This is a genomic window from Melghirimyces profundicolus, from assembly GCF_003054245.1.
Lineage (GTDB): Bacteria > Bacillota > Bacilli > Thermoactinomycetales > DSM-45169 > Melghirimyces > Melghirimyces profundicolus.
The window spans coordinates 1-56,859 of record NZ_QBKR01000021.1 but is presented as its reverse complement, the minus strand read 5'-3'; the positions used below and the strand labels follow the sequence as shown (position 1 = coordinate 56,859).

Here is a 56,859-nt window from a genome sequence, read left to right as displayed (position 1 = left end):
CTTGGGATTGGCTGTTTGGGAAGCCCCTGAGTTCAATCCATTTTTCCGACGCCGTCTCTTTCATCTCCCCCGCCATCCGGGCGAGATCCCCTGAGCGGTACCGGAAGGTTTCCTTTGCTTCATCCAGGCTTTTAAGAAGTTCTTCCCGCGTTTCACGTCCCGTTTTGGGAGCCAGCAGGAGGGCGGCGGCCGCCCCGATCATACCGCCGATCACTGCACCGAAAAAGGCTTTGCCTTGACCCATGGGATCAGCTCCTTTGAATATTATTTGACCCTTTTCACTTTTCCCTTATTCGACGACTTGTCCGATCGCCATTTTTTAAAGAGGTCCAAACCGGAACCCAGAAGGGCCGTTACATTCCCCAAACGTTCCTTCTGAGCGGAAGCGTTGCGGGTAATACTGGAGGATAATTCCTGGAGCCCATTCCCCATATTCCGGAGGGTCTCGAAAAATGAGTCGGCTTGCCGGGTCTTTTTGTGAACGTCTTCCATCAGTATCCGGGCTTCTTCCAAGGTCCGTTTGGATTGATCGGTCAGTTCTTCCAGTTTTGGGCGCACCTCGTTCAGAGTGAGATCCACGGAATCCAGGGTTCGGTTCAATTTCCGCAGGGAGATCACCACGGCCGTCACCAGGACGACAAAAGCGAGTGCGGCGACCGCCGCACTGAGCTGTAAAATCACGTCACCTCTCCTCCTTTTCATCCATTTTACATGATGCCTTCCAGCCGGCAAACACCGGCTGGAAATGCAAAACCCTACCTTTTCAATCCGTGGCCGACGGGGTAACGGCCGGGGATTTCCACGGGAAGTTTCCCCCGAATCGGAGTTTCGCCGACCAGGGCCTCCGCGGCGGCTTTCAGGGATTCCGGGGTGGCGCTGTAAAGCGCGAGATACGGGGTGGAGTCGGGCAACGCTTTCACCTCGTAGGGAGTGTCCAATCCCAAAGCGATCACCGGAATCCCTCCGGCTTCCAGTCTCCGGATGAGTTCGGCCTGTCCCTGGTTCGCTTCCGCCCGCGTGGTGCCGATGATTACGGAGTCCACACCGGCCGCCTGTTTTGTGACTTCCCGGATGTCATCGGGGCCGGGATCCGTATCCAGGGTCCGCACGCGGACGGAGAAGCCGAGATCGGAAAAGAAGCTTCCCATCGGTTCTGCCCCGACGGAAGAAACGACGAGGAGTTGTTTGGACTGAGACGGGTTTAATGGAAGCCGATGCTGCGGATCCCGCACGAGGGTGAGGGCGGCGCGTGCCGCCTGTTCCGCGGCGGAACCGTTCTCCTTTGTACCCACCCGCTCCCGGATGTTTTCCGTCGGAACCAAAGGCTGAGACGCCACGGAGGTCCCGCCCATCCGTTTCATCTTCAGGCGGAGAATCCTCCGGAGCGACCGGTCGATCCGCTCTTCGGAGATTTCCCCCTTGGCCACGGCTTCCCGCACGGCCCGAATGGAGGCCTGCTGCCGGGAAAGGTCGTGGGAAACAAGCACGATATCCGCCCCGGATTTGATCGCCCGAACCGCCGCTTCCTCGGCACCGAAACGGTCCACGATGGCTCCCATCTCCATATCATCGGTGATGATCACTCCCTTGAAACCGAGGCGTTCCCTCAAAAGACCGGTCAGCACTTTTTTGGAAAGGGTGCCCGGCAATCCGGGAGTCCCTTCGATCGCAGGGAACGTGATGTGTGCCGACATCACCGCATCGGTTTCATCGAGGACCTCTTTGAAGGGGACCAGTTCCACCCGGTTCAACCGATCGAGGGAGTGGGGAACGGCCGGAAGATCCACATGGGAATCGGTGGCAGTGTCTCCGTGTCCGGGAAAGTGCTTGGCCACCGTGAGGACTGTTCCGTCATGGTAGCCGCGGATCTGGGCGGAAGCCATCCATGCAACCAGCTTCGGGTCGCTTGCGAAGGAACGGGCTCCGATCACGGGATTTTTCGGATTGTTGTTCACATCCAAAACCGGAGCCAGGTTCATGTTAATCCCCATGGCCCGTAGCTCCGAACCCACCACCCGTCCGGAGAGACGGGTGATCGACGGGTCCCCGGCGGCTCCCAGCGCCATTCCTCCGGGGAATACCGTGACCCCTTCGCGCATCCGAACCACTTTTCCTCCTTCCTGGTCAATGGAAATCAGGAGGGGGAGTCCCAAAGAGCCGGACAGTGCCAGACGCTGCATGTCGTTGGTCAGCTCCGCCACTTGGCGGGGAGATTGGAGGTTTCGGTCAAACAGGATGACGCTGCCCACTTTTTCATCCCGAATCAGGGTTCGGATCTGTGGGTTCATTTCAAAAGCCGGCTGTTCCCCGTTATGGAAGCCGACCATGAACAGCTGTCCCACTTTTTCCTCCGGGGTCATTTCCCCGATAATCCGATCGATCGCTCCTTCGATCCCCTCTCTCCCCTTTGAAAGAAATTGGTCCGCCGAAGTCCCGGAATTCCCGGGGCGGGAGGATGGAAGGACAAGGATGGAGAAGGACAGGACCGCAATAAACAAACCCCGCAGGAAAGGGGCCAAACCGACCACTCCTTTTTGTTTTTCTGCGATGCTCACCTCTCTCATTATATCTTGGGGTCGGCCAGGATTTGAAGAAGATTGGAAGACCCGATTTTCCGAATCTTCAGCGGTGTGGTACGGAGGTTCTCCGCCCGTTATAATGGGGAAGGATATTATAGAAGAGGTGATCCCGTTGGAAGAGAAGAAGACGATCGTGGTCCTGGAAGGGGACCAGACCGGTCAGGAACTCCTGGAAGAGGCACTCCGGGTCCTGGACCCGGAAGTCATCGGTTTCGAGATCTCCCTGAAACACTTTGATCTCAGCCTGGAGAACCGCCGCAAGACCAAGAACGAAGTGGTGTACGAGGCGGCCCGGGCCATGAAAGAAGCCGGCTACGGCCTGAAAGCGGCCACCATCACCCCGGAAGAAAAAGGGGATGTGGGCAGCCCCAACGCCATCCTGCGCAAGGAGATTGACGGCAAAGTCATCATTCGGACCGGCCGGCGCATCCCGGGTGTTCGTCCCGTCGCAGGCGCTTTTGCCCCGATCTCGGTGATCCGAATGGCCGTCGGTGACGCCTATGGGGCCAAGGAATGGCGGGAAGGGGACGGGATCAACGAAGTCTCCTACCGGACGGAAGCCATCGACCGCAAAACATGCCGGGCCGTGGCGGAATACGCCTTCCGCCATGCCAAACGCACCCGGGGAAAAGTGTTCGGGGGTCCGAAGTACACGGTCAGTCCGATCTACGAAGGTATGCTGAAAGAAGAGATGGACGCCGCCAGCAAACGCTACCCGGAAGTCACCTATGAACCCCAACTGATCGATGCCACCTACGCCCTCCTGCTCAACAACACGGGAGACTCCCTGGTGATCCCCGCTCTCAACCGGGACGGTGACTGCCTGAGCGATATGGTCCTGCAACTCTTCGGGTCGATTGCCGGAGCCGAATCCATCCTGATGAGCTTCGACGACGATTTCAACCCCCGAGTGGTCATGGCTGAAGCCCCCCATGGCACAGCTCCCACCCTGTTCGGCAAGAACCTGGCCAACCCGATGGCCATGATTCTCGCCGCCGCTTCCCTTCTGTCCCACCTGGACATCGACCAGGCCTCCGTCGCTTCCCGGGCCATTTACGAAGCCACCATCGAAACGGTGAAAGAAGGACACCGGACCGCCGATCTGGGCGGCAGTGCCACCACGTCCGAATTCACCAACGAAGTGATCCAGAAAGTACAAACCAAGCTGGAAGTCTGGAACAGCCTTCAGATGTGAACCAGTCTCCGGCCCCCCGTCCCGAAGGACGGGGTTTATCTTGTTCAAAAGGATCGGAAGCTTCGGTATATTCTTCTTATCCATCCACAAAAGACAGGAGGGTGACACTTTGTCCGACAAGGGACGCTCCCCCCTCGAAAAACTGATCTACCGGGCGCCGGAAGGATTGCTTCTGGCGGGAATCACCGGGTTGGGTTATTTTTCCGCTTACATGAGTGACGTGGGCTACAAAACTTACTTCGGAATCCCCTCCATGTTTGTGGAAATCAACCTCAACTCGGTGGTCCTTTCCATTTGCGTCATGATCTTCACTCTCTTCATCTCTTATCTCTGCATTTCCCTCCCGGGATTCAGGCGCTACGGCCCCCATTTGTTTTCGGTGCTGATCCCCACTGTGATTGCCCTGATCATCGGCATGAAACTGAGTTATTCCCTCAGCCGGGAAAACTTCGGCCTCATCTTGTTTCTGTTTTTGCTCCACGCCGCCTTCCTGTTTCTCTTCTTTCATCTCGCCCAGAAGCAAAGGCGGATGACCAACGTGGCCGCCGTGACCATCCTGTCAGTGCTGATGATCTCCGTCTCCTACTTCAGCGGTTCCACCATCGCCAAAAACCAGGAATACTACCTGGTCTCCAACAGCAAAGACCCGCTGGTGGTGATCGACACCTACAAGGATGCGCTGCTGGTCGCTCCCCTCGACCCCGGATCCCGAACCCTGAAACCCGATTACCGCTTCATCCACTTGGAGTCCGATCTCAACGAGAAACTCCACTTTTCCATGAAAAAAGTGGGTCCCTTGATCCTACCGGATCCATGACAACCCGGAAATCCCCGAGGAAAGGCGATCCCTCCAGGGATCGCCTGCCGCTCAGCCCCGGTTTTCCCGGGGTTTTTCTTACCGTTTTTCACGAACCTTTTTCCCCTCTGCTTCCCATTCCCGGCGGATGATCTCGGCCAGCCTTTTCCTTTCCTTTTTCCATGCAGGCTTCTCCACTCCCAGATTTTCGGCGACTTCCTTCCAGGAGCCGTATTTCTCTTTGAGGGCCAATACCTCTTTGAAGGGTTTGCCGCCGGCTTTGGAGAGTACCGCGGCTTTGACCAGGTCGTGAAGGTCCGCACCCTGCGCCTTGCCCTGACGGACCACCTCTCCCGGCTCCGTCCCGAGATAAGCCGCCAACCCCCGGATGGTCCGTTCGGGATGCAGCTTTAGATGCCTCACTTTGGCCGTACGGCGGAAAAGCTTTCCGGCCTCCCGACGGAACGTTTCCTGAGGCACTCCGTAAGATTCAGCCACTTCCCGCCATCTTTTGTTTGTCTTGGCGGCCAGGACTTCCTCCAGGGACCGGCCGGCCGATTTGGCAATCACCGCAGCCCATGCCACATCTTTCGGCGCATGGCTTTCCAGCGCTTTCTGCACTTCGGCCTCATCGGTTCCCAGATAGTCGGCCAGGTGTTTTTGGAATCGGTGATAGGGTGATTCCGCTTTTGCTTCGTCCGGGCGTTCTTCCGCCGCTTGGACGGTCGGTTGTCCGGTAAGAGAGGGGGACGTGGCCGTTCCACCGAGCAACAGCCCGGTGGCCGCCGCCGCTCCCACGATGCCTCTCAAATGGAAATTCATTTCACTCACCCGCTTTCCTTGAATGGATCCTTAACATCCTCCCCTGAAGCGGCTGTTGTATACTCCGGCATGACAAAAACAGGAATGAGAGACTCCAAACCGACCTGGGGAGTGAAAAGCAAACTTGACAATCCGCCGCGGGTCGTCAAGGATGAAAATATCTCCAGCCGGAAACATAAGATTGGAAAAGGGGGCGTTGTTTTGGCGAGGAGCGGATTCAGATGGTTCCACACGGAGTTTGGGGGCCGGTACGGAAAAATAATCCACCCCTCCCTTGAAAAGGAGGACGGAAGGCCTCTCAGGGCGAAGCTCAGGAAAGGCAGCCTCTTGAAGTGGGAAATCCACCTGGAAGGGGAGTGGAGGTCAGGGGGGCGATCGGCCCGGGGGTGGATCCTTTACGGCCGGGAACGGTTCCGGTCCCGGGCCCTGGAAGTGGCCAAAGTACTGTTGCTCAACGCTTGGACGAACCACGCCGCTCCCTCCCGGCCCAACTCCCCCCCTCCGGATCCCACCTTCCACCTGTTCGGTACGAAAGGAGTTGAAACACAGATGATTCACGACTCCATGTTGGACCGACTCCGCGGTGTGTTCGGCCCCGACCTGTCGAAAGAAAAAATCGTGACGGTCCCCGAAGGTGTGGAAGAGGTCACCTGCCCCCACGTGGAGGAAGAGATCGATGTCACCCACACTTCCGTCAAACCCATCTGGAAAGAAATCCAAGTTCCCTTAAAAGAGTTTGCGGACCCGCCCTCCTTCCGGGCCGGCCGCTGCACCGTCTGTGGCACCGTTTATGCGGTTGGCAGGTGAACCCAGAAAAAACGCCGGGGAGCCCCGGCCGTTATGTACCCGTCGTTTTAATTGTTCACCGTTTCTTTCATCCCGTTCTCAATCCCCAGAACCACTTCCTCGAGGGGCATCCCGTCTTCCAGATAAACCTGGATCAACTCGTATACCAGATCGGCTTTCTCCTCCGGATATTGAATGGCTTCCAACAGTTCATTGAGGGGATCGAAATCCCGCGAAAGGATCTGCACACTCCCGGAGTTGAGTACTTCTTCCAGTTTGACGGTGGTTTGGTAGACCTCCTTGATCATGCGGAGGACGATCGACACCATCTGTTTCAATTGCGCATCCATCCGGTTTCCCTTCCTTTCGTGCCGGTGTGGTTAAAGCTTCCCGTGGGTGCAGTCGGGAAGGAATCCATTTTCAATAGGATAAATCCGATTATAATACCATTTTAAACGAGTTTGGAAAAATGAGAAGGGTTTTTTGCAGGATTCCCTGCAATTTGGACACACGAACAGCCGACCTCCGGGAAGGGAGGACGGCTGGGTGTGGTTTGTTTTTCTATGCAGAACCGGATGGTCAGAACGGTGGGTCCATTTGTCCTTGAAAAGGTCTGTCAAAGGCGGCGAATAACTCCTGCATGCACCGGTCGTACCGGCCGGCCAGCTGCCGCACCACCCTGCGGTCGCGGCAGACCCTCATCGCCAGCTCCAAACCTTTCAGTCGGTCAATCATATCCTCCAACGCTTTCTTTCCTCTGATTGCTTTCATCACCGAGACCCTCCTTGCGGCCTCTGTTCCCCTCTTCCCCTTCAGAGAAACTTCCGCGGATTTCAGCGAAGCGGATTTTGTTGTTTTCACAAAAAAGACCCGGCAACGGGCCGGGTTCCCGGGATTCCTTCTCAATGGTAAACCGGCGGTTTCGGCCCTTCCGGCCGCTGGGGGAAGGTATCCGGAGCAGAGGTGAATTCCCAGGGATCGCGTTCCTCCGTCCAGGCGAGGTGTTGCTCGTCGCGGGGATGACCGGCGTAGTCCACCCCCAGGATCCGGGCCAGCTCCCGGTCCAGGGAGACGAGGTCGCTACGGTCGACCTGGCTCAGGTCTGTCTTCCCGATGGCATAAGCCACCATTTTCATCTCTTCCACGCAGGATTTCAGGAACTTGGCCAGATGTTCGGCTCCCTGCTCCACGTCGAAATCTTCCTTGAACCTTCCGTGGTACAAAAGCACTTGAACCGGGGGCTCCAGCGGGGAGGCGATGTTGAATTGGGTGTGAAGCATCCCCACGAGGGCGATCGACCCGATGTATACGGCATCGGCTCCCAGGGCCATTGCTTTCAGAAAATGGCCCGGCGTGGTCAGCCCGCCTGCCGCGATGACCGACACCTCCCTTTTAACCCCTCGCTTTTCCAAATGACGGACCGTTCGTGCCAGGGCGTGCAGGGTGGGAAGCCCCAGATCGTCCTGAAGGATGGTGGGCCCCCCGTGGGTCCCCGCCTCGGCGCCGTCCACCACGATGTAGTCGATCCCGCCTTCCAATGCCACGTCCAGCTCCCGTTCCAGATAGTGCCCGGCGCAGGTTTTCAGCCCAACCGGCACCCCGTAGGTTTCACGCAGGTTGCGGACCAGGGGCGGAAACTCCTCCGGGCTGTTCACACCCTCAAGGCGGGTATGGATCGGGGCGTCTTCTCCCTCCGGAATTTCAAACCGTTTTCGGAAAGATTCATCCATCTGCCAAGAGCTGCTTCCCATGGGTGCGGCACCCTGGGCTCCTTGTCCGAGCTGGATTTCAATGGCGTCCAGCTGGCGCAAGGATTCGGAGTCGTTCAACCAGCCACCCCGGTTGTACTGTCCGATGAAATACTTGGCTTCCCGGCGCTCTTCCGGGACCAAGGGGGCTTCTCCCGAGTTGGTGGCCGTACCCGCCAGGGACGCACCCCGGGCCAGCCCCATCTTGGCTTTCAGGCCGAGGGCTCCCCCGTAGGACATGCCGGAGATCAGAATCGGAATCTCCAGTTTTAAAGGTTTTTTCGCCCGGGGACCGATCGTGGTCCCGGTGCGGATCTGGACCCCGTCCTGGGTGGGCATCCGGTACAGATGGACCGGATTGAAACTCAGATGGTTCCAGGGAGACCGAATCACCGGACTCCCCAGAGGACGGGAGATCGGCTTTCCCGACTCCGCTCGCATGGTCGCTTCGATGATGGCACGGGGATTCAGTTTTTGGGCGATGGTGACGAAGGAGAACAGGTTCTCCGTGTAAGGATCCTGAATCATTCGGTCCAGCATGGAGTCCACCACTCCGTTGGTCACCCTTTTGACCAACCAAGAAAACATGTTTCCCCCTCCTTTCGATCCGTTCTCTTCCCTGTCATCGACGATCTTTTTGATGCTTGTCCCCGCCCAGTTCGGGCTGCTTCAACGCCTGCTGTTCCCAGTGAAGAATGGCGCTTTCAATTTCCTGTTGCCCCGCCACCGGCGTCTGAACCCATCCCTTCTGATGCATGGTGTTGAACAGGCGGGTGTGAAGTTCTTCCGTCTCCGTGTGCATCCGGTGCATCGCTTCCCGGAGTGCACGATTGGCACAGTAGCTTTCCGTATGTGAGTACGATTGTGTCAGCTGTTTCTCCATCATCAACATATCCTGCGCCATTTCCCTTTCCAAAAGACCCATCGTGATCCCTCCCGGTCACTGCTTGCGTTCGGCGTGTTTACGTTCCCGTCCGTCATGTCGCCGAAGTTCTTTCATCATCCCCCGGATGTGAGCCCGGTGAAGCTCCGCGGCATCACGAAACCATTGTTTCATTTCGCCACTTTTGCATTGCTTTTCATACATTTGGCATTTGCGAACGGCCAGCGCCTCCGCGCCGATCAGATCCTGCAAATGCAAAAGTTCCATCTGCGTTAACTGTTCCACCGCACACTCCTCCTTCTTCCAATCGTTTCCGGCATAGTATAGATCATTTCAGGCGGGATTATCACAAGGGATTTCTCTTCAATCAAAAAAACCGACCCCAAGGCCGGTCTTATTTTTTTCGTTTTTTCGGTGCTTTTCGTTTTCCATGCAGGATATCCATTCCCATTTGCGGGTTTTTCCGGACGTTGTCCGCAAAATGTTCCAATTCCCCTTTTTCCACATCGGCTTGAGTCACTTTCATCAGATAGTCCAAGACCGCCGGCATTCCGCCCCTTTCGTGGGCCCGCCTGGCCCCCGCGAGAATTTGGTTTAATTGCTTTTCCGTCAGGACATTGTGACCGAGAACGTTGTTAATCAGTTGGGCCATCTCTTTACTCGAAGGACCTTTGTTCGCCATCCTTATCCCTCCGTTGAGATCTTGATCTCTTCACCTTATGCCGGCGCAGGGACCCGGGGGCGGGCTTTCGTCCAAAATTCCCGTTTTTGGGCGGACAATCTCCGGCAAGGCGGGAGGCCGAACGGATTCCACTCCGATGGCATAGATTGTACCAAAGGGTCCCAGAAGCGTTGTGATTGTGCGACCCCACTTCGATGAAAGGAGGACGTCACTCCCATGATTGATCCCTGGGGCTACTACGGCAAATATCCCGGCGGAGGGCTGCAACGACTCCTTCTGTTCCTCCTTGTAATTCCGACCATCTTCTGGTTCGTCGGCGCTCTGTAAACCGATGCCTTTCTTTAATTCGCCTACCCCGTGATATCCGCCTGTACACATCCCTTTCTGGGTGCATAGGTTGTAGCAAAAGAGCGGAGGAGGGGAAATATGTCAGGCAAAGGAGACTACCGATTCGGACTGGGGCGTTTATTGCTCTTTCTGCTGGTGATCGCTACCATCTTCGCACTGCTTGGTTGGTGCTGGTAGGTTCATGGCAGAGTCCGGCAGGTTCACGGCAGGGTTGAGAATAGTAAAATTCCCTTTTATGGCGGGGCATTTCGGGTACCCGCCCATTTCAATCAAATGAAAAGGGGGGGTTACGAATGTCTGGCTACGGTTACTATGGATTTGGGCTGAGACGCCTCCTGTTGTTCCTGCTGGTCATCGCCACCATCTTTGGCCTTGTCGGTATCTGGGGATACGGTTATTGATCCGGAACCTCACCTTCCGCAGGAAAGGGGTGTTTTCCATGAGATACGGATACGGTTACGGGTTCGGTCTGCGCCGTCTGCTGCTCTTCCTGCTGGTCATCGCCACCATCTTCGCCCTGATTCCCTATATTTGCTGATGCATTCCGGGCGATTCGGGTGAAAAGAAACACCTCTTTACTTTGAAAAGGAGGTGAGATAAATGGGCTACGGTTATGGCTATGGTTTTGGCCTGCGTCGGCTGCTTCTGTTCCTGCTGGTCATTGCCACCATTTTCGCCCTGGTCGGTGTCTGGGGCTATTACTAAATCCTTCTGCGAACCCCCGGCCCTCATCCGGGGGTTTTTCGTATGTCATCGACTGGGCTTCTACCCCAGTCTATGAACGCCCCTTTTGTCCCGTTCCAAAAACAAGCCCGCAACACCTTCCTTTTGTCCGGTTATCGACGGAAACCGGACACTTCCATAACCAAACGGGCAACCCGTTTCCGGGTTGCCCGCCGTGTATTCAATGCGCTTGGAATGCTTCTTCCAGTGCTGCTGTTTTAATGTGCCAATGGGAGGTGTGCCAAACCGGTTTCCGGTTTCGGAACAGGATGGCTTGGGGAGACTTGTGCTGCACCTCCAAATCCTCAGCAATCCGGTTGGACACTTCCCGGGATTCGATCACTTTCACCATGATATACTCCGCTTCTTCCGGCGCCTTGCCGGAGACAAACTCCCGGTATTCCTCCCAGGCTTCCGCGCTGACCGGACAGCGCGTGCTGTGTTTAATCACCAGAACCGGCTGTTCTTCGGAACGGCGGAGAGCTTGTTCCCACTCTTCCACTGTCGTTATTTCTTTCCATTGCGCCATTCATCCCACTCCTTGCACACGGTTACCAAGATCATACCGTATTTTCCCCGCCGGTGAAATCCCGCAAATAAAAAAGAACCCGTTTTCGGGTCCCCTGTTCGAATCACAACCGATGAAGCCGGGGCTTGGGATTTTTCTTGTCCAGCAGGCTGATGAGAATCCGGTATTCTTCCAGCAGCATGATTTCAAAAAATCTCATCTCTTCCCTCGTCTTGCGATTTTCCTCCATCAGTTTCTTCATTTCATTCTGGTTGGCCTCCAGTTTTTCCTCCAGCCGACGAATGCGCTCCTGAAGGGTGGACGAGTTCGGCTGACGGGCTTGGGCTTTGGCCGCTTCTTTGCTCAACACTTTCCATCTCGAGAAGCAAACGCTCTCGCTCCGATCCAGACGGTCCGCGACGGATGCGAAGGTATCGGCGCGGCTCATTCCCAGTTGCCGGCACTGGGTGACCCATCTGAGCAGCATTCGGTCTTCCTCGGGGCTCCAGGAACGGGACATCAGTCCTGCACCTCTTTCGTTTTCGCCATGCTATATGGTTATGATTCGACTTCCCGTTCCGACTGCGCTTGTGACCCATCCGGAGCATATTCCGCGTCGGTTGTATTTTTTTCCGAATCCCCTTTTGTTAACTCCAGGTCCCGAGCTGTCTGGAACAGGCGGAGAAGACTCGTGTATCGGTCTTTGATTTCGCTTTGAAAATTTTCGAAGGCCTTCCATTCCTTTGTCAGACGGTGATGTTCCGCTTCCGCATCTCCCAGCTTTCTCTTTTTTTCGTCCAACTCGCGTTTCAGTTCGGTAAGGTGCGCCCGGGTGGACCGGTATTCGGCTTCGAATTCTTTCAGCTGATGGATGACCTCTTTTAACGAGAAGGAGCTTTCCCGTTTATTTTTCAGCTGTTTGGCCACCCGTTCCTTTTTCGCTTCCCGAAAGGCTTCCGCTTCCTTCTTCCTGACGACGGCATTCCACCGAAACCCGCAGGCTCCCGGGGATCTGTCAATTTTTTCGGCAACCTCTTCAAAGGCTCTCAGCTGATGGCCGCCCTCCCGGACCGAACGGAGAACCGTTTCTGCCAACAATCGATCTTCTTCTTCCGTCCAACAGCGCCCTTTCATGGATATCCTCCTTTTGATCGACATTCTATCGGTATATCTTATTAGGCAGAGGATCAAAAGGTGACATTTCTCATTCAAAAATAAAAGAGTTTTTGATTGGATAAAGAAAAAAACCGGCTTTTCGGCCGGTCCTCCCTTTTAGCGGGACGGGGATCGGTTGATGGATGAGGCCATGTCGGGAAGCTCGCAGGTACCGAGACCGAGGGACTCCACCTCCCGGGGGTCCATGATCCGGGGCCTTTCGGGCAACACCTCGAGACACCGGTTCAACCAGCGGAGAACCCTGCGGACATCGACCCCCTCCGTCTCCGGGGAAAAAGGGGTGAGGTATCTGATGGCACTGGCGGAAAGCTTCCGGGCCCCCCGTACTTTCCCCCGTTTCAACTGGTGCATGATGGCCGCCACTTGGATCAACCCGTGATAGAAATCGTTATCCCGCTGCGTCTGCCACAACTCTTCCAATACCTCATGGGCTTCCCAATACCGGCCCGCATGGTAATATTTGAAAAAACGCAGATAAAGGGGATGATAGCTTTTCACAGTGGGGCACTCTCCCTCCCTTCCGGCTTTCAAGGCCGTTCCACCGGCACTTCCCGGCCCCCGACGAACACCCGGGAAACCCTTCCGTCCCCGTCCGTCACTACGAGGTCAGCACGCTTCCCCGGTTCCAGGCTTCCCATCTCCCCTTCGAGTCCCAGTCGCTTCGCCGGGGCGAGAGACGCCATCCGCACCGCTTGCCAAAGGGGAATGCCCGCATAATCCGCCGTGTTGTATACCGCCCGGTCCAAGGTGAGGAGACTGCCCGCCAAACTTCCGTCCTCCAAAACCGCTTTCCCGTTTCGGGCCGTCACCTTCAGTCCGCCCAGCTCGTAAATCCCGTCAGGACGGCCGACAGCCCGGATCCCGTCCGAGATGAGAATCAGGCCATCCGGCTGTTTCGCCCGGGCCAACAGTTTCACCGCCGCGGGATGGACATGAAAACCGTCGCCGATCAACTCAACGGTCAGCCGGTCATCCGTCAGGGCGGCTCCGGCCACACCGGGCTCCCGGTGATGCAGTCCCGTCATGGCGTTGAAAGCATGGGTCACATGGGAGACTCCCGCCTCGATCGCTGTTTCCATTTCCCGATAAGTGGCCGACGTGTGTCCGGCGGAAACCACCACTCCATGCTCCGCCAGCTTCCGAACCAAATCCAGGGCCCCCGGGCGTTCGGGGGCCAGCGTGACGATTCGGAGTCCGCCCCCGGACGCTTTCCAAACCCACTCCGCATCTTGGGGCCCGGGGTCCACTACGTAATCCGGGTTTTGGGCCCCACACCTGGCCGGACAGATCCACGGCCCTTCCAGATGCACGCCGAGAACCCGTGCCCCGGACAAGCGGGACCCCGCCTTGGCCACATTGGCCAGCGCTTTCTGGAGACGGAGCCGGTCCATGGTGACCGTGGTTGCCAGAAAAGCGGTTACACCGTAAGACGCCAAAGTCCGGGATATCGTCTCCAACGCCTCCGGGGTTCCATCCATTACATCCGCCCCTCCGGTGCCGTGAACATGAAGATCGATCAATCCCGGCCAGATCGTTCCGGAAGCCACCACTTCTTCCCCGGCCTTCTCCACCCGGCGGGGGAGCCCCACATACCGGATTTTCTCCCCTTCGGTCACCACCATTCCATCTTCCAGCAACCCCTTCGCCAGGACCACCGGACCCCGGAACACTTTAACGGTCACGTGCCATCCCTCCCTGTCTGATTCCGCCTCGGACGGCCACTCCCCTGTAGCTTACCTTCGGAGAGGGGCTGCGTCAATCCAATCGTTTTTTTTCAGGGAAGGATCCGTGGCAAAAGACCATACCGTCGGAGGGCAAAAGAAAAAGACCAGGATGGGAACACCTGGCCACATGAAAGAGGGTCAAGATTAAGGAGTTAAGAAGCGTGGTAGCTTGACGTGCTCCGGAGGGGAGCTTCTCGCTTCATCGATGACTCCACGACGGCTCCGTCCAAGCCTGAAGCAAGGAGGTCAACCTCGCTTACATTTTTACTATAACACAGGTTTCGAAATTTGTCGATGTTTGTGTGAATATTTTTCTCATTTTCTGTTTCCCGAATCAGGGCAAAACTTTTTGCAAGTACCGCTTGAATGCTCTCGGGTTCTTTTTTTCCCTTCGTTCCGCCCGCATCGCCCGTTTGAACCGGACCTTGGCCGCCCGGTTATCAGCATGGGAAAACACGGTGCGCTTCAACAGACGGACTTGTTCCGTCGATTCCCCCAAGCGTGCGAGTACTTTGGCGCACACTTCAAAGTACCGGATGTCTTCCGTCCGGAACCGGGAAGCGATCTCCACATGAAGAAGCGCCTGCTGCTTCCGGCCGGTTCGGGCGTACACTTCAGCCAGAAGGGCATGGGCGAAAGCGTCCTGAGGATTGATGGTCAGCCCCTTCATCAAATGGGTTTCCGAGGCACCGGGGGATCCTTCGGTGAACAGAAGAAACCTCCCGAACTCGCGGTGGCCCGGACTGTATTCCGGATACCCGGATATCACCTTCCGATAGGCTTTGCGGGCCTCATCCATCCGACCCGCTTCCTCCAACACCCGGGCCCGTAACAGAAGGCCCTCCACATGAAAGGGATCCGCCTCCAACAATTCTTCCAGGGCAGCCAGCGCTTCGGAAAACCGTTTTCTCCTCACCTTCAGCCTGGCCAGATCCCAATACCGGTCGACTTCCGCGTTTCCGTTGCCCCCGATCTGCGTCAACGCCCGGTCGTCCGTATGTACCTCATCCACCTTGGCCGCCGTGCCTCCAGTCATCTGGACTCCCCCTTCTGCCTGATTATCCCTTCGATCCACCCGCATCTTGGACGATATATAACAACGTTGATTTTATCGCATTCGACATTTTTTGTCACGCCTTTTCGACAAAATATCCGAATCGTCTGACGTTATCGGTTCTTTTATTGACTTCCATGTTATTGTAAGTTTATGAAGTAGGAAATAGAAGAAGAGAGATCAACCAAAAATGGCATCAAGGGGTTTTCACCGACCATGAAAGCAAATGAATCCGCAGAAAGGGATTACTACTTCGATAATGTAAAGTTTTTATTGATTGCACTGGTGGTGATTGGCCATGCCATCCGTCCCTTCGTTGACCAAAGCGAATGGATGATGGCCCTTTATCTGACCATTTTCACCTTCCATATGCCGCTTTTCATATTGATAGCCGGTTATTTTTCAAAAAACATCCATCGCCAAGACCAGGCACAAAAGGCGATCCGTACGATTTTGATCCCTTATGTGCTGTTTCAGGTTCTCTATTCCGTCTTTGCCGCTCTTCCCCGGGAGTTCTCAGACTTCAGCCTCTCCGTTCTCGACCCGTACTGGCTGATGTGGTTTCTTCTCAGCCTTTTCACCTGGCGAGTGATTCTCCCCTACTTCATCCAGTTGAAATATCCGGTTCTGACCTCCGTGTTGCTGGCGGTCCTGGCCGGTTACATGGACGGTGCGGACAGCCTGTTGGGACTGGCCCGGACGGCGGCCTTTTTCCCCTTCTTCATCGCGGGATATTATTTGGAACGACATCATTTTAACTTCCTTTTCACCCGGGGAAGACGATGGCTCGCTGTCGGAGGGATGGTTGTTCTGCCGGCCCTCATGCATTGGTTTCAATACCATTCCCTTGTACTGGACCTGGATTGGCGACGGTGGCTGTACTACTCGTTTCCTTATGAAGAGCTGGGGCAAACCGAGTGGTATGCGGGCGGTTACCGGATCCTCACGTTTGCCCTTGCAATCTTTGCCTCCCTCTGTTTCCTGGCTTTGGTGCCGGAGAGAAAGACCTTCATCAGCCGACTGGGAAGCCGTTCCCTTTACGTCTACTTGTGGCACGGATTTTTCATCAAGACCTTCAAAGCCTTTGAACCGGAGGAACACCTGCAAACCTTCTTTCAGCATGGACTCGTTATCCTGGCAGCGATCGGACTCACTTTCTTTCTTTCTTCCGATTGGGTTTACAAAGTGACCCGCCCGCTGGTACAGCCCCGGTTGAGTTGGATCTTTTCCTCTTCAAAAAAAGGGGACGAGGAAAAGCGCAGCAAAACCGGTTGAGACAAAAGACCCGCTCTCCGAACCGGAAGCGGGTCTTTTGTTGCCCCAAGATGAATCTCAGGATGTGGCGGAATGTCTCTGCATCCGGAGACGGGTGATGGGATCGGTCTCATAATATTCCAATTCATCTCTCAACTTTTCAAAAATCCGGGATAACCGAAATGTCAACTCTTTTAATGATTCCGGGGGTTCCTCCCGGAAGCGGAAGGCATCACGATTGGTATAGGAATAGCGTCCGTCTTCTTCATAAACTTCATTGCGGGGACAGTAGAAGTTGTTGACACAGGAACGGAACACTTCATTCAGTACTTTGGCGGCAAATTCCTCGTTGAACTTCGCCCGACGGAGGACCAGGCTCACTTTTTCGTATCCCAGGTCGCAAAAGACGGCCAAACGCCGAAGATCGGCCAGAAACTCCCTGAGAAAGTTTTCATTCCCGCTCCTTTCCGACTCTTCGCTTGTCAGCGTCCGCAGATTATGCTGGTCAAGGAAATCATTCAGCAGACGGTTGGCATCCCGGAGGTGCCCCCGGGTCCGTTCACACAACTCCTTCGTCTGTTCCTGAGGCATATCCTTTAAGAACCCCCTTGAGAAGGCACAGACTGTACAACTGTTCTTTCGACCTCAGTATAGCACGGATTCACCCGGCCGACACAACCCGATTTTCCGCGGAAAATCGTTCCCTGACCTTTTTCAAGAGAAAATGTTTCCCGTGATGATATCTTTTTGGATCACCTGGTTCATCCTGACCGAAACACCTTCGGTATCTTCCTCTGCACTTGGGGTTACGCCGGATTGACCTTGGGCCTCACACCCTGGGTATTGGTGTTCACGATGGGAGTACTGACCGTCGGCGAAGCCACCTTCATTCCCGTGAATAAGGCGATGTTGGGTGAATTGGCACCGGATCATGCCCGAAGTACTTACATGGCCGTGGATCAAATCATGGCTTTCGTTACCATGATCCTCGGGGGTGCCTTCATTACCCTCGGGGGATTTCTCCCTGCCCGGGGGATGGCCCTTCTCTTTTCAGGCTTGGGAGGGTCCGGTCTTCTGTTCTTCCGACGGGTGGCAAGCGGAATGGAAATACGGGAGAAAGCCGGCTTGGAACGCACGGACACCGTCCCCGTATGAGAGTGGGCTTGGGTAAATGCTGCCGCTCACTTTTTCACAACGCTTTTACTGCTTCTCATCAGATTGATTCGTGAGAACAATAGATTTTATTGCCCGAAATAAAAAAATCCGGGGATCTCCATCCCCGGTCGAACCACAAAAAATCCCCTTCACCCACAGTGAAGGGGATTTGCCGGCCATACACAATCAATGGTACGGAGCCCGGTGATGCTGTTGAATGGCCTGTTCGATAATTTCGCTGATATCTTCCCTGTTCAGGGCTTGAATATCGGTAACGAGCACTTCCGAATCCAACTCTTCTTTCCGAAGCAGGTCGTACAAATCAGGAGAAACTGTCAAAATTAAAGCGGACAACTTCATCGTTTGCACAAGCCATCACCTCTCTTAAAAGAGAATCGGTGCTTGTGGCTGAAAGGTGGCGGACTCCTGTTTTATATTATGATTCCATATGGGGTCTCGTTGTCAATCACCGGGCCCGGAGAACCCCTCCGATCCCAAAAAGGGTGAATGCCTGAAACTTCCCTCGACAGGCGGGAGCCCTTCCCCATCATTTATTCCATCCGCACCCGGTTGGCACCGGATGATCGGTCAGCTTCTTCCGAGAAGGATGGCGTGGTCCACTTTGATGCAACGGTCCATGATCACGGTTAAACCGGCCTCCCGAGCAATCCGAGCCGCCTCTTCGTTGAAGATCCCCTGTTGCAGCCACAGCGTTTTTGCCCCCGCGGCCACCGCGTCGCGGGCCACCGGGACACAGTGCTCGCTTCTGCGGAACACATCCACAATATCCACTGGTTCATCAATCGCCTCGACGGAAGCATAGGGGGGTTCTCCCAAAACCGGTCCTTCCAGCGTCGGGTTGACGGGAAAAATGCGGTAACCCGCCTGTTGCAGTGCCCGGGCGATCATGTGGCTGGTCCGGTGGGGTTTGTCGGAGAGACCGACCACTGCAATGTTTTTCGCTTCTTTCAATCGTTCTCGGATTTGCTCATTGTCCGGGTTCTGAAACACGATCATTCCTCCTTTTTCCCTTACAATACCATACCCCGAAAACGGATTCCCAAAGAAGTGAAAAAGGGCAGGTTGCAAAACCTGCGATGGAAAAAACAGACACTTCCTTTTTCATATGATCACCCGATATAATATACTTAGATATATACAAAAATATATCACTATAATATACCTCCTTCTTTCAAGAGGCTGTCGAACCCTTTCCTTCTCCTCTCCTCGGTCTCGAAACGGCGGTCCAACCGGTCGACAGCCTCTTTTTCATTTCCGGAAACGAATACAGATCGAACGGACCGGTTAAAGAGCCGGTTCTTCTTTTTCCCAACTCACGGAAACCAAAAGCCACCGCATCGATTTGCGGCGGCTCGATTCATATTTTTCCCGCATCCTGGACGTCCCTTTTCAGACCGGGCATTCCCGGGACCCAATTGGCGGGAACCCCCAGACCTGTTCTTGCGCCAAACAGCAAAGCCTGGAACAATCGCAGAATTTCCGGACCGGAACGTCCCACATTGGACGGGTACACCTGTTTGGAAACGATGAACCCCTCCGGGCCAATGAACAACCGTGGCACGAAAAGACGTACCCGATTCCGGATCCAGGACACGGTAAGAACGGCTGATTTGCTGGCTTCGGTCGCTGATCAGAGGATACGGAAGGTTCCGGACCGAAGGGGAAATCTCGGTAAACACTTTATGGCTGTAAACGCTGTCGGTGCTGACTCCCCACAGCCGGCCCCCCATTTGCCGGATCTGCGGATAGATGGCGGCGACCGCCGCCCATTCCGTCGGTCAGACAAAGGTGAAGTCGCTGGGATAGAAGAAGAGGATCACCCAGCTCCCCCGGTAATCCTTCAGATTGATCTTCTCCACCTTTCCATTGAAATACGCGGAAGCGGAAAAATCCGGGGCTGGATCATCCCGGGTGGCGCAAAAAGGCAGACGGCACTCCCCTGTCGTCTCTTCCGGCACCTCATTCACCTCCCCTGTTTCCATCCCTCACTCCACCCCATGCGGTTGAATGGAAAAAAACAGCATGTACAGAAAAACCCCCCCTCCGGGAGCGGGGTGAATCTTTGCCATACCACTTTCTTCAATGATTTCCATTCTTTTATCAGTAATATGTATCGTTTTTTCCCAGCGATTTCAACTGATAAATGGTACGGTCCACCAAGTCCGGGTCTGTGCCGAAGATGAAGCATCCCGGTCACCGGTTTTTGAGGTGGGCGGCTATATGGTCCCTCACCGATTTTTCATGCAGTTTCCCTTCCGTCCGGATTCGGATCCGGTCCCCCTCCACCCGGAGAGTGAAACAATGGATCCCCATGGAAACCAGATAAGTCTCCACATCCTGAGGGCTTTCGCTTTCGGATGACAAGACTTTATGTCCCATGAATTTCCCGTTGACATACACCTCATAGCGGTCATGGGAACGTTTCTGCCTCTCTTTCCCGTCGGAAATCAAGGGAACGCCCGGACTGCCGCTCCAACCGTTCCGCTCCGCCATGCAAACACCTCCTATGCTGGATTCTGTCCGGAAGGAGAAGAGAATACGGAGGAAAAAATCGGTAATTCTCACTTTCCCTGGCGAACACCATACATTGAAGGCAGTACCGACCGGAGGGAGGTATGAACGGATTCACTCCCGGATTTTCGGTTCCGGGAGCAACCATCTCCCTATCCCACGGCGTACAGACCCCACCGGAAAAAACGTGGTCGAAGGGATCGAATGGAGATTCGCACAAAAAGAGGGCCGCACAACGGCCCACTTTTTTTCATGCCCGGGTCAAATCACCCAAGGTGAAAAAAGTGAGTTCTCCCACGGCGACATCCTTTCCTTTTTGATTGCGTGCAAACACTTCAAACCGGTAGACTGTATCTTGATTCCTTTTTTCTTTGCCGATCACTTTTCCGCCAAGCGTGATGACATCGCCTATGAACACCATGCCGACAAAGCGGGTGTAAAAATTTTGCACAAAACCGGACTCCAGCTGGGTTGAGAACAACCGCGAAATTTTCGCCATCGTCAGCATCCCGTGAGCGATTACCCCCGGCAACCCCGCTTTTTCAGCCGCCTCGTCGATGGTATGGATCGGGTTGTAGTCGCCTGACGCCCCCGCGTATTTGATCAGCTCCAAGCGGGTCACCGGCGGCAGGGTGATGGGTTCCAACCGGTCCCCGGTTTCCCAATGAACAGACAGCTGCTGAGTCATGTGTACATCTCCTTTCGAACCGCTTCCGTCACAATAATGGTCGAGCGAGCGGCAAAAATACGCTCCCCCTCTTGATCCTCCCCCACCCGTTCAAAGACGAGAAAATCCAACCGTCCACGGCTCCCCTCTTTTTCAAAAGCATCTTTGAATACGAGATAACAAAACACCTCTTCACCGACAAACAGCGGACGCTGGTACTCAAACCGTTGATCGCCGTGAATCAAGCCGCTTTTGGGCAACTCCAACCCTTCGATGAAGCCGTAGCGAAAGGTGATCGGAAAGGTGGGCGGTGCGATCCGTTTTCCGTATCGGCTGTTTTTCGCCACCTCATCATCGAGGTAAAGCGGATTGAGGTCGCCAATGGCTTCAGCGAACTTCCGGACCGCCCCCTTTTCCACTTCATTCACTTCTCCCTGCGAACGGCTTCCGAGCCGATCTGTCCACATAGTTCCACCCACTTTACATTTTTTTCAGTTACGCTTTCGGACCGCCGGCAACATAAAGGACTTGACCGCTGACAAACGACGATTCCTCCGAGGCGAAGAACAGAGCCGCATTGGCAATGTCCTCCGGTTTTCCGGCACGCCCGACGGGGATCTGCTTTCGGGCCGCTTCGACAAAATCTTCAAAATCGACGCCGATCCTCGCCGCCGTCGCCCGGGTCATATCCGTTTCAATAAATCCCGGAGCGATGGCATTGCAAGTGATCCCGAATCTCCCGAGCTCGATCGCCAACGTCTTGGTAAAGCCCTGCAAACCCGCTTTCACCGCCGAGTAGTTGGACTGTCCCCGGTTACCCAGGGCCGATGTCGAAGACAAGTTGATAATCCGCCCGTAGTTTTGTTCCACCATATGTTTTTGCGCGGCACGGCTGCAATAAAAGGAACCCGTCAAGTGTACGTTTAACACCTGCTGCCAATCGTCGTCCGTCATTTTGAACAACAGATTATCGCGAATAATGCCTGCGTTGTTGACGAGAATATCCAATCGTCTCCATTTTTGCACGGTCTCGCCGACCGTGTTCTCCACTTGACTTCGATCGGTTACATCGGTTTGGATCGCGATGATTTCCATGCCTTGCTCTTTACATTCCTTCTCCGTTGCACGCAATTGTTCTTCATTGAGGTCGGCAAGGCACACCTTCGCCCCTTCCTTGGCGAAACGTTGGGCAATCCCTTTGCCGATTCCCCGGCTGGCACCTGTCACCAAAGCAACCCTTCCCGCCAATCGATCCATGATTCTCTCCTCCTCTTCGATATAAAACTAAAATCAGATCAAACCAGATCCCCCAGTTTCACATGTCCTTTCAGAAGGTTTCTGGCGATTATCATCCTCTGAATTTCGTCGGTTCCGTCATAAATCCTCCACAACCGCGCTTCCCGGTACCAACGTTCAATGGGGAGCTCTTTCGTATACCCCATTCCACCATGGATTTGCAGGACGCGATCGATGACGCGATTTCCCATGTTCGCTCCGAACAACTTTGCCATGGATGCCAGGTGCCGGTTGTCCTCCCCTTGATCCAACGTCCACGCCGCATTGAAGACCAACCACTTGGCAGCCTCGATCTCAACCGCTGAATCGGCGATTTGCCATTGGATCGCCTGTCTGTCCGCCAACGGTCTCCCAAAGGTGATCCTCTGCTTGGAATGGTCGATCGCCATTTGCAAAACCCGTTCCGCACTGCCTACCGCTCTTGCACCGACCAACCACCTGTGAAATCCGATCCATTCCAACCCGAGTTGATAACCACCATGCAACTCTCCCAATACGTTCTCTTCCGGTACACGGACATTGTCAAAAATGAGTGAGGCCGGACCCCATTCTCCCATCGTGTGGATATATTCCGATCGCCAGCCCATATCACGGTCGACGAGAAAACAGGTCACTCCACCGTGGCCTTTTTTCTCTTTGTCCGTAACAGCAAAGACCATGGCAAAGTCCGCTTCGTTTCCGTTGGTGATAAATATTTTCTCACCGTTCAGTACCCATTCGTTTCCCCGTTTTTCCGCCGACATTTTGATTCTGCGCGTATCCGAACCCGCCCCGGGTTCCGTAAGAGCAAAACAGGATATTCTCTCTCCGTTGAGGGTGGGGATCAAATAGCGTTTCTTCTGTTCCTCGTTACAATAATAAAGAATGTTGTCGGCATACCCTCCGAAAAAAAAGGGAACGAAGGTTTTGGAGATTTCGATGGTTAAAACCGCTTGCATCACCTGCCCTAAATCAGCACCCCCGTACTCTTTGGGCGTGTTGATTCCCCAAAAACCCAAATCAGCTGCCTTTTTTTGCAATTCTTTTTTCTTTTCCCGGGAAATCCCTGGTTTTCCTTCTCTTTCATTTCGCAGAACTTCGGGTTCCAATGGCATAAGTTCTTTCTGAACAAACTTGCGGACGGTTTGTTGAATCATTTTTTGTTCCTCTGTTAACCGTAAATGCATATGCCTTCGCCTACCCTTTTTTCAAAGAATACCAACTGGTTGGTATGTTTGTTTTTTCTATTTTATCATAAAATAACGACGAATCCAAACCCTTCAGATCGTTTCGCAATGAAGACCCATGCCCCGGTTGGGCACAGGCCCTTAGGAATTTCTTCTCCCCTCCAAATCGGACGATCGATGGATTACTTCGACGAGCACCGGGTGGATCTGCATGAGGATCCCCCCGGCGCAGGATGCCGGAGGGGGGAATACGTCATCCAGGTAAAGATCCAACCAATGTCCCGTTATTTTTTATCCCCTTCGATAATGACCACTTTGCCGTCTTCCACTGCTGCGACATGGGGCGGCCAGATAAATCCGCCTTTCTGAGTAATCCCCTCAAGGGGGTAAATGCTCTTTTCTTTGGGAAGATTCTTGATGCCCTCATCCATACCGGCCATAATCTTTTTCGGCTCATCCACCGTCCCCGCTGCCTTCATCGCTTCCACGAAAACGTACAAAGACTGGTAATTGAAAGCGGATTCAGATGTGGCCAGCTTTTTGTATTTCGATTCGTATGTTTTCACAAAGTTGGCGGTACCGGGTTCGTTATTTTCACGAACCGGCTTCACCCCGATCATGCCGTTCAGCTTGTCGTAACCGCCCAACACCTTGGCCATCTCTTCCATTTTAGCTTGGTCCATCACCATGAACCCGCCTTTGAACCCGAGTTGCTTCGCCTGTTTCATCACCAAAGCCGTCGGTTCCGAAGGTCCGCCGACAAACAGAACGTCGGGTTTTTTATCCAAGGCATTGGTCACAGTCGAATAAAAATCGGTCTCTTTGTTAAAATCGATCTCCGTTTTATAAACCACTTCTCCGCCCATTTTCTTCCAAACTGGGACCAGCGTTTCCGTCCAGTCTTTGCCGTACTGGGTCGCCGTCGGGAGAACGGCCAGTCTCTTCCCAAATTTCTTCATCGCGTATTCGGAGAACATTTCGGGATAGTTGCTATATTTAGGAGGAATCCCCACCGTCAATGCATTGTTCTGCTTTTCGATTCGCGGTTCGCTGGTATATGCCCCGATGATAAATTCGTCCTTCTCATTAAAGACTTGCGATGCAAGCACACCACCGCTGTGAGGAATAAAAACGATCGAAGTGTCCTTTTCCTGAACGAGACGTTTGGCGTTCGTCCCCGTCTCATTGGGCAAGTACTTGTCATCCAATGCGACGAGGTTGATCTTATAGGTCTGACCGCCGACTTTGAAACCGCCGCTGTTGTTGATTTCCTTTGCCGCCATTTCGATACCGTTCAGCACATTTTGTCCGTACAGGGCTGCTGGTCCGCTCAACGGTCCGCTGTAACCGATGTTTACGACCTTTTCTCCTTCGGCGACTTCAGGAGTTTCCGTCTTCGCTTCCTCCTCGTTCTTTTTTCCTCCCCCGGCACTGGTGCTGTCCATGGACTGACTTAGACACCCTGTCAAACTGAAAGCCAACAATACCGTTAACACCAATAGTTGGAGTTTTCTGATTTTCACCATGCCGAATTCCCCTTTCTTCTCCTTTAAGCTCCGATATATGCTTTTCTGATTTGATCATGGTTTAACAAGGTTTCGCTACTTCCCTCGATGACGATTTCGCCGCTTTCGATCACATAACCCCGGTCCGCAATTTTCAACGCCGCACTCGCATTTTGCTCCGCCAGCAGAACGGTGGTCCCTTCTTGGTTGATTCTTTGAATGATATCGAAAAGCTGCTTGACGATGAGAGGCGCCAGTCCCAGGGACGGCTCATCCAGCAACAGAAGCTTCGGTTTGGCCATCAATGCCCTCGCAATAGCCAGCATCTGCTGCTGGCCCCCGCTCAAGGACCCCGCCGGTTGGTCTTTTTTTTCCCGCAAGATCGGAAATAAATCGAACACGTATGGAAACAGTGCTTTCAGTTCCCGCTTGTTTTGGCGATGGACAAAACCGCCCATCTTCAGGTTTTCAAACACAGTCATACCCGGGAACAGCTTTCTTCCTTCTGCACATTGAACGACTCCCAACATTACGATGCGGTTGGGCGACCAACCGCTTATTTTTTTGTCGAGGAAGGTTATCTCACCATAACTGGGTTTAGTCAACCCGCTGATCGTCCGGAAAATCGTGCTTTTCCCGGCTCCGTTGGCCCCGAGCAACACCACCAACTCGCCCCGTTTCACTTCCATATAAACCTCTCTCAACGCGGTGAAACGGCCGTAGTTCACGCACAAATCAGACAGTTTCAGTTCTGCTGGATTCAGGTTGACCACCTCCCAAATACGCTTCGATGACCGCCGGATGATTTTGAATCTCCTTAGGCGTTCCCTCCGCGATGCGTTCCCCTTGATTGAGCACCGTAATTCGATCCGCCAGCGACATGATCATCGCCATTTTGTGTTCGATCAGACAAACGGTAAGGCCCCTTTTCGTCATCTTTTTGATCAATGCCGCAAGCCCGTCCGTCTCGCCGGAATTGACGCCTGCCGCAGGCTCATCCAGCAGCACCAGTTCCGGTTCGGTTGCGAGGGCCAGAGCAAAGGCGACCCGCTTTTTTTGTTCTTGGGTGATACCCGCGATCGGTTCATCGGCCAGATGGGGGAGTCCTACAAACTCCAGCACTTTATAAGCCTTATTCAGGCTCTCTTTTTCCTCCCGCCTTTCACGCCTCGTCCTGAAAATGGCATCCCAAAACCCGGATTGGGTCCTCAACCGGTTCCCGATCATGACGTTGTCCAGGACCGTCGCTTTTTCAAACAGATGGGTCGTTTGAAACGTTCTGGCAATGCCCCGTTCGGCAATTTTGTTTGGCGGCATCCCTGTAATATCCGTGCCTTTAAAGGTAATGGTTCCGGAGGTCGGCGGTTGAAAACCGCTGATCAGGTTGAAAAAAGTTGTTTTGCCGGCCCCGTTCGGCCCGATAATCGCGTGAATATGGCCCTTATGCACCTCTAAGTCGTTGTTGTGATTGGCTGTCAACCCTCCAAACCTCTTTGTCAGCTGTTCGACTTTTAAGAACATCCATTCACCTCCTCGCGTTTACACGATGACTTGGAACCTGCTTCGGAAGTTTTGACTCCGAATGTTTTAAATCCGATCGTTTACGCCTCTTCCTCCAATGGTTGGTGATCCCTCCGACAATCCCCTGCGGATAAAAGATGACAAGCAACACCAGAACCGGCCCGAATAGGACCATGCGGGAATCCTGCAAGAACTGCAGCGACTGTGTCAGCCACACCATGAGAAGCGTCCCCACCAAAGGACCGGCCAACGTTCCGATCCCGCCGATGATCAAGTACATTAACATTTCGAATCCCAGGACGATGGAAGCGATGTCGGGCCCGATAAACCGGACGAAGGAGGCGTATAAAGCACCGGCCAATCCGGCAAAAAAACAGGAGATCACGAAGGACAACAGTTGGTTTTTCCTTGTCGATATGCCAATTGCCCGGGCAAGCTCTTCGCTGTTATTGACTGCCAGAAAGGTCCGCCCGAGCAGGGAGTGAAGAAGGCGCTTGGCCACCAAAATCGTCACTGCCAGGAAGAACAACACCAAGTAATATTGTGAGGTTAACGTGTCAAAGGTGAGGGGGCCGATCGGAGCCGGATGGGGTATGCCGATCAAACCGCGAACGCCTCCTGTCAAGCTGTCCCACTTATCGATGATGAGATAGATAATAAACCCGACACACATCGTGTAGATCGCGAAAAAGTGACCTTTCGTGCGAAACGACACCAATCCAACCAGGAACCCGATCGCCGCGGACAGGACGAGAGCCGCCATAAAAGCGAGCCAAAAATTCCAACCGGCTTTCACGGTTAACAGGCCGAGTGTGTATGCACCGATGGCAAAAAAACCGACGTGGGCCAGGGACAATGACCCGACGTAACCGACGTTCATGTTGTAACCGTATACACTGATCGCCCAGATCAACGCCATCGTCACGACGTGCAAAACATACTGGCTTTGCACGATGAACGGCAGGAGAAGCGTGATGATAAAAGTGAGAATCACGCCGTTTCTAATGTTCATCACTTTATCCATCAGTGCACCCTCCCCGGAAACAGGCCTGTCGGTTTTACAGTCAAGATAATCACGAGTAATACGAACGCAATCATATCTTTATAGTCGCCGGAGATATAAGTGGCACCAAAGCTCTCCGCCACCCCCAATAAATAGCCTCCCAAAATGGCTCCCGGTATACTGCCCATTCCACCGATAATAATGATGACAAAGGCTTTCATAATCACGAGGTTACCCATCGCCGGAAAAATGAGGTTGATCGGAGAGGCCAGCGTCGCGGCCGCCGCTGCCAACGCTCCGGAAATGGCAAAAGTTAAGACAGAGATCACATTTGCGTTGATCCCCACCAAGTAAGCTCCTTCCCGGTTTTGCGCCATGGCGATAATCGCTGAACCGATCATCGTTTTCCTCAGGAACCAATGAAGGGCCGCCATGATCACAACTGCGGCGATCAGAATCAACAACCTCTGTTCGGTCACTGTCAGCCCGAAAATATGGACGACATCATCATAGGAAGTTTCCATTCGGCGATAATCAGCTCCCCACAAAACCTGCGCAAGCGCTTCCAAAAACAACAAAATACCAACGGCCGCGATCATATGTTGCAGCGGTGAAGCATTTCGAAGCGGGTGGTAGACCAGCCGATCGGACAGAACCGCCAACGACGCGATCACGAAAACGGAAAAGATCATGGCAACCCAGTAGTGTAACCCTAAAATGGTCATCACCGTCAACGTGACGTAAGCACCGATCATATAAAATGCACCATGGGCAAAATTGGGGATGTGCAACACGCCGAACACCATGGTTAAACCCAGTGCCACGAGAGTGTACACACTGCCTGTCGACAAGCCGTTTAACAGCTGTTGTAAAAACAGATCCACACTTCTTTCCCTCCTTCTTGGCCACGGAACCGTTTCGGAAAAAAAGCATCCGCCTCAATGACTAAACCGGTTGGTATTTTGGAGCCCCTACTTAACAGCCTGAACCACAGGAGGAGTCAAAATCAGTTTCCCCCATGTTTTCCGATCCGCCAAAAGGTTCAAGGCTTGCGGCAACTCCCCAAAGGGAAACTGCTTATATACAAGGGGTCGAATCGCTCCTTTTTCGTACAATTCCATCAATTCACGATGCGCTTGTATCACCCGTTCCGGCATCAGCCGGCGGAACAATCCCCAATGGACCCCGACCACAGAATAATTTTTAACCAAGGCATGGTTGGTCGGGGCGTCGGCGATGCGGCCTCCGGCGAAGCCGATTACGAGCAGCCGTCCCTCAAATGCGATGCATTTTTTGGAACGGTCGAAGGTGTCACCGCCAACCGGGTCAAAGATTACATCGGCCCCACGGCCTTCCGTCGCTTCCTTCACGATTTTCACAAAATCCTCTGTCCGATAGTCGATGACCGCTTCAGCCCCCAGTTCTTTGCAAATGTTCACTTTTTCCGGGCCTCCTGCGGTGGCGATCACACGGGCCCCGACCGCCAATCCCAATTGAATCGCAGCGGACCCCACTCCTCCGGCTCCGGCATGAACCAACAACACTTCGCCCGGTTGGATTCCGGCGCGCCGATGCAGCGCATAGTAAGCGGTCTGGTAAGTGATAAACATCGATGCCGCCTCATTCCAGGACATCGAATCCGGAATGGAATAAACATGATCTTCCGGCACACAGACCCATTCCGTAAGTCCTCCACGCGGCAAGGGCGGCGTAGCCAACACCCGCTGCCCCGCTTTCAGAGAGACCCCTTCCCCGGCCTCGGTCACCGTCCCTGAAATCTCGGCGCCGGGCGTAAACGGCAAGGACGGCTTCTCCTGATACTTGCCCTGGCAAAGCAAGATATCAAGAAAGTTCAGAGCTACCGCTTCCACCTTGATCAATACTTCTCCCGATTCCGGCCTTGGTTTGGCCAACTCCACCTGATGCAGAGCCTCACTCGGATCCCCCAGTTGTTGAACCTGCCATGCCCGCACGATGATTCCTCCTTGCCCGATTTTTTATCGCTTGAAGGAAGCCGCTCCGTCATCCACGCAAAAAACGTGGCCGTTCATAAAGGAAGCCTCATCACTGGCCAGAAAAACCGCCACATTGGCGATTTCCTCCGGTGTACCCGCCTTGCCCCTCATCTGGGCCTTTTCAACCTTGTTCCAAAGATCCGGATGATTTCTCCATTCACTTACAATACCGGTTTCGACCAGACCCGGCGCCACGCCGACCACCCGGATGTTAAAGCGGGCCAAATCCAAGGCGGCCGATTTGGTCATCATGACCACGGCCCCTTTGCTGGCGTGATAGGGAAATTGTTTCCGATCGGCGATATATCCGTAGATGGAAGCCGTATTGATAATCACGCCTCCCTTCTCTTTCATCGCGTTTCCCGCTGCCTTGATTCCGTAAAAAACCCCGTGCTGATTCACCGCCACTGTTCGGTGATATTCATCCAGCGGCATGTCGTGAACAGAATATCGTCCGCTGACAATGCCCGCATTGTTGAACATGATATCCAATTGCCCGTAAAGCTCCAGTGTCTGTTCCACAAGGGACTTAACACTCTCATAAGAAGAGGTGTCGACAGCGATGAAAGCCGCTTCTCCTCCCTCTTCTTGAATGGAAGCGGCTGTCATCGCCCCGGTTTCGGAATGGATATCGGCAACCACCACCTTGGCCCCTTCCCGGGCAAACTTTTGTGCCGCCGCACGTCCAATCCCGCTTCCGGCCCCGGTGACGATCGCCACTCGGTTTGCCAACCTCATTGCCAACCCTCGTTTCGTCCCGAAACATACCAACCGGTAAGTATTTATTTTTTATTATATTTCAACAAGTGCATATATTCAACATATTTTATCGGTTATACGAAAACCGTCCACGGGACGGTCGAGTTGGTGTTCCTCTCTGCTCCATCCAATGTCTTGCCCTTCGACGGAAACCCCAACCCTCCCCTTTCACAGGAGAACACAATCGATGTTTAAAGAAACAGCTAATTTACAATCCCGTTCAACAGGGTCTCCATGTACGTCTCTACCAGTTCTTCATCCGTCACAGGTCCGTTGGGATCAAACCAGTTGTAACTCCAGTTACACATCCCGAGGATGGCAAACGCAACAAGATCCGCTCGTAAATCTTGTCGGAATTCTCCGTGTTCCATTCCCGATTCGATGATTTTTTGGATGTTTAACCGAAACAACTTTCTCTTTTGTTTCACCATCGAAGCGCTTTCCGGTTTCAGATGCCTCATCTCGCGATGGAATACTCTGGCCGGTCGGCCGGTGACTTTAATTTGCGTAATCAACAGTTTAACGGTTTCATATAATTTGGTTTGATAACGGGTCCCCGGATTTTCCATGATCTGTTCCTGGAGTTTTAAGAGTCCATCGATATACATCAAATGGATTTCTCTCAACAACTGTTCTTTGGAGCTGAAATAATAGTAAAAAGTCCCTTTGGTGACACCCAGCGCCTCCACCACATCCTGAATCGATGTTTCGCTGAATCCCTTCATTTCAAATAATTGAATACTCTGTTCGATAATCTTCTTTTTTATATCCACCCTGTGAATTCCCCTTTCTTCCGGAACCGATTGCCTTTCATCTTCGATGGAAATTAATGACGCAGTCCATTAACCATTCTACTACATTCCGACCCCAATCCGAATGTTTGTATAAAAGATTGGACTCCATCTTTATACTGCCGATAAAGCAAGGTAAAAAATCGGAGACATCGTTTTTCTTTTTGAAACGATATCTCCGATCAGCCGCTTCATCTCCCGGGGAAGGTCAGCTCAGACCGGGATTCATCGGAGGATTGTCGATCGTGACGACGCCGATTCCCTCCTCCTTTTCAAAAACTCGCAAAAACCCACCGGTCAGTATATTCACCCTGCAATTCACCAAGCGGTCGCCCCGCCGTCCACCACCACGACCTGTCCCGTCATGTAAGCGGCGGCAGGGGATGCCAGGAACACGGCGATTCCCTTGATATCATCCGGTTGCCCGAACCGGGCCAGCGGAATGTGGGAGAGCATCTTTTCCTCAAACTTCTCCAGAAGCGGCCGGGACATTTTGCTGGGAAACCAGCCGGGAGCGATGGCATTCACTTGGATCCCGTACCGGGCCCAGCTGGTTGCCAGATCTTTGGTCATGGTAATGACCGCCCCCTTGCTGGAATTGTAGCCGACCGTCTGCATGTATTCGGGATGACCGCCACCCAGACCGGCAACGGAGGCGATATTGATGATCCTCCCTCCTTTGCCCCGGGCGATCATCCGTTTTCCCGCCGCCTGGGACATCAAAAAGACCCCTTTCACGTTGACATCCATCACCCGTTCAAACTTATCAACGGGCATCTCCTCCGGCGGTGCCCCCCAGGTGGTCCCGCTGTTGTTGACGACGATGTCCACGCCGCCGAAGGCCTCCTCCGTCGCCGCCACCACGCGCTCCACCTCTTCGGGCCGGGTAACATCACAGGCGAAGGCGAGAGCTTCTCCCCCCTTGTTTTCAATCTCTTCTTTCACCTGCTCACAGGCCTCCCATTTCCGGGAACACAAGACCACCCTCGCCCCGGACTCCGCCAGGGCTTCCGCCATGTATTGACCGAGCCCTCTTCCTCCTCCGGTGACAATCGCTGTCTTTCCGTCCAAGCGAAACAAATCTTGGGTGTTCAATGAAAACCATCCTTTCCGGGTCACTTTTTTAAAATGCCGGTGGGCCAGTCGGCCGACAGGTGCCACTAAATCCGTCCGGCTTTGGCAAACTGAGCGGCATAACGGATGAGGCCGCGTACGCGTTCACCGAAGGATGCGAAGCGGGGGTCCCGGGTTTGCCCCTTTTTCCACCGGGCATAAATCTGCTGGATAATGACCGCCAGTTTGAAATAGGCAAAGGTCATGTAAAAGTGCATCGACGACAAATCCCGACCGCTTTTGGCCGCGTACAGTTCCAAAAACCGCTCCCTGGAAATAAAGCCGTACCGTCCGGTCACCGAGGGCAAGATGTCCCGCAACTCCGCCGGGTCATCCGGTTGCACCCAATAACTCAAGGAGACGGCCAAGTCGAACAGAGGGTCTCCGATGGTTGTCATCTCCCAATCCACGACAGCGGTGGGCGAGCTCAGATCCGACGGGTCCAACAGCATGTTGTTCAACTTAAAATCGTTGTGAATCACCGTCGCCGCCGGGCTTTGAGGTATGTGACCGGTCAGCCAGCGGGTGAGGAGCTCCACTTGAGGAATGTCGTCGGTTTTCGCCTTGTCATAACGTCGGATCCACCCTTCCACCTGCCGCTTCAAAAAACCCTCCGGGCGGCCGAAGGATTCCAGCCCCGCTTCCCGCCAGTCGATGGCATGCAACCGTACCAGCGTCTCCACCACCGTCTCCGAAATCCGTCGACAAAGGTCCTCTGTCACATCGACGCCGGCCGGAAAATCTCCGTCCAAGACCACCCCTTTTCTCCGTTCCATCACATAGAAAACGGCTCCCAGCACCCCGGGTTCGGTGCAGAGGAGATAGGGCTTCGGAGCCAGGGGAAAGACCGGATGAAGCTTTTTCAGCAAAGTCGCCTCCCGCTCCATGTCGTGGGCTTTGGGGGGCAGAGGCCCCAGCGGCGGGCGCCGCAATACCGCTTCCCAGTCCCCGATTCGAAGGAGATAAGTCAGGTTGGAGGCTCCGGCGGGAAACTGCCGCACCTCCAAGGATCCCCCGGGCAGGTCTTCCAGGTGCTCCCGCAGGTAACCGGACAACCGCTCCCGGTCAAAATCTTCCCCGGGACGGACAGGGATCGTTTCGGTTTCCTTTTGTTCAGACATGGTTGTTTCACCTCGCCAACATTTTTTACGGCTCGGCCGGAGAAGCGGACTGGGGGTGGGGAGGGAGGAGATGCAATCTCCCGTTCTTCACTTCGATCAGCGAGTGGCTCGCCCCGATGTCTCCGACATAGCGAAGGAGGTCAGCTTTGTCGTTTTGCATAAACCAGCGGCCCACCCGGGCTTGCTGAAGAATTTCCCCGGTCTTTTGCTGTTGTGTCCATCCGAACTCCCGAACCAGCCAAGCGGCATCATCCAGCTTCCAGCCCCGTGTATCCATCCGGGACAGGATCACGGCGGCACACAAGGTGTCTTCCAGGGAAACACGTCCTTTCGATCCCGAACAAATCAAATAAATGTCGTCGGAATCCGTTTCCGAAAGATACCGGGCCACCGACGGCGCATTTCGCAGGCAGGCGATGAGCAGCCGGGACGCGGACCGCGCTCCGGCGATGGCCCGCGTCCCGTTGGTGCTTAAAAAGACGACATCCTTCCCCTTCACCTTGTCTGGACCAAATTCATCGGGGAACGGGCCGCAATCAAAACCGTCAATCAACAACCCGTCTTCTTCCCCCCCGGTCAGCACTTGAGGCGAATCCAAAGATTGATGCAGTCGCAACGCCTCCTCCATGCTGCCGGTCGGAAATACGCGACAGGCACCGCCTTCCACAATGGCCTGCAGCGTGGTGGTGGCCAGCAACACATCGATGACCACGGCAGTGCTTCCGGACAACGCTTCCGGATCGATCTCCTCTTTTCGCAGCCATAAGCGCAATGTTTTCATCTGTCGCCGTCCGCCTCCCCTGCATTTTTGACATCCGGACGGGTTACGGTCCGGAGGCGTCGTCCGATCGGGCAAGCGTGTCGACCCCTGTACCGGAGCCACTGCCACCGAACAACCGTTGGGGATTTTTGATCAACATTTGATCCATCTGCTCCTGAGTCACTCCGAAACGTCTTAAGTCCGGGGTTTTTCCCAATTCATCGACCAAAATGGGACCCTGTACCGTGTTGACTCGATTGGTCATGGGGACCCTCCCCGTCAGCTCCGTATGACCGGATGGTCCGCTTTATTCCCGCCGGACAACTCCAGCTTGGCGATCGCCCGGCGATGCACCTCGTCGGGGCCGTCGGCAAGGCGAAGAGTACGGGCCTGGGCCCACATAAAGGCCAACGGGAAATCCTCGCTCACTCCCCCTCCTCCGTGGGCCTGAATCGCCCGATCGATCACTCGAAGGGCCATGTTGGGAGCGACCACTTTGATCATTGCGATTTCCTTTTTGGCCACCTTGTTCCCGACCGTATCCATCATGTACGCCGCTTTCAGCGTCAACAGCCGGGCTTGCTCAATCTCGATCCGGGAATCGGCGATCCATTCCCGGATCACCCCCTGATCGGCCAAAGGCTTTCCGAAGGCGACCCGTTCCTTGACCCGGCTTGCCATCAATTCCAACGCCCGCTCGGCAGCACCGATCAACCGCATACAGTGATGGATCCGTCCCGGCCCCAGCCGTCCCTGGGCGATGGCGAACCCTTTTCCTTCCCCCCAGATGATGTTGGACTTGGGCACCCGAACCTGGTCGAATCGAATTTCCGCGTGGCCGTGAGGGGCATCGTCATAGCCGAACACCGGCAGCATCCGTTCAATGTGAACCCCCGGCGTATCCAGAGGAACGAGAATCATCGAGTGCCGGGCGTGCCTGGGAGCATCCGGATTACTTTTTCCCATGACAATGGCCACTTTGCACCGTGGATCCCCGGCGCCGGAAGACCACCACTTGCGGCCGTGAACCACGTATTCGTCCCCGTCGGGCGTGATGGTTGCCTCCATATTGGTCGCATCGGAGGATGCAACCTCCGGCTCCGTCATGGAAAAACAGGAACGGATCTCACCCGCCAGCAAGGGTTTCAACCATTGTTCTTTCTGCTCTTCCGTGCCGTACCGTTCCAACACTTCCATGTTCCCCGTATCCGGAGCGGCACAATTGAACACTTCAGGTGCGATGAAGGAACGGCCCATGATTTCGCAGAGGGGGGCATATTCCAGATTGGTTAACCCGCCGCCCCATTCGCTGTCCGGCAGAAACAGGTTCCAAAGCCCCTCTTTTTTCGCCTTCGCCTTCATCTCCTCCATCACCTGAGGGACCGACCACCGACCTCCCTCCCGCAATTGCCGGGCGTAGACGCTCTCGCTGGGATAAACCACTTCTTCCATAAACGACTCCAATCGGTCCCGCAGCTCTTTCACCTTTTCCGAGTAATCGAAATTCAAAGGAAACTCCCCTTTATCATCGGGTCTTTTCGGCCTGATTCCATTTGTGCCGCTCATCCTCCTGCAGCTTCCGCCACAGGATTTTTCCGCTCCCCGTCATCGGGAGCTCATCGATAAACTGGACGATCCGCGGATATTTATAGGTGGCCAACCGCTCCTTGGACCACCGGATGATCTCCTCTTCACTGACCTTGCCGCGTTCCGGTGACTTTAAAACGATAAACGCCTTGACCGTTTCGCCCCGACGTTCATCCGGCACCCCGATGACACAGGCTTGTTTGACCGCCGGGTGCTTGTACAGCACCCCTTCCACTTCCGTCGGCCACACTTTCAGCCCCGACGCGTTGATCATCCGTTTCAACCGGTCCACGATGAAAAAATACCCCTCTTCGTCCACCTTCCCGATGTCCCCCGTTCGGAAAAAGGGGGGGCCGTCATCGATCTTCACAAAAACGTTCTCCGTTTCCGACGGCCGTCTCCAATACCCTTTGAAAACTTGCGGGCCGCGAAGAAGGATTTCCCCTTCCTCCCCGGGTCCCAGCGGTTTCAGAGTGTCCGGGTTGACCACACAGGCGTCCACATCAAAGGAGGGGATCCCCAAACATTGCAGCTTGGGCCGGTGAACGGGATTCATGTGGGTTTGAGCCATTGTCTCGCTCAAACCGTACCCTTCCACAAAGCGCAATCCCGTCTGCCTGTAAAGCTCCTCCCCCACCGCTTCGGGCAGCGGTGCACCCCCTCCCCCGACGAACTGGAGCGAGCTGCCATCCACCTCCCTCAAGTCGGGGTTGGCGAGAAAATCGACCACCATCGTACTGATCCCGGTCCAATGGGTACACCGATGGATTTGGATCAACTTCGCGGCGGTATGGCGATTCCAACGGGTCATCACGACCATGCTGCCCCCGGTAAAAATCGGCGTATTCATACTGTGCTGCATCCCTGTGACGTGGAATAGGGGCAAAGTCGCCAATGCCACGGCATTGGGGGTGAGATGATTCCAGGCAGAGGCGCCTGCCAAGGTGGCCTGCACGGTGTAATGGGTGTGCATGCAACCCTTTGGTTTGCCGGTTGTTCCCGAGGTGTACGGCAAGACCGCCAGATCCGATGACCGAGCGGTGTGAGGGCCGGGCGGACCCCCGTTTGTGAGCGCTTCCGACCAGAGGGTGACGTCGTCATCCTTCACCTTGACCCGTGGAGCGGTCACTTCCTCCGGTGGCTGAACGACCGGAGAGGGTGGGAGGTAATCCGAATAAGCGGCGACAACGATGTGCTTCAGGGAGGTTCCATTCAAGGGGGCGATCCGGTCGTACAGTTCCTGACCGACAATCGCGGCCTTCGGTTCGCAATCCTCGATGTAAAACGCAAGCTCCGACCTCACGTTCATCGGGTTTAACGGCACCACGACTGCGTTCGCCCGCAAGATCGCGTAAAAGGCGATGATAAATTGGGGAGAGTTTTGCATGAACAACAGTACCCGATCGCCCTTGGATACATGGAGCTCGTTCTGCAGGAATCCGGCCAACCGTTGCGCTTCCTCCAGCAGCCGTTGATAAGATAAAGACTGACCATAGTAATAGATCGCCGTACGGTGAGGATACCGTCGTGCCGACACAGCCAGGTTATCCCAAACCGTCGTCCGGGGGATATCCAATGAGACAGGCATACGGTCCGGCCAAAATTCAAAATGAGGATCCGCCATCACAATCCCTCCAAACCGTTTCGTACTTTACCTCTTCAACCCGGAATTTACGGACAAAATCACTCCAACTTGAAAAGTCTTCCATACGCTCCTCTTGTTTTGATAATATACCTACCGGTTAGTATTTAATTTTATCATGATATGTCTGACTATTTCAAATGATTTTCCGGCTGCAACGGAAAAGCCGGCTCCTCAGAGCCGGCTTCTGTCTCTTTATCTTACTGCGATCTAATGTTAAAACGCATGACCAAGATCCTCTTCTTTCAGACAGGCATCATAATAAGACGTGAACTTACTTTTCCGGACTCCGATCTCGAGGTTGACGGCGGGCACCCTTCCAGAGCTGGAGGAAACGGCGGCCGAAGTCAATCAGGGAGAAGTCGCCTTCCACTTGGTCATAATAGGCTTGTTTCACCTGTTCGATGAGAGAAATGGGGATTTTCCGTCCCTCGATCCAGGGATAAAACAGGCGGTACCCCTGGACCAGATGATCCCAGCGCCCGTCATTGCCGGGCTTGAGGTATTCCGAGACGTCCAGCAGTTTGACATGCCCGTCCTGCAACAGCACGTTCTTCAGATGGATGTCCCGGGGATTGAGGCCCCGGCTGCGGACATAGTCCCGCGCCTCATCCACCTCCCGAATGACGTTCTCCGGGATGGGAATTCCCTCGATGAGGCAGTCATAAAGGGTGGGACCTTTCTCATAGCTCAGGACGAGAAAATGGTCCTCCATTCCGAAACAGACGGGAAAATAGTCGGATTGACCCAACCGCCGGTACACAGTGTATTCGTCCAACCGCGCCTTTTCCCGTCCGGCGGCATACCGTTTGAAAACCACCCCGGGATGGGAGGAATGGCGGACGACCACCGCATCGGTCCCCGTCCCGATCTCCTCCAAGCCGTCGGGAAGGTATCGGACAGTGACCGGTTGGTTGCCGGGGTTGGATTCAATCTCAATCTGTTCGATCAGCGGATTGACCGACTTCCAAAACATGGGGTTCCCCCTCTGTATGTAAAAAAGCCCTCACCCAGGAAAACACGATGTCTGTCATACCGGTGCTCTGGAGACATGCCTCTATGGGAGGAAGGTTCGGTTCGACACCACTATACTTTGCGCGTTCTTTCCTGTCAATGAACCGAGGGAGGAGGGACCGGCAGAAAAGGATCCCTTATGAATCCTGTTAACATAATCGCCCAACATTTTTGATGGGAATAGTCTGGAAAGACTTCTTGGATGATAAAAGGCAGCCTTATTCTTCCTCTATGTATACATGCTGTTCAATGTAATTACGGTTCTGTGTAAAAATGGGGATCTGATCATCCACAACCCAACGATAACGTGTCACATCAACTTCTTCACCGTTTTTTGTCTGCACCGATGGGATCGTCATCATTCCCCCGGTGACCGTCCTCCCAACCGCTTGCGCAACCCTTTGGAGAGACGCCTCCCTTTTTTCCTCATCCAATGAACGAAATCGGCTGACATAGCCGATAAATCGATCAGTTCGAGAATCCCGACGATCACACGAACCATCCATTTCACTCCCACCCAGACCAGCTCCAGCAATTCAAGCAGGGCGCTCATCCGTTTTCTCCTTATCTTTTAATCAGGACTCCCCGTCCCGTTTCCATTCCATTGTCTGATTCATGTGTTGATTTCGCTTCCGGCGGTACTGTCGGCAACGGTTCACCCACCGCTCCGCCATCGCCGGATTGGAGGCGAAGTGAAGGTGGGTGTACCCGGCGATCAGATTCGCCCTCACATATCCTTCCCGCTCCGGCCCCGCCCAGCCTCCTTCGCAGTTGTAGGCATGGGGGAACGGACGGGTGATCGGCGTCAGCGTGGAATACCGGAACTGGTGGCCGCGTGCCTTTTCCCCTTTTTTCAGCAAGGGGGAATCCGTCAGCGCCTGCACTTCCCGGTAACCCAGGGCGGTCAACCGGGATTGCATGCGGACCTCCGCGGGGATCACCCCCGCCATGGGATATCGGTGCCCTTCGGAGTCCACGATCTCCCGGCAGAGATACATATATCCGCCGCACTCCGCATAGACGGGCATTCCCCGTTTCACCGCCTCCCTGAAGGAGCGCTTCACTTCTTCCCCCGCGGCCAAATCCGCCGCATGGATTTCGGGAAACCCTCCGCCGAGCCACACACCGTCCGCCTCCAACGGAACCGGCTCACCGGCCAGGGGGCTGAACTCCACCCATTCCGCCCCGGCCAAACGAAGCAGATCGAGGTTTTCGGGATAGTAAAAATGGAAGGCGGCGTCACGGGCCACCGCTACCGTGGGTTTTTCTTCCGCCTCCGGCCATTCTTGGAACACCGGCCGGGGGGGCATGTGGAGCGACGGGGCTTCACGGGCCAACCGGAGGATTTCTTCCAGATCGACTCCTTCTTCCAAAAGGTCGCCCAGTCCTTCATAAAGCGCTTCGTTCGGCCCTTCCGCCGCGGTTACCAAACCCAGATGCCGTTCGGGGATGCTGATTTCCGCATCCTCCCGCAGCCATCCCACCACCGGGATTCCGCACGCCCCTTCCACCGCGGTTTTAAGCAACCGGAAATGGCCTTCCCCGCCGACCCGGTTGACAATCACCCCCGCCACGCGAACCCCCGGCCGGAAGTTCTGAAACCCCCGAACCACCGCGGCGGCGCTGCGGGCCATCCCCCCCGCATCCACCACCAGGAGAACGGGGCATGTCAACCGCTCGGCCACCTGGGCCGTGCTGCCTTCGTCGCTGTCGGGCGCCCGTCCGTCAAAAAGCCCCATCACCCCTTCCACGATGGAAAGGTCCGCCCCTTCGCCGCCCCGGAAAAACACTTCCTCCATGACCGATTCAGGCATCATCCAGGTGTCCAGGTTCCGGGAAGGGCGTCCCGTCACAGCAGTATGGTGACCCGGATCGATATAATCCGGGCCCACCTTGAAACCCTGCACGGTAAGCCCCCGTTTTTTGAATGCAACCAGCAAACCCAGGGTCAGCGTCGTCTTTCCCGCCCCGGATTCGGTGCCGGCGATGACGATCCTCGGTCGATGCATGGTTTTTTCCTCCTTCCACCTTCTCAAATTCGGGGAAATCAACGCCGACTCCTCCGACACATGCTCCCCTGTTTGATGACATAACTTTAGAAGAGAGGCGGCTTTCCTGATTACTCCTCCCCTTGCAGGGGAAAAGAGGGATAAGACCGTGAAAGACGAATGTTACCATAAAGGAGGAACCCAAAGTGAAAGACTGGGTGAAAAAAGGGTTTGCCGCCGGGCTCGGCCTGGCCGTCGTCAGCAAGGAACGGGCGGAAAAGACGATGAAAGACTTGGTGAAACGCGGGGAAATGACCCCCAACGCCTCCCGGGAAGTCCTGGACAAACTGGTCGCCAAGGGCGAACAGGAACAGGAGCAACTGGACCACTTTCTCCGGGAGCGGATCAGAAAAGTCCTGAACGAAATGGAGATCGCGACCCGGGAGGAGATGGATCAGCTGAAACAACACATTCGAATGCTGGAGACCCGTTTGGACCGGGTGGAAACCCGAAACCGCCCCCAGGAAGAGGGTGAAACGTCCTGACCTCACTTCCCATCCCAGATGGCATGTAAGGAGTGTCCTCAATCATGTTCGGCAAAAAGATTAGAAACCTCAACCGGTACCGGGAGATCGTCTACACCTTCGCCCGGCACGGTTTCGGATATCTGTTGGAGGAGATGGGACTTTTCACAAAACTGTCCCTTCCCAAAAGCCCCACCGAGACGGGTGCGATCCATCAGGACCCCGCTTCGGTGGGCAAACATATCCGGGAGGCGCTGGAGAGCCTGGGCCCGGCCTTCGTCAAGCTCGGTCAGGTGGCCAGCACCCGCTCCGACCTCCTGCCCGAAAAAGTGATCGCTGAGTTAAACAAACTTCACGATGAGGTATCCGCTCTCCCTTTTCAAGAAATCCGGAAAGTGCTGGAACAGGAGATGGGGGATTACACCCGGTACTTTGCGGAATTTGATGAAGAGGCCATCGCCGCCGCCTCGATCGGCCAAGTCCACCGGGCGGTGTTACATAACGGGGAAACCGTGGCCGTCAAAATCCAACGGCCTGGAATTGCCGGTCACGTCCAGCGAGACCTTTCCATCCTGAAAGAGTTGGCGACCCTTGCAGAACAGCGCTTGGATTGGGGTGAACAGTATCAGGTCGGCAAACTGGTGGACGAGCTGGCAAAGGCCGTCCGTCAGGAACTGGATTTCACCGCCGAGGCACGCCACATGGAAAAGGTGAAAAACGGGTTCGGAGAAGAAGACCCGGTTCACATCCCTGAGGTGTACTGGGATCTGACCACCCACCGGATCCTGACGATGGAATACATCCACGGCATCCGGTTGACCCGGCTGGAGGATCTGAAGGAAGCCGGCCTGTCTCCCGAAATCGTGGCGGAACGGTTGGTCCAGGCCGTATTCCGCCAGATTCTGATAGAAGGGTTTTTCCACGGAGATCCCCACCCGGGAAATCTGTTCGCTCTTCCGGGAAACCGAATCGCTTTTGTCGACTTCGGTCTGGTCGGCAGGCTCACTCCGGAAATGCAACGTCACTTTTCTTCCATGATTATCGCCATGATACACCAGGATACCGACGCGGCCGTCCGGGCAATGCTCCGGATGGGGATGGTGCCCGAAGATGTGGACCGGGAAGCCTTCTGGCTCGACGTGGACGACCTGCGCGAAAAATATTACAACGTCGCCCTCTCCGACATCAGCCTCGGGGAAGCCGTCCATGATTTGTTTGATCTCGCTTTCCGATACCGGATCCGCATCCCGCCCGATCTGACCCTCCTCGGGAAAACCCTCCTCTCCCTGGAAGGCATCGTGAAAAAGCTGGACCCGGATATCAATGTCACCCGGATTACGCGTCCCTTCGGGGAACAATTGTTAAAAGAGCGGTTCAACCCGAAGCGGCTCGCCCGGGAAACCTGGAGAAACATCTATGACCTCGGAGAAACTTTGATCGAGCTGCCGAAACACCTGCTCCAAATAGCGGAAAATCTTCAAAAGGGAAAAGTTCAGGTGGACGTGGGGGTGCCCCGGCTGAACCTCTTCCTCCGAAAACTGGACCAGATTGTCAACCGTCTCTCCTACAGCATTGTACTGCTTTCATTCAGTATCATCATGTGCGGTTTGATCATCGGATCTTCCCTCACCCGGCAACAGACCCTCCTGTGGAAAGTGCCCGCCATCGAGATCGGTTTTTTGATTGCGGTGTTTATGCTGATGTGGCTGATCTATTCCATCTTCAAATCGGGACGGCTGTAGCCTCCTTCAACAGCGAAGGTTCCGGCACCGAATGCCGGAACCTTCTTTTTTACACCCGGAGGAGGACATGGGAAACAGGCGGCTGAGATTCATGAACTAAAAACGGCCGGCAACAATCATCGTCCGGGCGGTAGATGTCCCACACCCGACTTTCGTCCAGTTCCTCCGGTTTTCCGTCAAACACCAACCTCCCGTTCCGGATCCCGACGATCCGGGTGGCCACCCGGCGGGCCATGTGCACATCGTGGAGGTTGAGGATGGTGGTCATTTTCTCATGGCGGTGGATCTCCTTCAAAAGTCTCAGGATCGCATCCGCCGTGACGGGATCCAGACTGGCCACCGGCTCATCCCCCAGAAGCAGTTTTGGCCTTTGAACCAGCACCCGGGCAATCGCCACCCGCTGTTGTTGTCCGCCGCTCAAACCGTCGGCCCGCTGCCGGGCAAGATGGCCGATACCGACCCGGTGCAGCGCTTCCCGAGCCGTCTCAACCACCTCCGGGGGAAACGTTCCTGTGAGACTCCGCCAGAGGGGGAGATGGTGAAACCGGCCCACCATGACATTGGTCAGTACATCCAGACGGGAGATCAGCTGAAACTGCTGAAAAATCATTCCCATGCCGGCCCGAAGTTTCAAAAGCTCCTCTTTTTTCGCCCGGGTCACGCTCTCGCCCTTCCATCGAACCTCCCCCGACGTCGGCCGGATCAAACCGTTCGCGCACCGGATCAGGGTGGATTTTCCAGCTCCACTCCGACCGAGCAGCACCACAAATTCCCCTTCCTCCACGGTCAGTGAGAAATCCTGAAGAGCGGGAGGATCTGCTTTTCCGTATCGTTTGGTCAAATCGATGAATTGCAACATCTCAGATCACCTTTGCACGGAAGAAGGCACCAAGGATATCCAGAAGCCAGATCAAAACCATGATCGCCAGAATGTCGACCGCCATGGCCGCATATTCGAAGGTCTTGAAATGGAGGAACAACACATCCCCGATTCCTCCGGCTCCGATGGCTCCGAAGAGGAGGGAAGACCGGACCCCCACTTCCAACCGGTAAAAGTAATGGGACAGGATGTTGGGAAAGATTTGGGGAACAATTCCGTAGAGCGCCACCAGCACATCCCGGGCCCCCGTGGAAGCGACGGCCTCCCGGGGGCCGGGATCGGCCGCTTCCACCAGTTCCGCCAACAGTTTGCCCAACACCGCCACATTGTGAAGGAAAATCGCCACAATCACGGTCAAGGGTTCCAGTCCGAAAGTGGGAACAAAAATCAACGCCAGCACCAGTTCGGGAATGGAGCGGAGTAACGTGAGAAACGAACGAACCCCGTTACAGACCACAGGACCGGGAGAAGTGTTCCGGGCCGCGAGAAAAGACAGGGGCAAGGCGACTGCCAATCCCGCCACCGTTCCCAAAAACGCCATTTCAACGGTGATCAGGGTTTCCTCCAGGGTATGGTCTGCCATGGAGAAATCCAGCGGCCACATTCCCGACAAAAAGTCAAAGGAATTTCCAATGTCCGTAACATCCCCAAAATGAAGTTCCGCATCCCATGCACTGAAGACGACGGCCACCAAAATCAGCACCGACGCCGGAACCGCTTTTTTCCTCAACGGACCCATCTCATTTCCCGCCTTACTCGATCTCCAGTCGACCGGCTTCCTTTGCCGCCCGTCGGATGGATTCATAGTCGCTGTTCTCTGCTTGGGTAAACCCGCTCGCACCGAAGACGTTCAGGATTTTCGGGTCCTTGATGGAAAGGAAGGTCTTTCTCAGCTTGTTCACCGTTGGACCGTCCACATCCTTCCGGACCGCCCAGGGATACTGGAACAGTGGTTCCGACTTCCAGATGACCCGGACTTTGTCCTTGTCCACCTTTCCGCTTTCGACCAGCTGGTTGAAGATCGCGCTGTCGATGGCTCCGACGTCATACTTTCCGTTCTGGATGGAGAGGGCCGTCACATCATGGGAACCGGTATAGGTGATCCCTTTGAAATCATGCTCCTGCTCGTTTTCGAATACCCCCTGTTTCTTCAATGCCATTCCGGGAATGAGGGAACCCGAAGTGGAGTTGGGATCCCCGAAGGCAAACCGGATCTTTTTGCTGTTTTCCGCCACTTCTTCGATCGAATCCAGCCCGGACTCCTTCGGCACGATGAGATAGGAATGGTAGTAAGGCTTCCCGTCGATCAACTGGGTGACCACCGCATGGACTCCCGTGGTCTCACGGGCTTGGACGAAAGTGAGAGGCCCCAGAAAAGCCATGTCCATTTTCTTGTATTTCAGGGCTTCCACCACGCCCTGATAATCGGAATAGATCTTGATTTCCACCGGTTTCTCCAGTCCCTCGGCCAACCTCTCTTCCAAACGCTCCATCGCCTGTTTCATGTTTCCCTCGTTTTGGGCGGGAATCACCCCCACTTTGAAAGGCTCCGCTTCCTTTCCGCACCCGATCGCCGTGAGGAGCCATGCAAAAGCAGATATCCACAGCAATGCACGTTTCCAATGCATTCGGGATTCCTCCCTGTTCATCGTGATTCCTTGGTTGATGGAGACATGCTGAGCGGTTTCACCCTTCAGCTGCTCTCCGCGAGATACCGGTCGAACCAGCGAAGAATTTCCTCATCCCTCTTCTTCGGGTGGCTGTAGAGGTAATGGCTGCCTCCCGGCACGAGGACCAAGCGGTGTTCATAACCGAGCTTCGACAACGCTTCAGCCAGCCGTTCCGAATGCTCGGGACGAACCGTTCGGTCATTCAGTCCATGCATTAACAAAAGGGGCACTTTCAGTTTTCCGGGCCATTCCACCGCAGAACGCTCCTTGTACTCCTCCGCATCCAGCAATGGATCTCCCACCAGCTTGTTTAAGGGGTTTCGGAAAACGTCCCCGCTCTGTTCGTACAGAGCGGTCAGGTCCGACACTCCTCCGATGACGGCCGCGGCCCGTACCTCCGCGCCCTGCTTGATCGCCAGATAGGTCATCATCCCTCCGCGCGAAAAACCGAGCATGACTTTTTGGTTCCGGTCCACGTAGGGCAGGCCGTCCACCAAAGGGATCAGGTTGAGCACATCCCGGACATCCTTGCCGGCCAAGTCCGGGAGACCGCCTCCCCCGTCGACTCCCCGGTACTGGGAAGCCGCCACCACATATCCGTTGGATGCCAGCTTGGCGATATGTTTGAGGGTGATCTTCCGGATTTTACTGGTTTCGATGATACCGCCGCGGTTGTAAATGATGGCCGGGATCCGCCCTTTCACATGGCGGGGTTTCGAAAGGAATCCCACCACCTGAGCCCCGTCGCTGAGGTAGCGAATCCGGTACAAATCCACCTTCTTCCCGTAGGGGGAGGGAACGGCAAGCTTCTCTCTCCTGATGATTTTCCCGTTCGTGCTGTGGAAAGAGTTCCGATCTTTCTTTCCTCCGACCGCGTTTTCCCCCACCTGAGGCTGAACCAGCCTGTCGGATTCCGCTTGTTGTGCCGAGCCCTCCCCAAATATCCAACTGGAGGTGACAACTCCCAGAAACAAAAAAACAACCCATCCGATGATTGCGCCTTTCAATGCGTTCCCCCGCTTTCCTGCTGTCGAAGGGGACGGCCGGGTCATTCCCGCCGCCTGGAGATCGCTCATGAAATCATAATATATACATGGTAAATTGACATACCTGAAAATACAACCAAACTGATGAATTACTCATATCGGCTTATGAAACTTCTCCATTATACCGGTTTTTCATGTTTCCCGTTTTTTTCTTTCCATTCCGACATCTTTTGCGTTATTCTTTATATATAATGAAACCTTCCCTCTTCCCCCGGAAGGTGGCTTGACGCCCTTTCCAGAAGCGTGTCTTGCCGCCGGTCAGGGGGAAATCGGTTTCCACACCTGACTCTCCGGATATCCCGATACCGATGGAACCCGGGCCCCATCGGCCGGAGGAGGCACTGAGCGGTGGTTCCCGGACTCCGCTCACTGCTTCCACGCCGGCAGCGGTGAAACAGCCGGACGAATTTCGCCGTTACCCTGTTCGGCAATCGTTTCATCCAACCCCAAACCGGGGATTAAACATTTACAAAAAGGCACCTGAAAAAAGAGAAATCATGAGCTGGATACAAAAGTGGGGTATGACCTATCAAGCAGTCACGGTATGAACACGTGAAAAGAAAAAAAAGAAAGAAACTGTGGCTCCGGGTCCTTCTCCTGTGCATGGCGGGGATTATCGGCGCTTCCAGTTATTTTATCTACCAGGTCTGGGGAGCCGTTGACCAGTCCTATGACCCTCTCAACCGCCAAAAATCGGAAATGCGGCAGGAAGAGGTCACGATGAAGGATCCTTTCACGGTGATGTTTGTCGGTACCGACGTCCGGAATGCGGACACACAAAACTGGCGTGCCGATGTGATCATGATCGCGGCCGTCAACCCGGAAAAGAAATCGATCGAATTGCTCAGCATCCCCCGGGACACCCTGACCGAAATCCAAAACAGCAACGGGGTGAAAACCAAAATCAACGCCGCTCCCTATTACGGCATCCAATCCGGTGTCGGCCCGATGACCAACACGGTCTCCACCGTGGAGCATTTTCTCAATATCCCCATCGATTACTACGTAAAAGTCAACTTCAACGGATTCATTGACGTGGTGGATGCCGTCGGCGGAGTGGATGTCAATGTCCCCTTTGATTTCTCCGTCCGTCTTTTCAACAAAATGCAGTACTACGAGAAAGGACCCGCCCACTTGGACGGCATGCGCGCCCTGGGTTATGTTCGGATGCGGAAATCGGACCCCCGCGGCGACCTCGGACGCAACATGCGTCAACGGGAAGTGATCCAGGCGGTGATGGACGAAGCTGTCAGCATCAAATCCGTGACCAAAATCGACGACATCCTGAAATCGGTGGGCAACAATGTGACCCACAACATGCAGATCGACCAGCTTCTCGCCCTTCAGAACATCTACCGCAAAATCCCCAAAGATCACTTGGAAACACTGAAAATGAACGGGGAAAACAGCAACAACAACCCGAGGGGCATCTGGTATTACATCGTCTCCGATCAGGAGCGCCTCCGTCTCAGCAACATCATCCGGAAACAGCTGGAACTTCCCACCCAAACCCTGGACGGTCGCCCCTACGACCCGCCTGAAACCCAGGAGCCCGACCCAAACACGGAAACCGCCCCCGATCCAAGCGGCACGGGAACCCAGGACGGATCCCCCGCACCGGGGCAGGCACCGGCCGACACGACCGGAAGCACAACCGAAAACGGGAACGAATGAACACCCCAAAGCCGCCTCCGCCTTTCCCATGGGAGGTGGCTTTTCCATTTCAAGCCGGCGGCAAAAAGCGCCCGTAGGAGCGGGCGCTTTTTGCCGCCGGTATAAAATGGACTCCCCGGTTTTACATTAATCGGAAACCGATTGTAAAAGGAGGACCTCCATGGGTGAACGAAACGTCATCGCATTTTTCCGAACGGAACCGCAGGCCAAGAAAGCGGTCCGACAACTGAAGGCACAAGGGTTTGACACGGTGGAACTTTCCCGCTTTTCCCTGAGCCCCAAAGAAGACGGCAGCGATTTGGACAACCCGATCGCCGAACCCCCCTCTTCCCTCTCCACTGTGACGGGGGCACCGGTGACCGGCCACGATCCGGGAATTCTGAAGGCCGTCGACATCCATTCCAGCGGCATGGCCGACGGAAGCGATGAATTCGGGGCGGAGGATCTGTCGGTCACCGTGATCACAGACGAGGGGCGCTTCGAAGAAGCGGAAAAGATTCTGGAACAAATGGGCGGCCGTTTATGATCGGCGCGCAACCCCAAAACCGCTTCCCATTCCGAGGGGAAGCGGTTTGTTCATGGGACGGTCTCATCCTTCCTGCCGGGGCTCTGCGGGATCGCAAGGAGGGGACTGGGTGTGGGAGGAAGCGGCCAATTTGGTCAGATAATAGCACTCCTCCCGGAACATGTGGTCCGCCATCAAGGGAGTCAGCACGCCCAACACTTCCTTGTTCAACCGGAACTCTTCCAACTCCTGTAAAAAGTTCTGGAACAACGCCATTTCCAGTTCCACTTCCCGGTGAAAGCGGCGCAGAGCCGGAAAATCCGCGAGGCAGGTGCGCAGATAGCCGGCCAGCTCCACGGCTTTCAGGTAAAACGCTTCAAAGTGTTGGGTGAACCGGTCGCTTTTCTTCTTCCAGCTCTTCTCCACAAAGTCCAGGTTCCCGGCGAGCGCCGAAGAGTGGCCATAGGCATCCTGAAGCCAGAGGAGATGATGGTGAACGGGATGTTCCCGGGGCGGAACTTCCCCCCGGCAGAGAAAAGACAACAACCGGAGGTATTCCTCCACCTCGTTCACCATGTGGTTCAGGAAGGACGGACTGAGGGAGATCCCGATTGAAGCGGTCAGATGCGCTTTGACAAGGGAAAGCTTAAACTCCCGGATCCCCTCTGCCGCCTGCTTGGCTTCTCCCGTGAGGGAACGGACGGCTTTCGGATCCGTTACGGGTCGTCGGGCGTTTTCCAGCAGTCCGTCAAAAGCGGTCACATACCCTTTGGCCCTCCGGATCGCCTCCTTCTCTCCCGGTGCCAGGGAGTCCCGGATAAACCGGGCATGGTCCCCCAGGACCTGCAGCCAAAACCGATGTTCAAACAAAGCCGCCGCCACATATTCCACCCGCACCATTCCTCCCTCGGTATCATCTTTATTTCAGATTATGAAGGGAGGGGACGGGACATGAAAGAAACAGGGGAACCATCGGTTCCGTCGCTTCCACCACTAAAAGCGTTGTGATTTTTTATTGTTAGACTCAGAAGAAAGGGAAGCGTTTACCCGAAGTAGCGACTTTGCTGTCCTGCCCAGCGGAGAATCCGCCTGCAAGGGCGTTCAGGGGCAAAGGCTTCTCTGTGTTGCATCCGAAGGCGTTTGCCCCTGCCTGCAGCAGGATGATTCGGAGCGGACAGTGCATACATCCCTGCAGGACAGCAAAGCGAGACCGGGGAGAAGCGACCCCAGGCGAGACTTGTACTCTGTGAGTGCATAGCGAGACCGGGGAGAGAAGCGACCCCAGGCGAGACTTGTACTCTGTGAGTGCAACCGGAGCGGCTTCGGGTAAATGCCGCCGTTCACTTTTTCACAATACTTCTAAAATAAACTCAGTTGCACCGGCGCTTCTCCGGTTGCCGGTTTTTGTCCGGACAGGGAAGACCGAGGCCCTTCCTGTTCTTCTTGGGGCGGAATGCGGGTGGGGAGCCCCGCCTCTTCCGCCAGCCGCCCCACCCGCTCCAGCAGGGCGCTCCGATAATCCTCCGGAGCTCTGGCCCCATCTTGGTACAAGCGGACCAACGAAGGATAAACCCCGGGAAAAGCCGGGTGCATCTGCCGGAAAAACCAGCTTTTCACTTCCGGGCGCAGACGGAGGACGGACGGAACCACAAAACGCGCTTCGTGTTCCGCAGCCGCTTCCACCAGCGACTTCAGCTGGACTTCCGAATCGGTCAAATACGGCAGGATCGGAGCCAGGAAGACACCCGCCGGCACCCCGGCCCGGTTCAGCTCCCGGACGGTCTTCAGGCGTTGTCGGGGATGGGGAGAAGAGGGCTCCGTCTTTTTCCAGATCGTTTCATCCAGGGTACTGATGCTGACATTGACCGAAGTGACCTTCATTTTTTGAAGAAGATCCAGATCCCTCAGAATCAACGGGGAACGGGTGGTGATCCCGCAGGGGATCCCGAATTCCCGAAGCACCTCCAGGATGGACCGGGTGATCCCGAGTTTCCCCTCCAGCTGTTGGTACGGGTCGGTCGCCGTCCCGATGGCGATGCCCCCTCCCTTCCACTTCCCCCGCTTCAATTCGGACCGGAGAACGCTTGCGGCATCCCGTTTGACATAGATATTGTTCCGAAAACTGTCGTCGGCATGGAATCCCAACCAGACGTGCGTAGCCCGGGCATAACAAAAATGACACCCGTGTCCGCACCCCCGGTAGGGGTTGATCGACCACTTAAACGGCATCCGCTTATCCGTCACGCGGTTCAGGACCGACTTCGGCCTGGCCGGGAACCAGCGGTCCGGCTGTTGACCGTTTTTCACCCTCACCACCTCACCGATCGGAACATTTGTTCCATCATATCACAGATCCATCCCCCCTGCCTATGGAAGTGATCCGTACCCCCTTTTAATCAGAGCACAAATGAAATATTATGAATATAAACAATTTTACCAGAAGCGTTTGTGATTTCATGTTCGTTTCGAGAAAAGGGGAAGCGTTTACCCAAAACAGCGACTTTGCTGTCCTGCCCGGCGGAGAATCAGCCTGCAAGGGCGTTCAGGGGCAAAAGCTTCTCTGTGTGGCATCCGAAGGCGTTTTGCCCCTGCCCGAAGCAGGATGATTCGGAGCGGACAGTGCCTGCATCTCTGCAGGACAGCATAGCGAGACCGGGGAGCGCAAGCGACCCAGGCGAGACTTGTGCTCTGTGAGTGCAGCCGGAGCGACTTTGGGTAAATGCTGCCGCTCACTTTTTCACAACGCTTCTGGTTACTCGGAAGCCTGTTTCCCCCGTCCCCCTTACACATGGGCGGGGGGCTCTGGAGGGGGCCTCCAAAAATCAAAAAGGCAACAGGAGGATTTCCATGGAAAACCTGCGCTATCCGATCGGCCGTTTCGACCTTTCCAGACAGAAGGAATCCGTCGATTGGCACATCTGGATGCTGTCGGAAACACCCAACCGCCTGCGGGATGCCGTCTCCGGACTTACACCTGAGCAACTGAACACACCTTACCGTCCGGGGGGATGGACAGTCCGACAGGTCGTCCACCATTTGCCGGACAGCCACCTGAACGGCTATCTTCGCTTCAAACTGGCCTTGACGGAGAACCGGCCCACCATCCAACCTTACAATCAGGACCGCTGGGCGAAACTTTCCGATACAGCGGACATACCGGTGGAGGTATCCGTCCAATTTTTGGATACCCTTCACCAGCGTTGGGTGGGGCTGTTGCAAACCATGCGCCCGGAACAATTCCAAAAAGGATATGTCCATCCCGACGAGGGTTTCCTGTCTTTGGAAAAAGCCCTGCGTCACTATTCCTGGCACAGCCGGCATCACCTGGCCCAGATCCTCACCCTCCGGGAACGGATGAACTGGTGAAAAGGATCCTTCCGTTTTTCGCGAAAAAATAAAAAAATATAAACCAATCCGACCACTCTTCTTCAAACCTTTTCCTTTATTTCAGGGTTTTTCAACGGATACCAGATGAAGATAGATACGTTCCATTATGATGGATAAAATTTTGGAACAATATTGTCGGTTTCTCGTGATCAGGGTAAACGGAAAGCAGTCAGATCGGATTCTGACACCCTGGAAACACGACACCTTTTTCGCCCACCCCGATTGTGGGCTCTTTTTTTAGATGGCATCATTCATAACATTTCGACATAGAAACCCGAACTTGCGGGATTCGGAAAGTTTGCTACAATGGCAACAATATATCTTTTCACCGGGACCTACTTTTTCGAGCCCCGGGACCAACGAAGAGGTGAGATGTTTGAAACCGCGCACGTTGTTTGAAAAAGTGTGGGACCGTCATGTGATCGATCAGGAAAAGGGAAAACCGGCCATTCTGTACATCGACCTGCACCTGATTCATGAAGTGACCTCACCTCAGGCGTTTGAGGGCTTGAGGTTGAACGGCCGAAAGGTTCGTCGGCCGGATCTGACCGTGGCCACCATGGACCACAATGTACCCACCGCCAACCGGAACCTTCCCGTCACGGACGGCACTTCCGCCAAACAGATGGACACGCTGGCCCAAAACTGCCGGGATTTCGGGATCCGATTGTACGATCTCCATGATCCGGGTCAGGGAATCGTCCACGTGATCGGACCGGAGCTGGGGCTGACACTCCCGGGTAAAACCATCGTTTGCGGGGACAGTCACACTTCCACCCACGGTGCCTTCGGCTCGCTGGCCTTCGGGATTGGGACCAGCGAAGTGGAACACGTGCTCGCCACTCAATGCCTGCAACAACTGAAACCGGATACCATGGAGGTTCACGTGAAAGGGAGCCTCCCACCCGGTGTCACCGCCAAAGACGTCATCCTTGCCCTCATTGCCAAGATCGGTACCGACGGAGCGACGGGTACAGTCATCGAATACACCGGAGAAGCGATCCGCAACATGAGCATGGAAGAGCGGATGACCGTCTGCAACATGTCGATTGAGGCCGGAGCAAGAGCCGGTATGGTTGCCCCCGATGAAACCACCTTCCGGTACCTGGAAGGACGACCCTTTGCTCCCAAAGGGGAGGCCTTCGAACGGGCCAAAGAAGACTGGTTGGAACTCCGAACCGACGAAGGAGCGGTATACGACCGGCGGGTGGAACTGGATGCGTCCCAAATCGCTCCGCAGGTCACTTGGGGGACCAGCCCCGGGATGGGAACAGCGGTCACCGGACGGGTGCCGGACCCCGAATCCTTCCCCACGGAGACGGAGAAAAAATCAGCCAAACGCGCTCTGGAGTATATGGGACTCACCCCGGGCACACCCATGACCGAAATTCCATTGGACCGGGTGTTCATCGGTTCCTGCACCAATGCCCGGCTGGAAGATCTGCGCGCTGCCGCCCGTGTGGTGAAAGGCCGGAAAGTGAACCCCAGGGTGCGGGCCATGGTGGTCCCCGGCTCCCAACAGGTGAAGAGACAAGCGGAGAACGAAGGCCTCGACCGGGTGTTCCTGGACGCGGGCTTTGAATGGCGGGAATCGGGCTGCAGCATGTGTCTCGCGATGAACGATGACACCTTGAAGGAAGGGGAACGGTGCGCATCCACCTCCAACCGTAATTTTGAAGGGCGCCAGGGTCGGGGAGGACGCACCCATCTGGTCAGTCCGATGATGGCGGCGGCAGCGGCGATTGAAGGACATTTCGTCGATCTCCGGAACTGGAATCCGGAAGACTGAGGAGGGAAACAATATGGAAGCTTTCACCAAGCACACCGGGAAAGTGGTGCCCCTGGACCGGGCCAACGTGGACACCGATCAGATTATCCCCAAACAGTTCCTGAAGCGGGTGGAGCGAACCGGGTTCGGCCAGTACCTCTTCTATAACTGGCGTTTTGACATGAATGGAAACCCGGATCCGGAGTTTGAACTCAACCGGGAGGAATACGCCGGCGGTACCATCCTCCTCACCCGAACCAACTTCGGTTGCGGATCCTCCCGGGAACACGCCCCCTGGGCCCTGTTGGACTTCGGTTTCCGGGTGGTGATCGCTCCCACCTTTGCCGACATTTTTTATAACAACTGTTTCAAAAACGGAATCCTCCCCATCCGGTTGCCGGAAAAGACGGTGGACACGCTGTTTCAACGGATCGAAACCAAGGAGACCCGGACTCTTACCGTCGATCTGGAAGAGACCCGGATCAGTGACGGAAACGGCTTCACCACTGATTTTGAGGTGGAACCTTACCGCCGTTACTGCCTCCTGAACGGACTGGACGACATCGCCATCACCCTGCAAAAGGAAGAACAGATCCACTCATACGAAGAAAACATCCCGCAATATTACCGGATCGAAAAGGAGCAAGGGGTTTGACCCCACTACAAGCGTTGTGATTGATGTTCAGGCTCAGAAGAAGGGAAGCGTTTACCCGAAATAGCGACTTTGCTGTCCTGCCCGGCGGAGAATCAGCCAGCAAAGGCGTTCAGGGGCAAAAGCTTCTCTGTGTTGCATCCGCAGGCGTTTGCCCCTGCCCGCAGCAGGATGATTCGGAGCGGACAGTGCCTCCTACATCTCTGCAGGACAGCATAGCGAGACCGGGGAGCGCAAGCGACCCAGGCGAGACTTGTGCTCTGTGAGTGCATAGCGAGACCGGGAGTGAAGCGACCCAGGCGAGACTTGTGCTCTGTGAGTGCAACCGGAGCGGCTTCGGGTAAATGCCGCCGCTCACTTTTTCACAATACTTCCAGACCACCGATGAAGGTGGTCTTTTTTAAACGGAAGGCTCTTTCCCCGATGCATGGTTTAAAACCTCCTGGACAGGTTATAAAAAAACAAACGAAATCACGGAGGTCCTGCCCCCATGATTCAGGCAACCCCAACCCTCCACCGTCCCCGGTGCTGGAGCGAATATGATCGTCTGAAACGGGTGATCCTCTGCCCTCCCCGCTTTTTGGAAATCCGGGAAGTGATCAACCGTACCCAACGCCATTTCGCCAAAGAGAATATCGACCGATCACGGGCGGAACGGCAACACCGCAACCTGGTCAATGTATTAAGGGACCACCATATCGAGGTCATCCTGTTGGATCCCGACTCCCGCTATCCCGACCAGGTGTTTACCCGGGACATCGGCTTTACACTGGGACCCCGCCTCTTTGTCTCCCGGATGGAAGAGCCGGTCCGTCAAGGGGAGGAAAACCTCTTGAAAGCCTGGCTGGAACGGGAGGAGATCCCATATACGGAGGTTTCCGCCGGCAGCATTGAAGGAGGCGACGTCATCATCGACCGGGATACGGTCTACATCGGGGACAGCGGTCGAACCGCCCGAAGGGCCATCGCTGAAATCCGTCGCGCGCTGCCCCATATGAACGTGATCAGCCTTCCATTTCCCGAGAAATACCTTCACTTGGATTGTGTGTTCAATCCCCTTTCCCACCGGGAAGCGCTGATCTACCCCCCGGCCTTTTATCCGAGCGATCTCGCCCGGCTGTCCTCCCGATACAGTCTGATCGAAGTGACCGCAGAAGAGCAGTTCCGGTTGGGGACCAATGTATTGTCCATCGGTAACCGGACGGTCCTCAGTCAGCCGATCAACCCCGAGCTCAACACCCGCCTTCGCCGACACGGGTTTACCGTGATTGAAGTGGACCTTTCGGAAATCATCAAATCCGGCGGTGCTTTCCGTTGTTGCACCCTCCCCTTGTTGCGGGAGTGAAACACCTCCACCTTGGAATATGGGGGAGACGGCCGGATGGAATCGAGCGTCTCTCTTTTTTTAAACGAAAACGGCCAGAACTTCGGGATCGTCGTTGATCCCTTTCAGCACCGGGGTTTGGTTGACCAGTATGACGCCGGCTCGTTGAAGGACGTCAATCGCCCGATAGGCTTCATCCGTCAGTTCCCGGGGGTGGTTGAAGTGGGCCATGACATGGATTCGCGCACCACCCAATCACGAAGGCTAAGCGGGGATCTACCCTGCGACTGCTGTGTTCCATTGCGACTGCTGTGTTACATTGGGTAAAATCCCGAAACCCCTTGTTACAACTGCGGCAGTACCCCTTTGATTCCTCAAGGAACCCCATCCAAGGGGTTCCTTATCTATTGTGAATCGGCCATTTGCCGTTGCTTTTCTCAGTTGCCTCTCATATTTCATATAGCGAACCGTTTTTAAATAGGGGGAGTGACTATTGAAGAATCTGAACCACCAAGTCCACGATGATTTGCATGAACACCCATTTGAAGTTGACATTTATACGCACGAACCATCGGGTTTTCTTCATGCGCATCGATATCGGGGAATGACCTCTTTTGACGTTGGACATCGGCATCGATTGGCGGGGATCACAGCTCCAGCCGCTAATCTTGACCATCATGTCCATGAATACCGGGGAACCACCACGTTTGATGATGGCCATGTCCACCATTTCCACGGGATCACTGGTCCTCCCATTCCGTTACCCAACGGAAGCCACTATCACGAAATACAAGGGACCACAACAACCGCGGGAGACACGCCCCATACCCATCACTACAAAGGCGTGGCAAGGTAAAAAGGGTTCCATAATGAAGTGGGCATTTCACCTTATTCTGAATCGGTGAAATGGGAATGGGCGTTATGGATAAAAAACGCAAAACCCGTTCCCAGATGCCGGGCTTTACGATAATTGGTCTGTAGAGTGAGTGAAAACACGTTGCTGTTTACCTGACAATGAATACTCCCTCCCTCAAGAAAATAAGAGGAAACTCATATATTCTCTTCGAATCTCGGTTTTTTGAGGAAGCATTCCTGTAGGTGGGGTCCTCGTTTACCTGGAATGTATAAGCCCACAGGATAGGACTGGGTGTCCCCATGCTCCCACTGACGGAAAGAAAACGGGTGATTCCCAACACAGGAAAGGGGCCATCGTCCTTTGAATCCCCTACATTTCAAAATGGGACGCCACGCAACGACCGTTTTTGCCTTGTATCTCCCCTCGTGGACAGGATGAATAACCCTGCCGATCTTCAACCCTCGGTGTGGCGCGCTTCGATGGATGCGTTCAAATCTTTCACGAGCTCCGTCAGTGCGTCCCCAACGGCAATCTTATAGAGCGGATCATCCACATCCGCGGGAATTCCCTGTTCCTCAGAACCGGCGTCGTCTCCGGCCAGATCCGTACGATCTCCGATACGGACATGTCATATTGAATCATACGATCCCTCCTTTCCGGTTGTCGATTGCGCCAGACTCCATCTTCCTTCTAAAATTCCCTCCGGCGGTGGGATCATGAGTCCGGTACGGGATATTTTTTATGGTTCCGAGTCAACTCTTCGTTGATTGAAAAAGAGAAACGACCGATTCTCCCTAGAAGAGTTTTGAAAAAGTGAGCGGCAGCATTTACCCAAAGCCGCTCCGGCTGCACTCACAGAGCACAAGTCTCGCCTGGGTCGCTTGCGCTCCCCGGTCTCGCTATGCTGTCCTGCAGAGA

Annotated in this window: 63 protein-coding genes and 1 pseudogene (1 of these 64 only partly in view); 14 read left to right on the top strand and 50 right to left on the bottom strand. The window is 54.8% G+C overall.

Annotated features, from left to right (window positions below; translation table 11 throughout):
* From C8P63_RS14125 to nagZ, 3 genes are all read right to left on the bottom strand, one after another.
* Positions 1-244: the 5' portion of a YtxH domain-containing protein gene (locus C8P63_RS14125; protein ID WP_108025295.1), read on the bottom strand. It extends 59 nt beyond the left edge of the window; only the first 244 of its 303 coding nucleotides appear in the window; the start codon lies at positions 242-244; its stop codon lies off the left edge, out of view.
* Between the two features lie 20 nt (positions 245-264).
* Positions 265-681, bottom strand: coding sequence for a DUF948 domain-containing protein (locus C8P63_RS14120; RefSeq protein WP_170109667.1), 417 nt, complete (start codon positions 679-681; stop codon positions 265-267).
* A 74-nt stretch (positions 682-755) separates the two neighbouring features.
* The gene (gene nagZ, locus C8P63_RS14115; RefSeq protein ID WP_170109666.1) at positions 756-2,519 is read right to left on the bottom strand and encodes a beta-N-acetylhexosaminidase; all 1,764 of its coding nucleotides are present in this window, start codon (positions 2,517-2,519) and stop codon (positions 756-758) included.
* A 139-nt stretch (positions 2,520-2,658) separates the two neighbouring features.
* On the opposite strand from nagZ, the gene C8P63_RS14110 reads away from it, so the two are divergent.
* Complete coding sequence (locus C8P63_RS14110; protein ID WP_108025292.1) at positions 2,659-3,774, top strand: isocitrate/isopropylmalate family dehydrogenase; 1,116 nt, start codon at positions 2,659-2,661, stop codon at positions 3,772-3,774.
* Between the two features lie 109 nt (positions 3,775-3,883).
* Positions 3,884-4,591: a hypothetical protein gene (locus C8P63_RS14105; RefSeq protein WP_108025291.1), complete on the top strand. Its 708-nt coding sequence runs from the start codon at positions 3,884-3,886 to the stop codon at positions 4,589-4,591.
* Positions 4,592-4,669: 78 nt separating this feature from the next.
* Here the strand turns inward: C8P63_RS14105 and C8P63_RS14100 are convergent, their stop codons facing one another.
* The gene (locus C8P63_RS14100; RefSeq protein ID WP_108025290.1) at positions 4,670-5,392 is read right to left on the bottom strand and encodes a hypothetical protein; all 723 of its coding nucleotides are present in this window, start codon (positions 5,390-5,392) and stop codon (positions 4,670-4,672) included.
* Positions 5,393-5,719: 327 nt separating this feature from the next.
* On the opposite strand from C8P63_RS14100, the gene C8P63_RS18820 reads away from it, so the two are divergent.
* A complete protein-coding gene (locus tag C8P63_RS18820; RefSeq protein WP_146172183.1) occupies positions 5,720-6,199 on the top strand; it encodes a hypothetical protein in 480 nt (159 codons plus the stop codon).
* A gap of 47 nt (positions 6,200-6,246) precedes the next feature.
* Here the strand turns inward: C8P63_RS18820 and C8P63_RS14090 are convergent, their stop codons facing one another.
* The 12 genes from C8P63_RS14090 to C8P63_RS14035 form a co-directional block, all read right to left on the bottom strand.
* Positions 6,247-6,528: a hypothetical protein gene (locus C8P63_RS14090; RefSeq protein WP_108025288.1), complete on the bottom strand. Its 282-nt coding sequence runs from the start codon at positions 6,526-6,528 to the stop codon at positions 6,247-6,249.
* 229 nt (positions 6,529-6,757) lie between these two features.
* A complete protein-coding gene (locus C8P63_RS14085; RefSeq protein WP_108025287.1) occupies positions 6,758-6,949 on the bottom strand; it encodes a hypothetical protein in 192 nt (63 codons plus the stop codon).
* Between the two features lie 131 nt (positions 6,950-7,080).
* Positions 7,081-8,514: an FMN-binding glutamate synthase family protein gene (locus tag C8P63_RS14080; protein ID WP_108025286.1), complete on the bottom strand. Its 1,434-nt coding sequence runs from the start codon at positions 8,512-8,514 to the stop codon at positions 7,081-7,083.
* 34 nt (positions 8,515-8,548) lie between these two features.
* Positions 8,549-8,851: a spore coat protein gene (locus C8P63_RS14075; RefSeq protein WP_108025285.1), complete on the bottom strand. Its 303-nt coding sequence runs from the start codon at positions 8,849-8,851 to the stop codon at positions 8,549-8,551.
* A 15-nt stretch (positions 8,852-8,866) separates the two neighbouring features.
* Positions 8,867-9,094, bottom strand: coding sequence for a hypothetical protein (locus C8P63_RS14070; protein WP_108025284.1), 228 nt, complete (start codon positions 9,092-9,094; stop codon positions 8,867-8,869).
* 109 nt (positions 9,095-9,203) lie between these two features.
* A complete protein-coding gene (locus tag C8P63_RS14065; protein WP_108025283.1) occupies positions 9,204-9,491 on the bottom strand; it encodes a hypothetical protein in 288 nt (95 codons plus the stop codon).
* A gap of 1,252 nt (positions 9,492-10,743) precedes the next feature.
* Positions 10,744-11,091 carry a bacillithiol system redox-active protein YtxJ gene (ytxJ, locus tag C8P63_RS14060; RefSeq protein ID WP_108025282.1) on the bottom strand — a complete coding sequence of 116 codons (348 nt, stop codon included), beginning with the start codon at positions 11,089-11,091 and terminating at the stop codon, positions 10,744-10,746.
* Between the two features lie 103 nt (positions 11,092-11,194).
* Entirely contained in the window at positions 11,195-11,590 is a 396-nt protein-coding gene (locus tag C8P63_RS14055) for a Myb-like DNA-binding domain-containing protein (RefSeq protein WP_108025281.1), read from the bottom strand.
* 38 nt (positions 11,591-11,628) lie between these two features.
* Positions 11,629-12,204 (bottom strand): hypothetical protein, encoded by a 576-nt coding sequence (locus tag C8P63_RS19810; RefSeq protein ID WP_108025280.1) that lies wholly within the window; start codon positions 12,202-12,204, stop codon positions 11,629-11,631.
* A 138-nt stretch (positions 12,205-12,342) separates the two neighbouring features.
* On the bottom strand, positions 12,343-12,744 hold the full coding sequence (locus tag C8P63_RS14045) for a DUF309 domain-containing protein (protein ID WP_170109665.1): 402 nt from the start codon (positions 12,742-12,744) through the stop codon (positions 12,343-12,345).
* Positions 12,745-12,773: 29 nt separating this feature from the next.
* Positions 12,774-13,928 carry an N-acetylglucosamine-6-phosphate deacetylase gene (nagA, locus tag C8P63_RS14040; protein ID WP_245920920.1) on the bottom strand — a complete coding sequence of 385 codons (1,155 nt, stop codon included), beginning with the start codon at positions 13,926-13,928 and terminating at the stop codon, positions 12,774-12,776.
* 376 nt (positions 13,929-14,304) lie between these two features.
* Positions 14,305-15,006 (bottom strand): tetratricopeptide repeat protein, encoded by a 702-nt coding sequence (locus C8P63_RS14035; protein WP_170109664.1) that lies wholly within the window; start codon positions 15,004-15,006, stop codon positions 14,305-14,307.
* 234 nt (positions 15,007-15,240) lie between these two features.
* On the opposite strand from C8P63_RS14035, the gene C8P63_RS14030 reads away from it, so the two are divergent.
* On the top strand, positions 15,241-16,299 hold the full coding sequence (locus tag C8P63_RS14030) for an acyltransferase family protein (protein ID WP_108025277.1): 1,059 nt from the start codon (positions 15,241-15,243) through the stop codon (positions 16,297-16,299).
* A 57-nt stretch (positions 16,300-16,356) separates the two neighbouring features.
* Here C8P63_RS14030 and C8P63_RS14025 read toward each other — a convergent pair whose 3' ends face one another.
* Positions 16,357-16,869 (bottom strand): DUF3907 family protein, encoded by a 513-nt coding sequence (locus C8P63_RS14025; RefSeq protein WP_108025276.1) that lies wholly within the window; start codon positions 16,867-16,869, stop codon positions 16,357-16,359.
* Between the two features lie 156 nt (positions 16,870-17,025).
* Between C8P63_RS14025 and C8P63_RS14020 the strand changes: the two genes are divergently transcribed.
* Entirely contained in the window at positions 17,026-17,433 is a 408-nt protein-coding gene (locus C8P63_RS14020) for an MFS transporter (protein ID WP_108025275.1), read from the top strand.
* 186 nt (positions 17,434-17,619) lie between these two features.
* Here C8P63_RS14020 and C8P63_RS14015 read toward each other — a convergent pair whose 3' ends face one another.
* The 25 genes and pseudogenes from C8P63_RS14015 to C8P63_RS13890 all read right to left on the bottom strand — a co-directional run bounded on the left by C8P63_RS14015 (position 17,620) and on the right by C8P63_RS13890 (position 39,934).
* Positions 17,620-17,802, bottom strand: coding sequence for a hypothetical protein (locus C8P63_RS14015; protein ID WP_108025274.1), 183 nt, complete (start codon positions 17,800-17,802; stop codon positions 17,620-17,622).
* A gap of 219 nt (positions 17,803-18,021) precedes the next feature.
* Complete coding sequence (locus tag C8P63_RS14010) at positions 18,022-18,447, bottom strand: CoA-binding protein (RefSeq protein ID WP_108025312.1); 426 nt, start codon at positions 18,445-18,447, stop codon at positions 18,022-18,024.
* Between the two features lie 364 nt (positions 18,448-18,811).
* Positions 18,812-19,436, bottom strand: a pseudogene (locus C8P63_RS19610) (peroxiredoxin).
* 211 nt (positions 19,437-19,647) lie between these two features.
* Positions 19,648-19,947, bottom strand: a complete 300-nt coding sequence (locus C8P63_RS13995; protein WP_108025272.1) for a hypothetical protein — start codon at positions 19,945-19,947, stop codon at positions 19,648-19,650.
* 268 nt (positions 19,948-20,215) lie between these two features.
* Positions 20,216-20,653, bottom strand: a complete 438-nt coding sequence (locus C8P63_RS13990) for a MaoC/PaaZ C-terminal domain-containing protein (RefSeq protein ID WP_108025271.1) — start codon at positions 20,651-20,653, stop codon at positions 20,216-20,218.
* Positions 20,650-21,099, bottom strand: coding sequence for a MaoC family dehydratase N-terminal domain-containing protein (locus C8P63_RS13985; protein WP_108025270.1), 450 nt, complete (start codon positions 21,097-21,099; stop codon positions 20,650-20,652). The genes C8P63_RS13990 and C8P63_RS13985 overlap by 4 nt, the downstream gene beginning before the upstream one ends.
* 28 nt (positions 21,100-21,127) lie before the next feature.
* Positions 21,128-21,889, bottom strand: a complete 762-nt coding sequence (gene fabG, locus C8P63_RS13980; protein WP_108025269.1) for a 3-oxoacyl-ACP reductase FabG — start codon at positions 21,887-21,889, stop codon at positions 21,128-21,130.
* A gap of 38 nt (positions 21,890-21,927) precedes the next feature.
* A complete protein-coding gene (locus C8P63_RS13975) occupies positions 21,928-23,094 on the bottom strand; it encodes an acyl-CoA dehydrogenase family protein (RefSeq protein WP_108025268.1) in 1,167 nt (388 codons plus the stop codon).
* 284 nt (positions 23,095-23,378) lie between these two features.
* Entirely contained in the window at positions 23,379-24,617 is a 1,239-nt protein-coding gene (locus tag C8P63_RS13970; RefSeq protein ID WP_425437312.1) for an ABC transporter substrate-binding protein, read from the bottom strand.
* 26 nt (positions 24,618-24,643) lie between these two features.
* The gene (locus C8P63_RS13965; RefSeq protein WP_281258729.1) at positions 24,644-25,348 is read right to left on the bottom strand and encodes an ABC transporter ATP-binding protein; all 705 of its coding nucleotides are present in this window, start codon (positions 25,346-25,348) and stop codon (positions 24,644-24,646) included.
* Positions 25,335-26,120, bottom strand: coding sequence for an ABC transporter ATP-binding protein (locus C8P63_RS13960; protein WP_108025265.1), 786 nt, complete (start codon positions 26,118-26,120; stop codon positions 25,335-25,337). The genes C8P63_RS13965 and C8P63_RS13960 overlap by 14 nt, the downstream gene beginning before the upstream one ends.
* A 4-nt stretch (positions 26,121-26,124) precedes the next feature.
* Positions 26,125-27,144 carry a branched-chain amino acid ABC transporter permease gene (locus C8P63_RS13955; RefSeq protein WP_108025264.1) on the bottom strand — a complete coding sequence of 340 codons (1,020 nt, stop codon included), beginning with the start codon at positions 27,142-27,144 and terminating at the stop codon, positions 26,125-26,127.
* Positions 27,144-28,007 carry a branched-chain amino acid ABC transporter permease gene (locus tag C8P63_RS13950; RefSeq protein WP_108025263.1) on the bottom strand — a complete coding sequence of 288 codons (864 nt, stop codon included), beginning with the start codon at positions 28,005-28,007 and terminating at the stop codon, positions 27,144-27,146. Before C8P63_RS13950 ends, C8P63_RS13955 begins: the two co-directional genes overlap by 1 nt.
* 87 nt (positions 28,008-28,094) lie before the next feature.
* Positions 28,095-29,096 (bottom strand): NADPH:quinone oxidoreductase family protein, encoded by a 1,002-nt coding sequence (locus tag C8P63_RS13945; RefSeq protein WP_108025262.1) that lies wholly within the window; start codon positions 29,094-29,096, stop codon positions 28,095-28,097.
* Between the two features lie 24 nt (positions 29,097-29,120).
* Complete coding sequence (locus C8P63_RS13940) at positions 29,121-29,876, bottom strand: SDR family NAD(P)-dependent oxidoreductase (RefSeq protein ID WP_108025261.1); 756 nt, start codon at positions 29,874-29,876, stop codon at positions 29,121-29,123.
* A 224-nt stretch (positions 29,877-30,100) separates the two neighbouring features.
* Positions 30,101-30,670: a TetR/AcrR family transcriptional regulator gene (locus C8P63_RS13935; RefSeq protein WP_342748077.1), complete on the bottom strand. Its 570-nt coding sequence runs from the start codon at positions 30,668-30,670 to the stop codon at positions 30,101-30,103.
* 336 nt (positions 30,671-31,006) lie between these two features.
* On the bottom strand, positions 31,007-31,783 hold the full coding sequence (locus tag C8P63_RS13930; protein WP_108025310.1) for an SDR family oxidoreductase: 777 nt from the start codon (positions 31,781-31,783) through the stop codon (positions 31,007-31,009).
* A gap of 65 nt (positions 31,784-31,848) precedes the next feature.
* Positions 31,849-32,922, bottom strand: coding sequence for a phosphotransferase family protein (locus C8P63_RS13925; RefSeq protein WP_108025260.1), 1,074 nt, complete (start codon positions 32,920-32,922; stop codon positions 31,849-31,851).
* Positions 32,923-32,947: 25 nt separating this feature from the next.
* Positions 32,948-33,703 carry a 2-phosphosulfolactate phosphatase gene (locus C8P63_RS13920; protein ID WP_108025258.1) on the bottom strand — a complete coding sequence of 252 codons (756 nt, stop codon included), beginning with the start codon at positions 33,701-33,703 and terminating at the stop codon, positions 32,948-32,950.
* 43 nt (positions 33,704-33,746) lie between these two features.
* Positions 33,747-33,947, bottom strand: coding sequence for a hypothetical protein (locus C8P63_RS13915; RefSeq protein ID WP_108025256.1), 201 nt, complete (start codon positions 33,945-33,947; stop codon positions 33,747-33,749).
* A 14-nt stretch (positions 33,948-33,961) separates the two neighbouring features.
* A complete protein-coding gene (locus tag C8P63_RS13910; protein ID WP_108025254.1) occupies positions 33,962-35,191 on the bottom strand; it encodes an acyl-CoA dehydrogenase in 1,230 nt (409 codons plus the stop codon).
* Positions 35,192-35,207: 16 nt separating this feature from the next.
* Positions 35,208-36,893, bottom strand: coding sequence for a long-chain fatty acid--CoA ligase (locus C8P63_RS13905; RefSeq protein ID WP_108025252.1), 1,686 nt, complete (start codon positions 36,891-36,893; stop codon positions 35,208-35,210).
* Positions 36,894-37,185: 292 nt separating this feature from the next.
* Entirely contained in the window at positions 37,186-37,887 is a 702-nt protein-coding gene (locus C8P63_RS13900; RefSeq protein ID WP_108025250.1) for a serine/threonine-protein kinase, read from the bottom strand.
* A gap of 396 nt (positions 37,888-38,283) precedes the next feature.
* The gene (locus C8P63_RS13895) at positions 38,284-38,478 is read right to left on the bottom strand and encodes a hypothetical protein (RefSeq protein WP_108025248.1); all 195 of its coding nucleotides are present in this window, start codon (positions 38,476-38,478) and stop codon (positions 38,284-38,286) included.
* A 22-nt stretch (positions 38,479-38,500) separates the two neighbouring features.
* A complete protein-coding gene (locus tag C8P63_RS13890; protein WP_108025309.1) occupies positions 38,501-39,934 on the bottom strand; it encodes a cobyrinic acid a,c-diamide synthase CobB in 1,434 nt (477 codons plus the stop codon).
* Positions 39,935-40,119: 185 nt separating this feature from the next.
* On the opposite strand from C8P63_RS13890, the gene C8P63_RS13885 reads away from it, so the two are divergent.
* Positions 40,120-40,458, top strand: coding sequence for a phasin family protein (locus C8P63_RS13885; protein ID WP_108025245.1), 339 nt, complete (start codon positions 40,120-40,122; stop codon positions 40,456-40,458).
* Between the two features lie 44 nt (positions 40,459-40,502).
* Positions 40,503-42,179, top strand: a complete 1,677-nt coding sequence (locus C8P63_RS13880) for an ABC1 kinase family protein (protein WP_108025243.1) — start codon at positions 40,503-40,505, stop codon at positions 42,177-42,179.
* Positions 42,180-42,228: 49 nt separating this feature from the next.
* On the opposite strand, the gene phnC is transcribed toward C8P63_RS13880, so the two are convergent.
* The 4 genes from phnC to C8P63_RS13860 form a co-directional block, all read right to left on the bottom strand.
* Positions 42,229-43,038, bottom strand: coding sequence for a phosphonate ABC transporter ATP-binding protein (phnC, locus tag C8P63_RS13875; protein ID WP_108025241.1), 810 nt, complete (start codon positions 43,036-43,038; stop codon positions 42,229-42,231).
* Position 43,039: 1 nt separating this feature from the next.
* The gene (gene phnE, locus C8P63_RS13870; protein ID WP_108025239.1) at positions 43,040-43,798 is read right to left on the bottom strand and encodes a phosphonate ABC transporter, permease protein PhnE; all 759 of its coding nucleotides are present in this window, start codon (positions 43,796-43,798) and stop codon (positions 43,040-43,042) included.
* 13 nt (positions 43,799-43,811) lie between these two features.
* Positions 43,812-44,687, bottom strand: a complete 876-nt coding sequence (gene phnD, locus C8P63_RS13865; RefSeq protein WP_108025237.1) for a phosphate/phosphite/phosphonate ABC transporter substrate-binding protein — start codon at positions 44,685-44,687, stop codon at positions 43,812-43,814.
* A gap of 65 nt (positions 44,688-44,752) precedes the next feature.
* The gene (locus C8P63_RS13860; protein ID WP_170109663.1) at positions 44,753-45,736 is read right to left on the bottom strand and encodes an alpha/beta hydrolase family protein; all 984 of its coding nucleotides are present in this window, start codon (positions 45,734-45,736) and stop codon (positions 44,753-44,755) included.
* Between the two features lie 591 nt (positions 45,737-46,327).
* On the opposite strand from C8P63_RS13860, the gene C8P63_RS13855 reads away from it, so the two are divergent.
* Positions 46,328-47,449 (top strand): LCP family glycopolymer transferase, encoded by a 1,122-nt coding sequence (locus C8P63_RS13855; protein WP_108025233.1) that lies wholly within the window; start codon positions 46,328-46,330, stop codon positions 47,447-47,449.
* A gap of 160 nt (positions 47,450-47,609) precedes the next feature.
* Positions 47,610-47,975: a hypothetical protein gene (locus C8P63_RS13850; protein WP_108025231.1), complete on the top strand. Its 366-nt coding sequence runs from the start codon at positions 47,610-47,612 to the stop codon at positions 47,973-47,975.
* 63 nt (positions 47,976-48,038) lie between these two features.
* Here the strand turns inward: C8P63_RS13850 and C8P63_RS13845 are convergent, their stop codons facing one another.
* Together C8P63_RS13845 and C8P63_RS13840 are read right to left on the bottom strand one after the other, a co-directional pair.
* On the bottom strand, positions 48,039-48,854 hold the full coding sequence (locus C8P63_RS13845; protein WP_108025229.1) for a DUF2935 domain-containing protein: 816 nt from the start codon (positions 48,852-48,854) through the stop codon (positions 48,039-48,041).
* A gap of 459 nt (positions 48,855-49,313) precedes the next feature.
* On the bottom strand, positions 49,314-50,261 hold the full coding sequence (locus C8P63_RS13840) for an SPL family radical SAM protein (protein ID WP_108025227.1): 948 nt from the start codon (positions 50,259-50,261) through the stop codon (positions 49,314-49,316).
* Between the two features lie 540 nt (positions 50,262-50,801).
* On the opposite strand from C8P63_RS13840, the gene C8P63_RS13835 reads away from it, so the two are divergent.
* From C8P63_RS13835 to C8P63_RS13820, 4 genes are all read left to right on the top strand, one after another.
* Positions 50,802-51,320, top strand: a complete 519-nt coding sequence (locus tag C8P63_RS13835) for a YfiT family bacillithiol transferase (RefSeq protein ID WP_108025225.1) — start codon at positions 50,802-50,804, stop codon at positions 51,318-51,320.
* Positions 51,321-51,717: 397 nt separating this feature from the next.
* The gene (gene leuC, locus C8P63_RS13830; RefSeq protein ID WP_108025223.1) at positions 51,718-53,130 is read left to right on the top strand and encodes a 3-isopropylmalate dehydratase large subunit; all 1,413 of its coding nucleotides are present in this window, start codon (positions 51,718-51,720) and stop codon (positions 53,128-53,130) included.
* Positions 53,131-53,143: 13 nt separating this feature from the next.
* Positions 53,144-53,764 (top strand): 3-isopropylmalate dehydratase small subunit, encoded by a 621-nt coding sequence (gene leuD / locus C8P63_RS13825; RefSeq protein ID WP_108025221.1) that lies wholly within the window; start codon positions 53,144-53,146, stop codon positions 53,762-53,764.
* A gap of 487 nt (positions 53,765-54,251) precedes the next feature.
* Entirely contained in the window at positions 54,252-55,106 is an 855-nt protein-coding gene (locus C8P63_RS13820) for a dimethylarginine dimethylaminohydrolase family protein (RefSeq protein WP_108025219.1), read from the top strand.
* Between the two features lie 60 nt (positions 55,107-55,166).
* Here C8P63_RS13820 and C8P63_RS19185 read toward each other — a convergent pair whose 3' ends face one another.
* Together C8P63_RS19185 and C8P63_RS19605 are read right to left on the bottom strand one after the other, a co-directional pair.
* A complete protein-coding gene (locus tag C8P63_RS19185) occupies positions 55,167-55,316 on the bottom strand; it encodes a hypothetical protein (protein ID WP_170109662.1) in 150 nt (49 codons plus the stop codon).
* A 259-nt stretch (positions 55,317-55,575) separates the two neighbouring features.
* Positions 55,576-55,821, bottom strand: coding sequence for a hypothetical protein (locus tag C8P63_RS19605; RefSeq protein ID WP_245920923.1), 246 nt, complete (start codon positions 55,819-55,821; stop codon positions 55,576-55,578).
* On the opposite strand from C8P63_RS19605, the gene C8P63_RS13815 reads away from it, so the two are divergent.
* Positions 55,723-55,941 carry a YmaF family protein gene (locus tag C8P63_RS13815; RefSeq protein WP_245920922.1) on the top strand — a complete coding sequence of 73 codons (219 nt, stop codon included), beginning with the start codon at positions 55,723-55,725 and terminating at the stop codon, positions 55,939-55,941. The two genes, C8P63_RS19605 and C8P63_RS13815, sit on opposite strands and share 99 nt — an antisense overlap.
* The last annotated feature ends 918 nt before the right edge of the window (positions 55,942-56,859 follow it).

What these genes read in the sequence shown, in the direction of transcription:
- C8P63_RS14110 (WP_108025292.1), top strand. Translation starts at nt 2,659, where the DNA reads ATGGGGAAGGATATTATAGAAGAGGTGATCCCGTTGGAAGAGAAGAAG.
- C8P63_RS14100 (WP_108025290.1), bottom strand. Translation starts at nt 5,392, where the DNA reads ATGAATTTCCATTTGAGAGGCATCGTGGGAGCGGCGGCGGCCACCGGG.
- C8P63_RS14090 (WP_108025288.1), bottom strand. Translation starts at nt 6,528, where the DNA reads ATGGATGCGCAATTGAAACAGATGGTGTCGATCGTCCTCCGCATGATC.
- C8P63_RS14085 (WP_108025287.1), bottom strand. Translation starts at nt 6,949, where the DNA reads ATGAAAGCAATCAGAGGAAAGAAAGCGTTGGAGGATATGATTGACCGA.
- C8P63_RS14080 (WP_108025286.1), bottom strand. Translation starts at nt 8,514, where the DNA reads ATGTTTTCTTGGTTGGTCAAAAGGGTGACCAACGGAGTGGTGGACTCC.
- C8P63_RS14075 (WP_108025285.1), bottom strand. Translation starts at nt 8,851, where the DNA reads ATGGGTCTTTTGGAAAGGGAAATGGCGCAGGATATGTTGATGATGGAG.
- C8P63_RS14065 (WP_108025283.1), bottom strand. Translation starts at nt 9,491, where the DNA reads ATGGCGAACAAAGGTCCTTCGAGTAAAGAGATGGCCCAACTGATTAAC.
- ytxJ (WP_108025282.1), bottom strand. Translation starts at nt 11,091, where the DNA reads ATGGCGCAATGGAAAGAAATAACGACAGTGGAAGAGTGGGAACAAGCT.
- C8P63_RS14055 (WP_108025281.1), bottom strand. Translation starts at nt 11,590, where the DNA reads ATGTCCCGTTCCTGGAGCCCCGAGGAAGACCGAATGCTGCTCAGATGG.
- C8P63_RS19810 (WP_108025280.1), bottom strand. Translation starts at nt 12,204, where the DNA reads ATGAAAGGGCGCTGTTGGACGGAAGAAGAAGATCGATTGTTGGCAGAA.
- C8P63_RS14035 (WP_170109664.1), bottom strand. Translation starts at nt 15,006, where the DNA reads ATGACTGGAGGCACGGCGGCCAAGGTGGATGAGGTACATACGGACGAC.
- C8P63_RS14030 (WP_108025277.1), top strand. Translation starts at nt 15,241, where the DNA reads ATGAAAGCAAATGAATCCGCAGAAAGGGATTACTACTTCGATAATGTA.
- C8P63_RS14025 (WP_108025276.1), bottom strand. Translation starts at nt 16,869, where the DNA reads ATGCCTCAGGAACAGACGAAGGAGTTGTGTGAACGGACCCGGGGGCAC.
- C8P63_RS13995 (WP_108025272.1), bottom strand. Translation starts at nt 19,947, where the DNA reads ATGGCGGAGCGGAACGGTTGGAGCGGCAGTCCGGGCGTTCCCTTGATT.
- C8P63_RS13990 (WP_108025271.1), bottom strand. Translation starts at nt 20,653, where the DNA reads ATGACTCAGCAGCTGTCTGTTCATTGGGAAACCGGGGACCGGTTGGAA.
- C8P63_RS13985 (WP_108025270.1), bottom strand. Translation starts at nt 21,099, where the DNA reads ATGTGGACAGATCGGCTCGGAAGCCGTTCGCAGGGAGAAGTGAATGAA.
- fabG (WP_108025269.1), bottom strand. Translation starts at nt 21,889, where the DNA reads ATGGATCGATTGGCGGGAAGGGTTGCTTTGGTGACAGGTGCCAGCCGG.
- C8P63_RS13975 (WP_108025268.1), bottom strand. Translation starts at nt 23,094, where the DNA reads ATGCATTTACGGTTAACAGAGGAACAAAAAATGATTCAACAAACCGTC.
- C8P63_RS13960 (WP_108025265.1), bottom strand. Translation starts at nt 26,120, where the DNA reads ATGTTCTTAAAAGTCGAACAGCTGACAAAGAGGTTTGGAGGGTTGACA.
- C8P63_RS13955 (WP_108025264.1), bottom strand. Translation starts at nt 27,144, where the DNA reads ATGGATAAAGTGATGAACATTAGAAACGGCGTGATTCTCACTTTTATC.
- C8P63_RS13940 (WP_108025261.1), bottom strand. Translation starts at nt 29,876, where the DNA reads ATGAGGTTGGCAAACCGAGTGGCGATCGTCACCGGGGCCGGAAGCGGG.
- C8P63_RS13925 (WP_108025260.1), bottom strand. Translation starts at nt 32,922, where the DNA reads ATGTCTGAACAAAAGGAAACCGAAACGATCCCTGTCCGTCCCGGGGAA.
- C8P63_RS13920 (WP_108025258.1), bottom strand. Translation starts at nt 33,703, where the DNA reads ATGAAAACATTGCGCTTATGGCTGCGAAAAGAGGAGATCGATCCGGAA.
- C8P63_RS13915 (WP_108025256.1), bottom strand. Translation starts at nt 33,947, where the DNA reads ATGACCAATCGAGTCAACACGGTACAGGGTCCCATTTTGGTCGATGAA.
- C8P63_RS13905 (WP_108025252.1), bottom strand. Translation starts at nt 36,893, where the DNA reads ATGGCGGATCCTCATTTTGAATTTTGGCCGGACCGTATGCCTGTCTCA.
- C8P63_RS13900 (WP_108025250.1), bottom strand. Translation starts at nt 37,887, where the DNA reads ATGTTTTGGAAGTCGGTCAATCCGCTGATCGAACAGATTGAGATTGAA.
- C8P63_RS13895 (WP_108025248.1), bottom strand. Translation starts at nt 38,478, where the DNA reads ATGAGCGCCCTGCTTGAATTGCTGGAGCTGGTCTGGGTGGGAGTGAAA.
- C8P63_RS13890 (WP_108025309.1), bottom strand. Translation starts at nt 39,934, where the DNA reads ATGCATCGACCGAGGATCGTCATCGCCGGCACCGAATCCGGGGCGGGA.
- C8P63_RS13880 (WP_108025243.1), top strand. Translation starts at nt 40,503, where the DNA reads ATGTTCGGCAAAAAGATTAGAAACCTCAACCGGTACCGGGAGATCGTC.
- phnC (WP_108025241.1), bottom strand. Translation starts at nt 43,038, where the DNA reads ATGTTGCAATTCATCGATTTGACCAAACGATACGGAAAAGCAGATCCT.
- phnE (WP_108025239.1), bottom strand. Translation starts at nt 43,798, where the DNA reads ATGGGTCCGTTGAGGAAAAAAGCGGTTCCGGCGTCGGTGCTGATTTTG.
- phnD (WP_108025237.1), bottom strand. Translation starts at nt 44,687, where the DNA reads ATGCATTGGAAACGTGCATTGCTGTGGATATCTGCTTTTGCATGGCTC.
- C8P63_RS13850 (WP_108025231.1), top strand. Translation starts at nt 47,610, where the DNA reads ATGGGTGAACGAAACGTCATCGCATTTTTCCGAACGGAACCGCAGGCC.
- C8P63_RS13845 (WP_108025229.1), bottom strand. Translation starts at nt 48,854, where the DNA reads ATGGTGCGGGTGGAATATGTGGCGGCGGCTTTGTTTGAACATCGGTTT.
- C8P63_RS13835 (WP_108025225.1), top strand. Translation starts at nt 50,802, where the DNA reads ATGGAAAACCTGCGCTATCCGATCGGCCGTTTCGACCTTTCCAGACAG.
- leuD (WP_108025221.1), top strand. Translation starts at nt 53,144, where the DNA reads ATGGAAGCTTTCACCAAGCACACCGGGAAAGTGGTGCCCCTGGACCGG.
- C8P63_RS13820 (WP_108025219.1), top strand. Translation starts at nt 54,252, where the DNA reads ATGATTCAGGCAACCCCAACCCTCCACCGTCCCCGGTGCTGGAGCGAA.
- C8P63_RS19185 (WP_170109662.1), bottom strand. Translation starts at nt 55,316, where the DNA reads ATGGCCCACTTCAACCACCCCCGGGAACTGACGGATGAAGCCTATCGG.